The 55,990-nt window shown below is 64.2% G+C and carries 53 protein-coding genes and 1 tRNA gene (2 of these 54 only partly in view); 32 read left to right on the forward strand and 22 right to left on the reverse strand.

The window, feature by feature from the left end; genetic code table 11:
• On the reverse strand, positions 1-1,468 hold the 5' portion of the coding sequence (locus tag MesoLj_RS18495) for an ATP-binding protein (RefSeq protein WP_202321639.1). It extends 365 nt beyond the left edge of the window; 1,468 of the gene's 1,833 nt are visible here — the first part of the coding sequence; its start codon is at positions 1,466-1,468; its stop codon lies beyond the left edge, outside the window.
• Between the two features lie 154 nt (positions 1,469-1,622).
• On the opposite strand from MesoLj_RS18495, the gene MesoLj_RS18500 reads away from it, so the two are divergent.
• The 3 genes from MesoLj_RS18500 to MesoLj_RS18510 are packed head-to-tail and all read left to right on the forward strand — an operon-like array spanning position 1,623 to position 3,069.
• Positions 1,623-2,186, forward strand: a complete 564-nt coding sequence (locus MesoLj_RS18500; protein WP_202321641.1) for a helix-turn-helix domain-containing protein — start codon at positions 1,623-1,625, stop codon at positions 2,184-2,186.
• Positions 2,187-2,190: 4 nt separating this feature from the next.
• Positions 2,191-2,499 carry a hypothetical protein gene (locus MesoLj_RS18505; RefSeq protein WP_202321643.1) on the forward strand — a complete coding sequence of 103 codons (309 nt, stop codon included), beginning with the start codon at positions 2,191-2,193 and terminating at the stop codon, positions 2,497-2,499.
• Positions 2,500-2,541: 42 nt separating this feature from the next.
• A complete protein-coding gene (locus MesoLj_RS18510; protein WP_202321645.1) occupies positions 2,542-3,069 on the forward strand; it encodes a GNAT family N-acetyltransferase in 528 nt (175 codons plus the stop codon).
• Between the two features lie 13 nt (positions 3,070-3,082).
• On the opposite strand, the gene MesoLj_RS18515 is transcribed toward MesoLj_RS18510, so the two are convergent.
• Entirely contained in the window at positions 3,083-3,970 is an 888-nt protein-coding gene (locus MesoLj_RS18515; protein ID WP_202321647.1) for a LysR family transcriptional regulator, read from the reverse strand.
• Between the two features lie 121 nt (positions 3,971-4,091).
• Between MesoLj_RS18515 and tmpA the strand changes: the two genes are divergently transcribed.
• The 3 genes from tmpA (at position 4,092) to MesoLj_RS18530 (ending at position 7,691) form a co-directional block, all read left to right on the forward strand.
• On the forward strand, positions 4,092-5,243 hold the full coding sequence (gene tmpA / locus MesoLj_RS18520; protein ID WP_172349896.1) for a 2-trimethylaminoethylphosphonate dioxygenase: 1,152 nt from the start codon (positions 4,092-4,094) through the stop codon (positions 5,241-5,243).
• A complete protein-coding gene (tmpB, locus tag MesoLj_RS18525; protein ID WP_202321649.1) occupies positions 5,240-5,824 on the forward strand; it encodes a (R)-1-hydroxy-2-trimethylaminoethylphosphonate oxygenase in 585 nt (194 codons plus the stop codon). The genes tmpA and tmpB overlap by 4 nt, the downstream gene beginning before the upstream one ends.
• Positions 5,825-6,548: 724 nt before the next feature.
• Positions 6,549-7,691 carry a PcfJ domain-containing protein gene (locus MesoLj_RS18530; protein ID WP_202321651.1) on the forward strand — a complete coding sequence of 381 codons (1,143 nt, stop codon included), beginning with the start codon at positions 6,549-6,551 and terminating at the stop codon, positions 7,689-7,691.
• Positions 7,692-7,775: 84 nt separating this feature from the next.
• Here the strand turns inward: MesoLj_RS18530 and MesoLj_RS18535 are convergent, their stop codons facing one another.
• The 3 genes from MesoLj_RS18535 to MesoLj_RS18545 form a co-directional block, all read right to left on the reverse strand.
• On the reverse strand, positions 7,776-9,584 hold the full coding sequence (locus MesoLj_RS18535; protein WP_202321653.1) for an NAD(P)/FAD-dependent oxidoreductase: 1,809 nt from the start codon (positions 9,582-9,584) through the stop codon (positions 7,776-7,778).
• Positions 9,585-9,610: 26 nt separating this feature from the next.
• Complete coding sequence (locus tag MesoLj_RS18540) at positions 9,611-10,681, reverse strand: 2,3-butanediol dehydrogenase (RefSeq protein ID WP_202327335.1); 1,071 nt, start codon at positions 10,679-10,681, stop codon at positions 9,611-9,613.
• Positions 10,682-10,894: 213 nt separating this feature from the next.
• A complete protein-coding gene (locus MesoLj_RS18545; protein ID WP_202321655.1) occupies positions 10,895-12,817 on the reverse strand; it encodes a sigma-54-dependent Fis family transcriptional regulator in 1,923 nt (640 codons plus the stop codon).
• A 386-nt stretch (positions 12,818-13,203) separates the two neighbouring features.
• On the opposite strand from MesoLj_RS18545, the gene MesoLj_RS18550 reads away from it, so the two are divergent.
• Complete coding sequence (locus MesoLj_RS18550) at positions 13,204-14,955, forward strand: acetolactate synthase 3 large subunit (protein WP_244735551.1); 1,752 nt, start codon at positions 13,204-13,206, stop codon at positions 14,953-14,955.
• Between the two features lie 78 nt (positions 14,956-15,033).
• Positions 15,034-15,609, forward strand: a complete 576-nt coding sequence (gene ilvN / locus MesoLj_RS18555) for an acetolactate synthase small subunit (protein ID WP_096447268.1) — start codon at positions 15,034-15,036, stop codon at positions 15,607-15,609.
• Between the two features lie 22 nt (positions 15,610-15,631).
• On the opposite strand, the gene MesoLj_RS18560 is transcribed toward ilvN, so the two are convergent.
• Entirely contained in the window at positions 15,632-16,027 is a 396-nt protein-coding gene (locus MesoLj_RS18560) for a metalloregulator ArsR/SmtB family transcription factor (RefSeq protein ID WP_244735097.1), read from the reverse strand.
• 185 nt (positions 16,028-16,212) lie between these two features.
• Between MesoLj_RS18560 and MesoLj_RS18565 the strand changes: the two genes are divergently transcribed.
• The 9 genes from MesoLj_RS18565 (at position 16,213) to MesoLj_RS18605 (ending at position 26,530) form a co-directional block, all read left to right on the forward strand.
• Entirely contained in the window at positions 16,213-17,172 is a 960-nt protein-coding gene (locus MesoLj_RS18565) for an acyl-CoA desaturase (protein ID WP_202321657.1), read from the forward strand.
• Positions 17,173-17,296: 124 nt separating this feature from the next.
• Positions 17,297-17,893, forward strand: coding sequence for a LysE family translocator (locus tag MesoLj_RS18570; RefSeq protein WP_140775880.1), 597 nt, complete (start codon positions 17,297-17,299; stop codon positions 17,891-17,893).
• 215 nt (positions 17,894-18,108) lie between these two features.
• Positions 18,109-19,374, forward strand: a complete 1,266-nt coding sequence (locus MesoLj_RS18575) for an efflux RND transporter periplasmic adaptor subunit (protein ID WP_202327341.1) — start codon at positions 18,109-18,111, stop codon at positions 19,372-19,374.
• Positions 19,371-22,532 carry an efflux RND transporter permease subunit gene (locus MesoLj_RS18580; RefSeq protein ID WP_202321659.1) on the forward strand — a complete coding sequence of 1,054 codons (3,162 nt, stop codon included), beginning with the start codon at positions 19,371-19,373 and terminating at the stop codon, positions 22,530-22,532. The genes MesoLj_RS18575 and MesoLj_RS18580 overlap by 4 nt, the downstream gene beginning before the upstream one ends.
• Before the next feature lie 79 nt (positions 22,533-22,611).
• Positions 22,612-23,217: a nitrile hydratase subunit alpha gene (gene nthA, locus MesoLj_RS18585; RefSeq protein WP_202321661.1), complete on the forward strand. Its 606-nt coding sequence runs from the start codon at positions 22,612-22,614 to the stop codon at positions 23,215-23,217.
• A complete protein-coding gene (gene nthB, locus MesoLj_RS18590) occupies positions 23,214-23,873 on the forward strand; it encodes a nitrile hydratase subunit beta (protein WP_202321663.1) in 660 nt (219 codons plus the stop codon). Before nthA ends, nthB begins: the two co-directional genes overlap by 4 nt.
• Positions 23,860-24,225, forward strand: coding sequence for a nitrile hydratase accessory protein (locus MesoLj_RS18595; RefSeq protein WP_202321665.1), 366 nt, complete (start codon positions 23,860-23,862; stop codon positions 24,223-24,225). Before nthB ends, MesoLj_RS18595 begins: the two co-directional genes overlap by 14 nt.
• Before the next feature lie 94 nt (positions 24,226-24,319).
• Complete coding sequence (locus MesoLj_RS18600; protein ID WP_202321666.1) at positions 24,320-25,249, forward strand: DMT family transporter; 930 nt, start codon at positions 24,320-24,322, stop codon at positions 25,247-25,249.
• Between the two features lie 153 nt (positions 25,250-25,402).
• The gene (locus tag MesoLj_RS18605; protein ID WP_140775885.1) at positions 25,403-26,530 is read left to right on the forward strand and encodes an ATP-dependent DNA helicase; all 1,128 of its coding nucleotides are present in this window, start codon (positions 25,403-25,405) and stop codon (positions 26,528-26,530) included.
• On the opposite strand, the gene MesoLj_RS18610 is transcribed toward MesoLj_RS18605, so the two are convergent.
• Positions 26,531-26,950, reverse strand: coding sequence for an STAS/SEC14 domain-containing protein (locus tag MesoLj_RS18610; protein WP_202327342.1), 420 nt, complete (start codon positions 26,948-26,950; stop codon positions 26,531-26,533).
• 157 nt (positions 26,951-27,107) lie between these two features.
• Here MesoLj_RS18610 and MesoLj_RS18615 point away from each other — a divergent pair, with 157 nt between their 5' ends.
• The 3 genes from MesoLj_RS18615 (at position 27,108) to MesoLj_RS18625 (ending at position 30,952) form a co-directional block, all read left to right on the forward strand.
• Positions 27,108-27,851 carry a pyridoxine 5'-phosphate synthase gene (locus tag MesoLj_RS18615; protein WP_202321668.1) on the forward strand — a complete coding sequence of 248 codons (744 nt, stop codon included), beginning with the start codon at positions 27,108-27,110 and terminating at the stop codon, positions 27,849-27,851.
• Positions 27,852-27,951: 100 nt separating this feature from the next.
• Entirely contained in the window at positions 27,952-29,871 is a 1,920-nt protein-coding gene (locus MesoLj_RS18620) for a potassium transporter Kup (protein WP_140775888.1), read from the forward strand.
• Between the two features lie 40 nt (positions 29,872-29,911).
• Positions 29,912-30,952, forward strand: coding sequence for an SDR family oxidoreductase (locus MesoLj_RS18625; RefSeq protein ID WP_202321670.1), 1,041 nt, complete (start codon positions 29,912-29,914; stop codon positions 30,950-30,952).
• A 34-nt stretch (positions 30,953-30,986) separates the two neighbouring features.
• On the opposite strand, the gene MesoLj_RS18630 is transcribed toward MesoLj_RS18625, so the two are convergent.
• Positions 30,987-31,877: an SDR family oxidoreductase gene (locus tag MesoLj_RS18630; RefSeq protein ID WP_202321672.1), complete on the reverse strand. Its 891-nt coding sequence runs from the start codon at positions 31,875-31,877 to the stop codon at positions 30,987-30,989.
• A gap of 134 nt (positions 31,878-32,011) precedes the next feature.
• On the opposite strand from MesoLj_RS18630, the gene MesoLj_RS18635 reads away from it, so the two are divergent.
• The 3 genes from MesoLj_RS18635 (at position 32,012) to MesoLj_RS18645 (ending at position 36,607) form a co-directional block, all read left to right on the forward strand.
• Positions 32,012-32,422: a winged helix-turn-helix transcriptional regulator gene (locus MesoLj_RS18635; protein WP_140775891.1), complete on the forward strand. Its 411-nt coding sequence runs from the start codon at positions 32,012-32,014 to the stop codon at positions 32,420-32,422.
• Between the two features lie 53 nt (positions 32,423-32,475).
• Complete coding sequence (locus MesoLj_RS18640) at positions 32,476-33,762, forward strand: FAD-dependent oxidoreductase (RefSeq protein WP_202321674.1); 1,287 nt, start codon at positions 32,476-32,478, stop codon at positions 33,760-33,762.
• A gap of 64 nt (positions 33,763-33,826) precedes the next feature.
• Positions 33,827-36,607: a CHAT domain-containing protein gene (locus tag MesoLj_RS18645; protein ID WP_202321676.1), complete on the forward strand. Its 2,781-nt coding sequence runs from the start codon at positions 33,827-33,829 to the stop codon at positions 36,605-36,607.
• Positions 36,608-36,639: 32 nt separating this feature from the next.
• Here the strand turns inward: MesoLj_RS18645 and MesoLj_RS18650 are convergent, their stop codons facing one another.
• Entirely contained in the window at positions 36,640-37,371 is a 732-nt protein-coding gene (locus tag MesoLj_RS18650; RefSeq protein WP_202321678.1) for a glutathione S-transferase family protein, read from the reverse strand.
• Positions 37,372-37,469: 98 nt separating this feature from the next.
• On the opposite strand from MesoLj_RS18650, the gene MesoLj_RS18655 reads away from it, so the two are divergent.
• The 3 genes from MesoLj_RS18655 to ilvC all read left to right on the forward strand — a co-directional run bounded on the left by MesoLj_RS18655 (position 37,470) and on the right by ilvC (position 39,778).
• Positions 37,470-37,928 carry a MarR family winged helix-turn-helix transcriptional regulator gene (locus tag MesoLj_RS18655; protein ID WP_202321680.1) on the forward strand — a complete coding sequence of 153 codons (459 nt, stop codon included), beginning with the start codon at positions 37,470-37,472 and terminating at the stop codon, positions 37,926-37,928.
• A 152-nt stretch (positions 37,929-38,080) separates the two neighbouring features.
• Positions 38,081-38,734 carry a TetR/AcrR family transcriptional regulator gene (locus MesoLj_RS18660; protein WP_140775896.1) on the forward strand — a complete coding sequence of 218 codons (654 nt, stop codon included), beginning with the start codon at positions 38,081-38,083 and terminating at the stop codon, positions 38,732-38,734.
• A 24-nt stretch (positions 38,735-38,758) separates the two neighbouring features.
• Positions 38,759-39,778, forward strand: coding sequence for a ketol-acid reductoisomerase (gene ilvC / locus MesoLj_RS18665; protein WP_010910140.1), 1,020 nt, complete (start codon positions 38,759-38,761; stop codon positions 39,776-39,778).
• 127 nt (positions 39,779-39,905) lie between these two features.
• Here the strand turns inward: ilvC and MesoLj_RS18670 are convergent, their stop codons facing one another.
• Positions 39,906-40,325: a cupin domain-containing protein gene (locus MesoLj_RS18670; RefSeq protein WP_202321682.1), complete on the reverse strand. Its 420-nt coding sequence runs from the start codon at positions 40,323-40,325 to the stop codon at positions 39,906-39,908.
• A gap of 57 nt (positions 40,326-40,382) precedes the next feature.
• On the opposite strand from MesoLj_RS18670, the gene MesoLj_RS18675 reads away from it, so the two are divergent.
• Positions 40,383-40,877, forward strand: a complete 495-nt coding sequence (locus MesoLj_RS18675; protein ID WP_244735098.1) for a MarR family winged helix-turn-helix transcriptional regulator — start codon at positions 40,383-40,385, stop codon at positions 40,875-40,877.
• Between the two features lie 105 nt (positions 40,878-40,982).
• Here MesoLj_RS18675 and MesoLj_RS18680 read toward each other — a convergent pair whose 3' ends face one another.
• Positions 40,983-41,564 carry a BA14K family protein gene (locus tag MesoLj_RS18680; RefSeq protein ID WP_202321684.1) on the reverse strand — a complete coding sequence of 194 codons (582 nt, stop codon included), beginning with the start codon at positions 41,562-41,564 and terminating at the stop codon, positions 40,983-40,985.
• A 188-nt stretch (positions 41,565-41,752) separates the two neighbouring features.
• Here MesoLj_RS18680 and MesoLj_RS18685 point away from each other — a divergent pair, with 188 nt between their 5' ends.
• From MesoLj_RS18685 to MesoLj_RS18695, 3 genes are all read left to right on the forward strand, one after another.
• Positions 41,753-42,865, forward strand: coding sequence for an endonuclease/exonuclease/phosphatase family protein (locus MesoLj_RS18685; protein WP_140775898.1), 1,113 nt, complete (start codon positions 41,753-41,755; stop codon positions 42,863-42,865).
• Between the two features lie 25 nt (positions 42,866-42,890).
• Positions 42,891-43,604: a hypothetical protein gene (locus MesoLj_RS18690; RefSeq protein WP_140775899.1), complete on the forward strand. Its 714-nt coding sequence runs from the start codon at positions 42,891-42,893 to the stop codon at positions 43,602-43,604.
• A gap of 63 nt (positions 43,605-43,667) precedes the next feature.
• Entirely contained in the window at positions 43,668-44,930 is a 1,263-nt protein-coding gene (locus MesoLj_RS18695; protein ID WP_140775900.1) for a cation:proton antiporter, read from the forward strand.
• A gap of 94 nt (positions 44,931-45,024) precedes the next feature.
• Here MesoLj_RS18695 and MesoLj_RS18700 read toward each other — a convergent pair whose 3' ends face one another.
• From MesoLj_RS18700 to MesoLj_RS18710, 3 genes are read right to left on the reverse strand one after another with little or no spacing between them, the layout of a single operon-like run.
• Complete coding sequence (locus MesoLj_RS18700; RefSeq protein WP_140610448.1) at positions 45,025-46,242, reverse strand: ABC transporter permease; 1,218 nt, start codon at positions 46,240-46,242, stop codon at positions 45,025-45,027.
• Positions 46,243-46,244: 2 nt separating this feature from the next.
• Positions 46,245-46,952, reverse strand: a complete 708-nt coding sequence (locus tag MesoLj_RS18705; RefSeq protein WP_202321686.1) for an ABC transporter ATP-binding protein — start codon at positions 46,950-46,952, stop codon at positions 46,245-46,247.
• A 5-nt stretch (positions 46,953-46,957) separates the two neighbouring features.
• Entirely contained in the window at positions 46,958-48,247 is a 1,290-nt protein-coding gene (locus tag MesoLj_RS18710) for an efflux RND transporter periplasmic adaptor subunit (protein ID WP_202321688.1), read from the reverse strand.
• A gap of 100 nt (positions 48,248-48,347) precedes the next feature.
• On the opposite strand from MesoLj_RS18710, the gene MesoLj_RS18715 reads away from it, so the two are divergent.
• The gene (locus tag MesoLj_RS18715) at positions 48,348-49,256 is read left to right on the forward strand and encodes a PhzF family phenazine biosynthesis protein (RefSeq protein WP_202321690.1); all 909 of its coding nucleotides are present in this window, start codon (positions 48,348-48,350) and stop codon (positions 49,254-49,256) included.
• Between the two features lie 107 nt (positions 49,257-49,363).
• Positions 49,364-49,439, forward strand: a tRNA-Lys gene (locus MesoLj_RS18720).
• Positions 49,440-49,551: 112 nt separating this feature from the next.
• On the opposite strand, the gene MesoLj_RS18725 is transcribed toward MesoLj_RS18720, so the two are convergent.
• The 8 genes from MesoLj_RS18725 to cbiE form a co-directional block, all read right to left on the reverse strand.
• Positions 49,552-49,809, reverse strand: a complete 258-nt coding sequence (locus MesoLj_RS18725) for a hypothetical protein (RefSeq protein WP_202321692.1) — start codon at positions 49,807-49,809, stop codon at positions 49,552-49,554.
• Positions 49,810-49,903: 94 nt separating this feature from the next.
• Positions 49,904-50,914 (reverse strand): nicotinate-nucleotide--dimethylbenzimidazole phosphoribosyltransferase, encoded by a 1,011-nt coding sequence (gene cobT, locus MesoLj_RS18730; protein ID WP_202321693.1) that lies wholly within the window; start codon positions 50,912-50,914, stop codon positions 49,904-49,906.
• 39 nt (positions 50,915-50,953) lie between these two features.
• Positions 50,954-51,730, reverse strand: coding sequence for an adenosylcobinamide-GDP ribazoletransferase (cobS, locus tag MesoLj_RS18735; RefSeq protein WP_202321694.1), 777 nt, complete (start codon positions 51,728-51,730; stop codon positions 50,954-50,956).
• On the reverse strand, positions 51,727-53,046 hold the full coding sequence (locus MesoLj_RS18740) for a cobyrinate a,c-diamide synthase (RefSeq protein ID WP_202321695.1): 1,320 nt from the start codon (positions 53,044-53,046) through the stop codon (positions 51,727-51,729). Before MesoLj_RS18740 ends, cobS begins: the two co-directional genes overlap by 4 nt.
• Positions 53,043-53,861: a uroporphyrinogen-III C-methyltransferase gene (cobA, locus tag MesoLj_RS18745; protein ID WP_202321696.1), complete on the reverse strand. Its 819-nt coding sequence runs from the start codon at positions 53,859-53,861 to the stop codon at positions 53,043-53,045. Before cobA ends, MesoLj_RS18740 begins: the two co-directional genes overlap by 4 nt.
• On the reverse strand, positions 53,858-54,622 hold the full coding sequence (gene cobM / locus MesoLj_RS18750; RefSeq protein WP_202321698.1) for a precorrin-4 C(11)-methyltransferase: 765 nt from the start codon (positions 54,620-54,622) through the stop codon (positions 53,858-53,860). Before cobM ends, cobA begins: the two co-directional genes overlap by 4 nt.
• Positions 54,619-55,005, reverse strand: coding sequence for a cobalamin biosynthesis protein (locus tag MesoLj_RS18755; RefSeq protein ID WP_202321700.1), 387 nt, complete (start codon positions 55,003-55,005; stop codon positions 54,619-54,621). Before MesoLj_RS18755 ends, cobM begins: the two co-directional genes overlap by 4 nt.
• On the reverse strand, positions 55,002-55,990 hold the 3' portion of the coding sequence (gene cbiE, locus MesoLj_RS18760) for a precorrin-6y C5,15-methyltransferase (decarboxylating) subunit CbiE (RefSeq protein WP_202321702.1). Its footprint extends 253 nt past the window's final position; 989 of the gene's 1,242 nt are visible here — the last part of the coding sequence; the start codon falls outside the window, past its right edge; it ends in the stop codon at positions 55,002-55,004. Before cbiE ends, MesoLj_RS18755 begins: the two co-directional genes overlap by 4 nt.

The following is a 55,990-nucleotide window of genomic DNA, read 5'->3' on the forward strand; positions in this document are numbered from 1 at the left end:
CAAGCGTGGAGGCGGAAGAGTCGGCGATCGCCGAGCGGATGATCGCCTGGTCCTGCTCGTTGGCGAGCCGCATCGCGAAGAAGGTCGAACATTGCGACAGGATGGTCGGGTCGAGCTCGCCCGGACGCTGGGTGACGACGCCGAGGTAGCAGCCATATTTGCGGCCTTCCTTGGCGATACGCGACAGCGCGTGCCGGGTCGGCGCGAAGCCGAGACGCGGATCGGCCGGCATGTAACGATGCGCTTCCTCGCACAGAAACAGGAGCTGCAGCTTGCCCTCGCTCCACAGAGCGAGATCGAAGGCCAGGCGCGCCAGCACCGAGCAGACGGAATTGACCACTTCGGAGGGCATGCCGGCCATCTCGAAGCAGGTCACCGGGCGGCCGTGATGCGGCACGCGGAAGATGTTGCCGATGGTCTCGTGGATGGTGTCCTCGATCAGGCGCGAGCTGAACATGAAGCGGTAGCGCGGATCGGCGGCCGCCGATTCGATGCGCGTCTTCAGCGATTTCAGCGTCGGGCGATCGTTCTTGCTTTCGAGCATGCCCATACGCTCGTCGATCTGCTTGATCAGGTCGGCGATGCGGTAAGGCACCGGCGTATCGGCGGTCAGCGCATCGTTGCCGCGCCTGAGATAGGCACCTGAATTCGGGTTGCGGTAGAGGTTCTTGGCGAGTGGAATAAGGTCGCGCAGAGCGTCGATCTCCTCCGGGACCGTCTCACGGCCACGGAACAGCACTTCGGCGAATTCCTCGAGCTTGAACATCCAGAACGGCAGGTCGAGAGTCTTGGAATCGACCTTGACGCAATATTCGGGCAACGAGCCGGCGAATTCATTGTGCGGGTCGAGGATCAGGATGCGCAGATCGGGCCGCGCCGCGATCGATTTGCGCAGCAGCAGCGAGACAGCTGTGGACTTGCCGACGCCCGTGGTGCCGACAATGGCGAAATGGCGCGCCAGCGTGTCGTCGATCGCGATGTTGGCGGCGATCCCTTCGTCCTGCGACAGCGAGCCAATGGTGATGGAGTGGCGGCCGGCCAGATCGTAGACCGCCTGGAGATCACGGCTGCGGATCCTGTGGGCGACGGCGCCGATATGCGGATAGGTGGTGATGCCGCGGTCGAAGATCGGCTTGGCGCCCGGCTCGGCGGCGTCGCGCACTTCGCCGATCAGCTCGATGCTGACCTCGATGGGGTTCTGGCCCTCATTGCTCCAGGCGCGGTTCGACTTGCCGATCGCGTAGACGAGACCCACGGTTCGTGTCGTGCCCAGATTGATCGAGATCATCTTGCCGACCGTCCACAGGCCGGTCACGGATCCGTCGATGTCATCGGCATAGGCGGCGATGGTGGCGCGCGCGCCGTCACATTGCACGACATTGCCCAGGATGCGCCGGTCGTTCTGCTCTGTGTTGCGGCGCTCCTGCGATGTCGGTTCTCCGACGGCAGCTTCGCGTTCGACATACATGGACAGGCCAATCCCCATTTCCCTGGAGATCGGATCCTACCGGAGTGGGGTTAAGGTCGGATGAGGCTGGATGGTGTAGAGAGGATTAAGCGCTTGTCGAAAATTGTCGCAAGAGGGCACTTTTCGGCGGTCATAATTTCGCTATAATGGACAAATGGATGATATAGCGAACGATATTTCCACGACAATCGGCAGACGGATTCACACCGAAAGAACCATGCGGGACTGGTCGCTGGCCGAACTTGCCGAGCGGTCCGGTGTTTCCAAGGCGATGCTGAGCACGATCGAACGCGGCATGACCAGCCCGACGGCGGCTCTTCTGGTGCGCATTGCGGCGGCCTTCGGCATGACGCTGTCGACCCTCATCGCCCGGGCGGAATTGCAAGGCGGCGGACTGTTGCGCGAGGCCGACCAGCCGGTGTGGCGCGATCCGGATACAGGCTATGTCAGGCGGCATTTGTCGCCGGCCAGCGACATGCCGCTCGAACTGATCAAGGTGCATTTGCCGGCGGGCGCCAGGGTCAGCCTGCCGGCGGCCTCCTACGCTTTCATCAAGCAGCAGATCTGGCTGATTTCCGGACAGCTCGAATTCACCGAGGGCGATGTGGTGCACAGGCTGGAGCCCGGCGACTGCCTGGCGCTCGGAGCGCCGTCGGACTGCATCTTCCATGCGCTGGAGGCGGGCGCCCACTATCTCGTCGCGCTGGTCAGGGGCTGACACGATGGCGAGACGGCCAAAGCGCTCCCACAATGGGGGGCCGCCTCTTGACGACTACAAGGGGCCGCCATGGGGCAAAGGCGATCCCTTTATTTTCCTGGCCTGGCAGGCCGCGCATGCCAAGGCATGGAAGGCGCCAAGCCACGAAATCATGCTGATGCGCATGGACAAGGCCGAGCGGCTGGGCCTGACCTATGAGGAATACACGCTTGAGATCCTCGAGCGCGGACGGCACCTCAGGGAAGAGGACACCGAGCGCATCAGCGCCATCAAGGCGGCGCGCAAGCGGCGGCGCGTGCGCCAAGTCGACTGATGCCGGCGCGCTATCGACCCAATCGTTTCCATAGGACTGGCCATGAATTCCATCGAGATCGGAGCGCTGAGCGCCAGTGCGGAAACACTGGCAAAGCTGTGTGACCTGCTGGTCGAGACAGTTGCCGCGGGCGGATCGGTCAGCTTCATGCATCCGCTGGCGCCGGAAGCGGCAAGCGCATTCTGGGAGAGGTCGCTGGCCGCGGAGGCAAAAGGCGAAAGGGTGGTGCTCGGCGCATGGGATGGAAAGGCCTTGGCGGGCACCGTCACCTTGCTGCTCGACTGCCCACCCAACCAGCCGCACCGTGCCGAAATCGCCAAGCTGATGACATCAGTTAAATACCGGGGCAAGGGTATCGGAACGCGCCTGATGCGGGCCGCGGAGCATCTCGCCGTCGAGAAGGGGCGCACGCTGCTGGTTCTGGATACGGCGACGGAAGAGGGCGCCTCAGGCCTCTACGAAAAACTCGGTTTCACCCTGGCCGGGGAAATCCCGGACTATGCGCTGAAGCCGCATGGCGGGCTGACCGGCACGCTGATCTACTGGAAGCGCATCGGCACCCGGTCGTGACAACCCACGCCGTTCAGGCGGAGGTTTTTCTGGACAGGTAGCTCAGCAGCCACTGGCGGAAATCCTGTTCGGCACTGGTCAGACGCGCGGTCGACGCCTTGGTCAGGAAATGGCCTGACGTGCTGGAGAGCTCGAAATCGGAAAGCGGCACCAGGCTCCGGCGCTTGAGTGCCGCGTCGACAAGCGGCCGCGACCCCAGAAGCACGCCGGCTCCGGAACTCGCCGCTTCCATGGCGGCGACAAAGCTGTCGAAGCGATGCGACCGTTGGGAGTGGCCGGCCAGTCCGGCCGCCGCGAACCATTCCGACCACATTTCGCGCGCCCCGGCGACCAGAAGCAGCGGCAGGGATGTCCAGTCGGCGGCACCGGCGAGCGCCGGGCTTGCCACCGGCACAAGCCGCTCGGCGGTCAGCCTGTCGGCCTCGCGTCCGGGAAAGAATCCGTTGCCGAAACGGATGTCGAGCGCGGAGCCCGGCAAGTCGTAGTCGGTCGGCCGATGGATCGTCACCAGATCGAGCTGGATACGTGGCAGTGCCTCGGCGAGATCGGGTAGCGCCGGGACCAGCATCAGCAGGGCGAAGGAGATCGGCACTCGGATCGAGACGGTCTGGACGGCGCGAGGCTCGAACAGTTCCGTCGTGCTGCTGGAGATGGTGGCGAATGCCGACTGGATGTGGGGCAGGTAGGCAGCGCCCTCGGGCGACAGGGCGACACCACGCGCCAGCCTTGAAAACAGGCGCGTCTTCAATCGTTCCTCGAGCAGCCGGATATGCTGGCTGACGGCGGCCTGGGTCAGGCCGAGTTCGGCCGCTGCCGCCGTGAAATTCGACAGCCGCGCCGCGGCCTCGAAACTGCGTAGCCAGTCGAGCGGGGGCACGGAGGGAATGGGTTTTCGAGGCATTAGAAATTTATGGCCTTTGGCCAAAAAATGATAATTTGAGTTATGCCTTTGCTGTGGCCAACATGCAATCGAAACCTCGCGGATCGGGCCGTGGGGTAGAACGGACAGGAGCGGCATTCCCATGCTCACCCACGCGCTGGTTGGCGACGAAGGCAAGACAATCGAACTCGGCTGGCAAGGTGGGAGGCGTGCGCGCTTTCACGCCATGTGGCTGCGTGACAATGCGCTCGACGACAAGACGCGCAGCGCCGGCAACGGCCAGCGCCTGATCACCATTCTCGACATTCCGGCCGAGACGAGGATTGGCGAGGCCACCATCAAGGCCGGTGCGCTGGAAGTCAGTTTCGTGCCGGAAGGAAAAACGGTCAGCTTTCCCGCGCAATGGCTGAGCGCAAACGCCTATGACCGCGACGAGCCTGGCGAGCCCGGCTGGACGGGCGACATCATCCAGCGCTGGACCAAGGCGACGATGCAGAATTCGGTGCCGCGCGCCCGATACGCGGCGGCCTTTCACAGCCGCAGCGTGCTGCGCGAATGGCTTTCGGCGGTGAGGACCTATGGCTTTGCGGTGATGGACGGCCTGCCGGCCGAATCCGGCGCGCTGTGCAAGGTCTCCGATCTGTTCGGCTACATCAGGGAGACGAATTACGGCCGCTGGTTCGAAGTGCGCGCGGAGGTCAACCCGAACAATCTCGCCTATACCAATCTCGGACTTCAGGCACACACCGACAACCCCTATCGCGACCCGGTGCCGACGCTGCAGATCCTTTCCTGCATCGAGAATACGGTGGAGGGCGGCGAGTCGAGCGTGGTCGACGGTTTTGCCGTCGCGGCCGCGCTGCAGGCCGAAAACCCCGAAGGCTTCCGGCTGTTGAGTTCCTGTCCGGCACGCTTCGAATATGCCGGCTCCTCGGGTGTGCGGCTGCAGGCGAAGCGGCCGATGATCGAGCTCGGGCCGGATGGCGAACTCATCTGCATCCGCTTCAACAACCGCTCGCTGGCGCCGGTCGTCGACGTGCCGTTCGCCGACATGGATGCCTATTATGGCGCCTATCGACGGTTCGCCCAGCTGATCGAGGATCCTTCTTTCGAGGTGACGTTCAAACTGGAAGCCGGGCAGGCCTTCATCGTCGACAACACGCGCGTCATGCATGCGCGCAAGGCGTTTTCGGGCACCGGCAAGCGCTGGCTGCAAGGCTGCTACGCCGACAAGGACGGCCTGTTGTCGACGCTTGCCGCGATCGAGCACAGCTTCAAGGAGGCCGCGGAATGAGTGGCCGGAATCTGAACGCCGACAACATCGTCGAGTTCATCGCCGACATCTTTGAGCGCCGGGGCGCCGAATCCTATCTCGGCGAGCCGGTGACGATGTCCGAGCACATGCTGCAGGGGGCATGGCTGGCGGAACAGGACGGCGCGCCCGACGCGCTGGTGGCAGCCGCGCTGCTGCACGACATCGGCCATTACACCAGCGAGTTCGGCACCTATTCGCCCGACGATGTCGAGGACAAGCATCATGACGAAGCCGGAGGCGAGGTACTGGCGCCGTTCTTTCCGCCCGTCATCGTCGAATGCGTCAGGCTGCATGTCGCGGCCAAGCGCTATCTCTGCGCCACCGACCCGACCTATTTCTCCAGGCTGTCGCCGGCATCGGTGCATACTCTGTCGCTGCAGGGCGGGCCGATGAACGCCGACGAGGTGGCCGACTTCCGCAAGAACCCGTTCCATGAGGAAGCGGTACGAGTCCGCATCTGGGACGAGGGCGGCAAGATCGCGAACATGAAGACGCGGGCGTTTCGCGACTATGTGCCGTTGCTGCAGCGCGTCGTGCACGATTTCGCCAATCGCGCCTGAGGGCGGTCCATCACCGGGAGGGACAGCCATGTGCTTCTGCTTCGATGGCGCAAACGCGCTGGCTACATTCCGGCCGGAGACCTGTCGCGAGCGTTCGCCTGACGCGTCTATTTTCGGCTCATTGCCGATCGCGCCCGGCGGCGAACCTGATCAGCTCTCCGCTGCCGCTTCGTTCGAAGTCGCTGAAGCCGGACACGCTGGTCGTCTTGCCGTTGCCCCCGTTTCCGGATATTAGCCGCGCCCAGCCTGCGGCGTCCATTTCGTTTTGCCACAGACATCGACCACACGTTTCATGGAGGCGAAGATGAGATCTTGTTCACGCGTTTCGCGCCTCCGTGGCGGTCGAACGGGCTGACTCGCGCCCCAGCGAATTTTACGTCCCTGACGATCCGAGAACCGCCTGGCTGCATGTGGCGGTCCTTTTCTCGTGCGCCCGAGCCGCATCAATGCTGGTCCTGTCATTGAGACGGTGGGGGCTTCCCGGCCGACGATGGCGGCTACCGGAAACCTCGAGATGCACCTTTGCAACACTCCGTCGGGCCCTTGTAAATATTGAGATAATTGCCCTTGCTCGGTTGCCTCTTGGGGCATAGAGAGCCCGCCCAGTCCAACCCGTCGTCCCCAGAGGAGACCTGTCAAATGTCACGCCAACCCAGATCGACACATTCCGTGCCGGCGCTGGACTTGCGTGCGGCTGACAGGGTTCCAATCGGGAAGAACGGCCATGGCCAGGTCCATGATCCAGCGCAGGCAGGACGCCGAGCGCGAACGCATTGAAATATACACCGCAACGCTGCGGCGGGTTTCTCCCACGCCGCGTCCCGCTCCGGATTTCGAGCGGGCGCTCGACGAGGTACGCCGGGGCTATGCCGGCATGGCGATCCGCGACGGCGCGTTGTGGCGTCCAAAGCTGAAGACGCGCGATCCCGCACGGCTGCGGCTGGCTGCTGCCCGTCATCTTTATGCCCGCTATCCGGTTTCGGCCGCGCTCGAGGCCATCTGGCGGGATGGTTCGGGGCTGGATGCCGGCGAGATTGCGGTCCGCAAGGCCTGGTATGTCGCGGTTGCGCGCGGTGACTCGCTCTACAAGGCAGGTGCCAATGCCTTGATGTCGCGCAAGGAGGTGCATTGCTTCCTGAACCTGTCGGGCGACCTGACCTTCGACGAGGCGTTCTGGGTGGCGATCATCCGGTCCTACACGGATGATTTTGGATTGGCGGCCCGCCTTGCGCGCACGAAGATATCGCGCACGCCGCGTGCCGATCTGACCTTCTGGCGCGAAGTGGCGCGGTTCTTCTGCGCACATCCGACGTCCAAGGAAGAGACCGACGATCTCTGCGACTACATCGGCGCCATGTGCCGGCATGACCGAGCCTACAGCCTGAAGGGGCGCACGCTCGCCTCGCTGCGCAAGCAGATGTCGGAGTGGCACCGCGACATTGCCGCCGTCGAGCGCATCGAAGCCATGCGCCGCCGTGTCGCCGGCCGGGGCTCGGCGGTAAAGGGCGTCTGGGATGGCTCGCGCCTTGAGGACTGGCAGTGGCAGCCTTCGGCCAAGGAGGCGAAGGCGCATGGTGAGCGCTTCTTCGTCCGCCAGTTGAGGACCGCCGAGGACCTGGTCGGCGAATCCAGGGCGATGCATCATTGCGTCTCGACCTACGCGGCCAAATGCATCGCCGGCAATGCCTCGATCTGGGTGCTGCGGCGCACGGCACTTGGCAAGATCGAGCGGCTGCTGACGATCGAGCTCGATCCGCAGAACCGCGCGGTGCAGGTGCGTGGTTTCTCCAATCGCGTCGCCTTGCCCGACGAGCGCAAGATCATCGAGCGCTGGGCCAAGGCAAGGGGCGTGATGCTCCGCGACTGAAACGAAGTACCCGCGCGGCGGAAGCGCCGCGCGGGGCCGGCCTTGCTGATCGCAGGAGAGGAGGGGACTCCTGGGGATTGGCAGCTAGGCCTTGTGGTGAACCTGTTGCAGCCCATAGACCGGCGTCGGCAAACCGACCTGCCGGGCTTTCAGCTGCAGCGACAGATACTGCGAATAGTGGCGCGACTGGTGGAGGTTGCCGCCATGAAACCACAGTGCTTCCTGCTGGGTCGGCTTCCACATGTTGCGCTGCTCGCCTTCCCACGGGCCGGGATCCTTGGCGGTGTCGGAGCCAAGGCCCCAGACCTTGCCGACCTTGTCGGCCACTTCCTGCGAGATGAGGTCGGCGGCCCAACCGTTCATCGAGCCATAGCCGGTGGCGTAGATGACGAGATCGGCCGGCAATTCGGTGCCGTCGGCGAATTTGACGCCGGTTTGCGTCAATTCCTGCACCGCTGCACCTGGTCCGCTCTTGAGCTTGATCGAGCCGTCGATGACGAGATCGCAAGCGCCGACATCGATATAGTAGCCGGAACCCCGACGCAGATACTTCATGAACAGGCCGGAGCCGTCATCGCCCCAGTCGAGCAGAAAGCCGGCCTTTTCCAAGTCTTCGTAAAACTTCGCGTCGCGTTCCTTCATCTGTTCGTAAAGCGGGATCTGGAACTCGGGCAGGATGCGGTAGGGCAGGGAGGCGAAGATCAGGTCGGCCTTGCGCGTCGTCATGCCGTTCTCGACCGCCTGCTCGGAATAGAGCCCGCCGAGCCCGATATCCATCAGCGTATCGGACCTGACGATATGGGTGGAGGAGCGCTGCACCATGGTGACGTCGGCGCCTCCCTCCCACAGGGCCGCGCATATGTCGTGGGCGGAGTTGTTGGAGCCGATGACCACGACCTTCTTGCCACGGTACTTGTCGGGGCCCGGATGGGTCGAGGAATGCTGCTGTTCGCCCTTGAAGATGTCCTGGCCCTTGTATTTCGGCCAGTTCGCCTTGCCGGACATGCCTGTCGCGAGCACCAACTGCTTGGGCTTGAGCACGATCTCCTCTCCATCGCGCTCGACGACGATGGTCCATTCCTTGGCCGTCTCGTCGTACTTGGCGGATTTGGCTGATGTGGAGGACCAGTAGTTCAGCTCCATCACCTTCGTGTACATCTCCAGCCAGTCGCCGATCTTGTCCTTCGGCGCGAAGACCGGCCAGTTCTTGGGGAAGTCGATATAGGGCAGATGGTCGTACCAGACCGGATCATGCAGGCAGAGCGACTTGTAGCGCTTGCGCCAGGAATCGCCGGGGCGTTCGTTCTTTTCGATGATGATGGCCGACACGCCGAGCTGGCGCAGGCGGGCGCCCAGCGCAATGCCGCCCTGGCCGCCGCCGATGATCACGACATAGGGCTGTCTGCTGCGGCCGAGTTCGGCGATCTCGTCGTCACGCTCCTCGCGCCAGGATTTCCTGTCCTTGCCGTGACCATGCTTGGCACCAAGCGGTCGGGTGAAGCCGGACTTCTCCTCGTGTCCCTTCAGTTCAGCCATGGTGGTGAGCAAGGTCCAGATGAGGTCGCCCTTGAAGCGCACCAGGCCGAAGCCGCGCGCCGCCCTGGTCTCGAAGGTGATCCACGCAGTGATAACGCCGTCCGCCTCGCTCGCTTCCTCGCCTTCGGCAACCTTCCAGTCGCTCGGTCCGGTTTCAGCCAAGGTTGCCGTCAGCATGTCGCGGACCTGGTCCTGGCCCTCCATCGTCTTCAGGTTCCAGGTAAAGGTGACGAGGTCGCGCCAGTAGCAATCCGCCTGGAAACAGTTGACGGCGGCGTCGATGTCGCCGTCCGCAAGCGCCTTGCCGAACTTGTCGAGCAGCGCCTGCGCCTTCGTGGTGGGGGTTCTCTCGAGCATGTTTTCTCCTCCGGTTGTCAAATTGATCAGGACAAGTCGATCAGGATTTTCAGTTGGGTCCCGGCGGGATCGAGCAGAGCTTCGAAACCGTCGGACACCGCCTCCGCAAGACGTATGCGCCTGGTGACGACCTTGGAGGCAGGCAACTGTCCCGAACTGATGAGACGTATGACACGCGGCCATAGATGCGTTGGATAGGCCCAGGAGCCGCGGATATCGACGTCCTTGAACGTAACCTGGAACCAGTCGAGCGGGTTCTCGTGCGGATGCAGGCCGGTTTGCACGACGACACCTTGCTTGCGCACAGCCGCGAGGCAGGCCTTCAGCGCATGCTCGTTGCCGACGCATTCGATGGCGATATCGCAACCGACGCCGCCTTCGCTCGCGGCGCGCACTGCCTCATCCACTTTGTCCCGCTTCGGATTGAGGGTCACCACGCCAGGCAGGATCGAACGCGCCATCTCCAGCCTGGTGTCGTTCAGGTCCGAGATGAACAGTTGCGTTGCGCCCGCGGCGCGCGCGGCCAGCATCGTCAGAATGCCGATCGGGCCGGCGCCGGTGATCAGCACCGAACTCCCGACGCTTACCCCACCACGGTCGCAGGCATAGACGGCAACCGCGGTCGGCTCGACCAATGCAGCTTCCTCATCGGTCATTTCGTCTGGAATGCGCTCGACATTGTAGTCGTTGAGCAAGGCGGCTTCCGCCATGCCGCCGCCGATCCAGCTCAAACCCGCAAGGGCAAGCTTGTCGGATAGATGGTACAGGCCGCGCGCGGCATAATAGTCTCCCGAGCGCGGCATGATCAGCGGTTGCACGGCCACGCGGTCGCCGACCGAGACCGACGTCACGCCGTCGCCGACGGCCTCGATCACGCCGCCAAATTCATGTCCAAGCACCTGCACACCGCTGGCGCCGGTGAACGGATGCGGCTCCGTCGGTATGAAGATTGGCCCGTAACTGTATTCATGCAGGTCGGTTCCGCAGATTCCGACAAACCTGTTGCGGAGAACAACCTGTCCCGGCCCAGGCTTTGCCGGCCTGGGAATGTCCTCGATGCGCAAATCCCTGGCGGCATGAAAGCGCAGGGCCTGCATGCTCCGCGCCGTGGCTGCGAGATTGACCGCGTTCTGTGTCATGGCTTCTCCTCCAAGTTCCATGTGGGTACCTGGAACAGGAAGCAAGCAGCATGCCAACCATACCGCTGAATCGGAAACCGTAATAAAATCAGCATCATGTAGCGGTTTCTGCTGTCATAGGCTGTTGCGGCGGTGTTGCGCGCGCCATGGCGCGCCACAGCGGACGCAACACTAATTGGGCGCGTCCAGCCGCAGCCGCTTCATGCGGCGATGCACCGTCGTGCGGTCGACACCCAGACGCCGCGCGGCCTCGGAGATGTTCCAGCCCGCGGCCACGAGAGCATCCAGCAGTGCCGCACGCTCGTCCTCGGGCGAGGGAGCACGCAGGGCAACCAGCCTGGCGGGCGAAGCAAGCGGCGCCAGGTATGGCAATGCGAAATCGGGCAGGTCGGCGGGCTCGATCATCCCGCCCTCGCAAAGCGTCACCGCCAGATCGATGGCGTTTGCGAGTTCGCGGATGTTGCCGGGCCAGCGGTGGCGGATCAGCGCCAGGCGCGCCGCGGGCGAGAGCTTGGCTGTCCGGCCGGCGAGGTGGGCACGCTGATCCACCAGCCGGTCCAGCAGCCATTCGAAATCGGTGCGTTCGCGCAGCGCCGGCAAGGTCAGCGAGGCCGCGTTCAGCCGATAGAACAGATCCTCGCGGAAACGTCCCTCTTCGACCAGCTTGCGCAGATCATGGTGCGAGGCCGAAATGACCTTGATGTCAACCTGTCGCGGCTCGATGCCGCCGACCGGGACCAGTTCGCGCTCGGCGATCACGCGCAGCAGCCGCGATTGCAGGGGGTAGGGCATGTCGCCGATCTCGTCGAGGAACAGCGTGCCGCCGTTCGCAGCCTCGATCAGTCCCTTGCGCCCCTTGGCGGCGGCTCCGGTAAAAGCACCGGCGACATGGCCAAAAAGTTCGCTCTCGATCAGATGCTCGGGAATGGCCGCGCAGTTGATGGCGACAAACGGGCCGGGCCGCTGCGCGCAATCGTGGATCGCGCGGGCAAGATACTCCTTGCCGGAGCCGGTCTCGCCATGGATCAGGATGGGAATGGTCGTGCGCGCCAGCTTGGCGGCACGCAGTTGCGTGGCGGCCATCGCCGGATCGCCGCCGGAAAGGTCGCCGATCGGCTTCGGCACCGCCTCGACCGGCGCGCGGCGTCCGGTCGTCGGTTGCGGTTCGATGGCGTGCGCGAACAGCGCGCTGCCGCTGCGGCCGAACACCAGCCGCTCCTCGGTCGGGCGGCCGCGTGTCAGGCTCGGCAAATCGTCGACGCTGACATCGAGATAGCGCGAGATCGACTGGCCAATGGGGGAGGGCGAGTGCCGCCAGTCGACGCCTCCGGCCTGCGCCAGAAGCAGCGCTCCGCCGCGCGTCGTGCCTAGGATGCGGCCCGAGGCATCGAGGGCGATGGCTGCCTCGGGGTCGACGTCGAGGAATTCCGGCGAGCGGGAAAAACGCAGCACCCATTCGGAGTGCATCTGGGCCATCAGATTGGCGAGCTCGATGCGCCGCGCGGAAGCCGTCACCAGGTGCAGCGCCAGATTCTGGCTGATTTTCGGTTGCGGAGAGCGCAGCAGGGAAATGTCGAGCACGGCGGCGAGTTCGCCATTGGTATCGAATATCGGCGCGGCGGTGCAGGAGAGCGGCGTGTGGGTCGTGTCGAAATGGTCGGTCTGGTGGATCGTCATCGCCTCGCCGGTGACGATGCAGGAGCCGACACCGCAGGTTCCGGTGCGGCTTTCCGACCATTCGGAGCCGAGATAAAGCCCTGCCGTGCGCAACTGGTCCATGAACAGGGGATCACCGAGGAAGTCGACGGTGACGCCCTTGGCGTTTGCCAGCAGCAGCACATAGTTCTGGCCCGCCACCTGCTTGAAGAGGGTTTCCAGGCCGCTGCGGGCGATCGCGATCAGCCGCTCGGACTGTTCGCGATGTTCGCGCAACTGGGTATCGGGGACGATATAGGCTTCCGTCGGTCGGGCCGGGTCGAGCCGGTGGGTGTCGACACAGCGTAGCCAGGACTTGACCACGACATCGTCGCGGGCCGATGTCCTGCCGGACAGGACCTGCTCTATCTCCCGGATATGCTCCCGTTCGCCAGCCACGCGTCCTCCTCCCAAGGCAACGTTCTAGCCTGGCATAGTGGTGCGACGGCCGCATGGGCTCAACTGTACTATGGTAGCGCGTGGCTTTATCGCGGTATCGCGAGACGGGGCCGATCTCACAGGCGAGTGAATTCGCATTATCCCCCATTGACGAGCCCGCGACTCCGCCTTTATGGTTCGCCACCATGAAAAAGGCACTCATTCTCGTAGGAAGGCGCGTGGGCAAGGCGGTGTAACCGCCGGGCGAAATCCTCCCATGCGCAACACACAGGCTCCCTCGGGGGCCTTTTTTATTGCCTGAAACACGACTAAACGACCAGCAATCGCCAGATGGCGGACAGTACGGGACCAGACCGATGAGCAATGGACAGAACGGGCGACGTGAGATGACGGGCGCCGAAATGGTGGTGCAGGCGCTGAAGGACAACGGCGTCAAGCACGTCTTCGGCTATCCGGGCGGCGCGGTCCTTCCGATCTATGACGAGATTTTCCAGCAGGACGAGGTCGAGCACATTCTGGTGCGGCACGAACAAGGCGCGGGCCATGCGGCCGAGGGCTATGCGCGCTCGACCGGCAAGGCCGGCGTCATGCTGGTGACCTCCGGCCCCGGTGCCACCAATGCGGTGACGCCGCTGCAGGACGCGCTGATGGATTCGATCCCGCTGGTCTGCCTGACCGGGCAGGTGCCGACCTCGCTCATCGGTTCCGATGCGTTCCAGGAGTGCGATACGGTCGGCATCACGCGGCCCTGCACCAAGCACAACTGGCTGGTGAAGGACGTCAACGAACTCGCGGCGACCATCCACGAGGCCTTCCATGTCGCGACGACCGGCCGCCCCGGTCCGGTGGTGGTCGACATTCCGAAGGACGTGCAGTTCGCCAAGGGGTTCTACGTCCCGCCGCAGATCGCGCCGCGCACCAGCTACCAGCCCAAGGTCCAGGGTGATCTGGAGAAGGTGAAGGCCGCGGTCGACCTGATGGCCGGCGCCAAAAGGCCGATCATTTATAGCGGCGGCGGCGTAATCAATTCCGGCCCGGAAGCGAGCCATCTGCTGCGCGAACTGGTCGACCTCACCGGTTTCCCGATCACCTCGACGCTGATGGGGCTCGGCGCCTATCCGGCATCGGGCAAGAACTGGTTGGGCATGCTCGGCATGCACGGCACCTACGAAGCCAACATGGCCATGCATGATTGCGACGTGATGATCTGCATCGGCGCGCGCTTCGACGACCGTATCACCGGCCGGCTCAACGCGTTCTCGCCGAATTCACGCAAGATCCACATCGACATCGATCCGTCGTCGATCAACAAGAACGTGCACACCGAAGTGCCGATCATCGGTGACGTCGGCCGGGTGCTGGAGGATATGGTGCGGTTGTGGCGGGCAACCGCCAAGGCCGACAAGAAGGCGCTCTATCCCTGGTGGGAGCAGATCGCCAAATGGCGCGCGCGCGATTCACTGGCGTTCAAGATGAACAACGACGTGATCATGCCGCAATACGCCATCCAGCGGCTCTACGAACTGACCAAGGACATGGACACCTACATCACCACCGAGGTCGGCCAGCACCAGATGTGGGCGGCGCAGCACTATCACTTCGACAAGCCGAACCGCTGGATGACGTCAGGCGGTCTGGGCACGATGGGTTACGGCCTGCCGGCCGCGCTCGGCGTGCAGATCGCGCATCCCGACGCGCTGGTCGTCGACATTGCCGGCGACGCTTCGGTGCAGATGACCATGCAGGAGATGAGTGCGGCCGTGCAGCACGACGCGCCGATCAAGATCTTCATCCTGAACAACCAGTACATGGGCATGGTGCGTCAATGGCAGCAACTGCTGCATGGCAACCGGCTGTCGCATTCCTACACCGAGGCGATGCCGGACTTCGTCAAGCTGGCCGAGGCCTATGGCGGCCACGGCATTCGCTGCGAGAAGCCGGACGAGCTGGACGATGCCATCAAGGAGATGATCTCGGTCAGGAAGCCGGTGCTGTTCGACTGCCGCGTGGCGACGCTTGCCAATTGCTTCCCGATGATCCCGTCAGGCAAGGCACATAACGAGATGCTGTTGCCGGACGAGGCCACCGACGAGGCGGTGGCGAATGCCATCGACGCCAAGGGCCGGGAACTGGTGTAATCGACGAGCCAGAGCAGGGCTTGTCGAAAGAAGCCGTGCGCAAACAAATAATCAGATCAAGAATTTGAGACCCATGTCATGAACGCACAGCACCTTCAACCGACCGGCTCCGCCTACTTCATCGCCAAGGAAACGGAGCGGCCGGAGATCCATACGCTTTCCGTGCTGGTCGACAACGAGCCCGGCGTGCTCGCCCGGGTCATCGGCCTGTTTTCCGGGCGCGGCTACAACATCGAGAGCCTGACCGTCTCCGAGACCGAACACGAGAAGCACCTGTCGCGCATCACCATCGTGACGCGCGGCACGCCGCATGTGATGGAGCAGATCAAGAACCAGCTCGAGCGCATCGTGCCGGTACACCGTGTGGTCGATCTGACTGTGCGCTCGCACGAGCTTGGGCAGGAGCGGCCGCTGGAGCGGGAACTGGCGCTGGTCAAGGTGGCCGGCACCGGTGACGCCCGCGTCGAGGCGCTGCGGTTGGCGGACGCCTTCCGCGCCAGCGTCATCGACGCCAACACCGAGCATTTCATCTTCGAGATCACCGGCAAGGGCTCGAAGCTCGACCAGTTCATCGCCATCATGAAGCCGCTGGGCCTGGTCGAGATCTGCCGTACCGGCGTGGCGGCGATGAACCGTGGTCCGCAAGGCATGTAAGGCCTGCCACGTCGGCGTCGGATCAGTCCTGGGGTTTTGCCGGCGGGACCTCGTTTTTGCCGCTGGCCAAGGCCTTGCTTTCCCTTTTTAGTGGGCGTGACACGGGGCAGACATCCTGAACGAAGCCGTTCAGGGTGTTCACCAGGTTGTTCTCGACCAGCGAGTAGTGGATGAACTGTCCCTGCCGCTCCCTGGCGATGAGGCCCGCCGTCTCCAGAATGTTCAGGTGCTGCGAGATCGACGGCTTCGACATGTCGAAGCGCGCCGCGATCTCGCCCGCGGTCAGCGAGGAATGGGCGAGATAGGCGAGGATCCTGCGCCGGGGTGCCGAAGAGAGCGCCTCGAACACGCGCTGGATCGCGCCGCTGGCTCCGATGCCGGCTTCAACCTCCGATGCCTGTTCAGTTTTCTCGACCACTGCTCGTACCTCGCAATCACAGGCGCCATGGCGACGCTTGTCGGCATTTTTCCGGCTATCATTTAGACTATTGCCTAAATACCTAATCCGGCATAATAGATGATTAGCTTACTGCCTAAATACGGCGCGAGGCGCCAAAAGGCAAGGCATGGTTCGGAAAATGTTCATGCGAGGAGGGGTTCCCGATGAAGACCATATCGACGGGCAGAATGATTTCTCGACAAGACAGCGACGCGCGCGACGGCAGGGTTGTCTGGATGCCGGCCAAGTCGATCTGGGTCGGCACGATGACTGTCGTCGCCATCGTGTTCGGACCGCTCACCTTCAGCTGGAGCGCTCTTGCGCTGTTCGTGGTGACGACATCGGTGACGATCTGCGCCGGGCATTCTGTCGGCATGCATCGCCTGCTCATCCACCGCTCGTTCAAGGTCCATATCTGGATCGAACACGCGCTGGTCTATCTCGGCGTGCTGGTCGGCATGGCCGGCCCGTTCGGCATGATCCATGCTCACGATATCCGCGACTGGGCGCAGCGCCAGACGGCCTGCCACGACCTGCATGCCCACCGCCGGCCTTTCTTCACCGACGCCTTCTGGCAAATGCATTGCGCGCTCGCCTTGCGCAATCCGCCTGACTTCGTCATCGAGCCGTCGATCAGGAATGACCGGTTCTACAAATTCCTCGAGCGCACCTGGATGCTGCAGCAACTACCATGGGCCATTGCCTTCCTGCTGCTTGGCGGCTGGAGCTGGGTGGTCTGGGGCATCGCGGTGCGTGTTTCCGCGTCCCTCACCGGACATTGGCTGGTCGGACATTTCGCGCATCGGAGCGGCGACCAGGGATGGTGTGTCGATGGCGTGGCGGTGCAGGGCTACAATCTGCCGCGTTTCGGCTTAGTGACGTTCGGGGAGAGTTTTCACGGCAATCATCACGCATTTCCCGAATCCGCCAGGCTTGGTCTTGAACGGGGGCAGATCGACCTCGGCTGGGTCTTCATCCGGATCCTTGCCGGCCTTGGTCTCGCGCACAGCGTGAAGCTTCCGGAAAATACTCCAAGACGGAAGGGGTTGCGCCGCCTGCGCGGCGGGCAGCAGGCCATGCCTGCCGTCAGCAACCGGTTGCCGGCGCCGTCTCACGGCGGATGACGGCATCCTGGGTTCGGCGGGCTGAAGTCACGATCGATATGGCCGGCGGCTGCTGGACCAAAGGATTGCGGTTGCGTCTGACATGTCCGCTATCTATGTCAGCATTGCTGACCTTGTGGACCCGATGTCACTCGACGCATTCCTCGCACTGCTCGTCTATGCCTTCGTGACCTCGATCACGCCGGGGCCGAACAACCTCATGCTCTTGGCCTCCGGTGTCAATTTCGGCATCACCAGGACGATACCGCACATGCTGGGCATCAGCATCGGCTTTCTCGTCCTGTTGCTGGCCGTCGGTTTCGGACTTGGCGCGGTGCTGACGGCGTTTCCGGCGCTGCACAATGTCCTCAAGATCGCCGGCGCCGCCTATCTGCTCTACCTCGCATGGAAGATCGCCATGTCGCGCTCGCTGAGCGGCAAGGGTGAGGCGGAAGCGCGGCCGATGCGCTTCATCGATGCGGCGGCGTTCCAGTGGGTCAATCCCAAGGCCTGGGTGATGGCGATCACCGCCATGGCTGTCTACACGAACCCCGATCACCCCTTCGTCTCGGTAGCGCTGATCTCGATCGCCTTCGCCGTCGTCAACCTGCCCAGCGTCTCGGTGTGGGCGGGATTCGGCACGGCGTTGCGTGGATTCCTATCCGATCCGGCACGGCTGAAATGGTTCAACATCGCCATGGGCGTGCTGCTGGCGGCGACGCTGTGGCCAATGTTGAAATAGGGTTCCCGACGGTTCGACTGGCCTCGGCCCCCGTGGCGGCGACAGGCTGCACACGCATTGTGCAGTGCACATTAAATCTTCGTAATGCCGTGTTTTGGCCCTTTTCCGACAAACGCCTGTCCTATCTATTCGGCTAAATCGCGGCAATCAGTCGTGAATGAGCTATAATACGACCACCTGGCAGCGGCGTGTCGGACGGAGAGGGTACTTTGACGATACGTGGAAAAGCCGTTCTTTCATTGCTTGCCGTCGCCTGTGCGGGCGCGGCCTGGCTCTATCTGTCTCCCGATACGCTGAGCAAGGTTGAGCAACTGGTCGGCGTAAAGCCGGTCGCAGTTGCGGGCAAACCGGCAACCGACACGCCAGCGGCAGGGGACAAGCAGGCGTCAGGCGGCGGTGGCGCCCGTTCGGCCTCGATCGTTTCGGCAACGGCGACGACGGCCGACTTCCCGATCCGGCGCTATGCCATCGGCTTCGTCTCCTCTCCGGCCGTGGTCAACATCAACGCGCGGGTCTCCAGCCAGATCGTGTCGATCGACGTCAAGGACGGGCAGATGGTGAAGGCGGGCGACACGCTGTTCTCGCTCGATGACCGCGCGCTGAAGGCGCAGCTCGCCAAGGACCAGGCGCAGCTGGCCAAGGACCAGGCGATGCTCGCCAGCTCGAGTTCCGATCTTCAGCGCGCCAAGGATCTTGTCGCCAAGCAGGCCGGTACCCAGCAGACCTATGATCAGGCTGTTGCCGCGCAGAAGGCGGCGGCCGCCACCGTGGATGCCGACAAGGCGACGATCGATGCCGACAACGTCCAGCTTGGCTTTGCCACGATCACGGCGCCGATCGCGGGTCGACTTGGCGCCGTCAACGTGTCGGTCGGCGATCTCGTCACGGTCAGCAATGGCAACAGCAGTACGGCAACGCCGCTGGTGACGATCACCCAGATGGACCCGTTGCAGGTCAACTTCAATCTGCCGGAAAGCAACCTTGCGCTGTTGCACAAGGCGCTTGCCAATCCGCAGCAAGGGGCGGTGACGTTGATCAAGGACGGCGATCCGACGCCGATCGGCAAGGGCACGCTCGATTTCGTCGATTCCAGTGTCGATACCGCGTCGGGCACGATCGCCACGCGGGCGACCATACCGAATGCCGATCTGTCGCTGTGGCCCGGCCAGTATGTGAATGTCGTCCTCGACGCCGGGATCATGCCGCAGATGACCTCCGTTCCGACCGTCGCGGTCCAGCCCAGCCAGAAGGGGCCGTTCGTCTATGTGGTCAAGCCGGACAGCACCGTCGAGATGCGACCGGTGCAGGTGGCCCTGACCGAAGGCCAGGACAGCGCCATCAGCCAGGGGCTGAAAGCCGGCGAGAAAGTGGTCACTGAAGGCCAGACGAGGCTGAAGAATGGTGCCGCGGTGCATGAGGGCGCCTCGACGGCCGCGCCCAAGGTGGCCGAGGCGACCAACGCCGGCGAGGCGGCCCGATGATCTCCGAATTCTGCATCCGCAGGCCGGTCGCCACCCTTCTGATGTCGTTCGCCCTCGTGCTGGGCGGGCTGTTTGCCTACAAGTTCCTGCCCGTGGCCGCACTGCCCAGCGCCGAATTCCCAGTGGTCAACGTTTCGGCTTCACTGCCGGGCGCCTCGCCGGAAACCATGGCGACATCGGTGGCGACGCCGCTGATCAAGCAGTTCGCCACCATTGCCGGCATCGATTCGATCTCGACCACGAATTCGCTCGGCCAGACTTCGATCGCCATCCAGTTCGTGCTCAACCGGGATATCGATGCAGCGGCGGCGGATGTGCAGGCGGCGATCGCGCGCACGCAGAAATCACTGCCGCCGCAGATGACGGCGCCGCCGAGCTATCGCAAGGTCAATCCCGCCGACGCGCCGATCCTCTTGATGTCGCTGGTCAGCGACACGGTTCCATTGACCGACCTCGATGCCTTCGCCGAGAACGTGATCTCGCCATCGCTGTCGACCATCGACGGGGTGGCGCAGGTCTCGATCTTCGGTCAGCAGAAATATGCGGTGCGCATCCAGATCGATCCGACAGCGCTTGCCGCGCGCGGCATCTCGATCGACCAGCTGCAGGCGGCGGTCGCGTCGGCCAACAGCAACACGCCGCTCGGCGTGCTGCAGAACAACAAGCAGCAGCTGACCATCACCGCCAACACGCAGCTCACCGACGCCGCCGGCTTCTCCAACCTCATCATCGCCACCAAGAACGGCCACCCGGTGCGGCTGGGCGAGGTGACCCGTGTCGTCGATTCGGTGCAGACCACGACGACGGCGAGCTGGTACGATGGTACCCGCGCGATCATCATGGCCGTGCAGCGCCAGCCCGATGCCAACACCGTCGATGTCGTCGACAAGGTCAAGGCTATGTTGCCGTCCTTCCAGGACCAGATGCCGGCCGCCGCGCAGATCAAGCTGCTCAACGACCGTTCGACGTCGATCCGCCAGGCCGTCGACGACGTCCAGTTCACGCTGTTGTTGACCATCGCGCTGGTGGTCATGGTTATCTTCGTGTTTCTGCGCCGGGTGACGGCGACCATCATCCCGGCCGTTGCGGTGCCGATCTCGCTGATCGCCACGCTTGGCGCGATGTTCCTGTTCGGATTCTCCATCGACAACATATCGCTGATGGGCCTGACGCTTGCCGTGGGCCTCGTCGTCGACGATGCCATCGTGATGCTGGAAAACATCTTCCGGCACATGGAGGAAGATGGGTTGTCGGCCTTCGATGCCTCGCTCAAGGGCGCGCGCGAAATCGGCTTCACCATCATCTCGATCTCGATCTCGCTGGTGGCGGTGTTCATCCCTGTGCTCCTGATGGGCGGCGTTATCGGGCGCATCTTCAACGAGTTCGCCGTCGTGGTGACCGTCGCCATCCTGGCATCGATGTTCGTGTCGCTGACACTGACGCCGATGCTGTGCTCGCGGTTGCTCTCGGTAACCAAAGCCGATCGCGACAAGCATGGCGCCGGCCATAAGCGGGACATCGTCACACGCGGCTATGACCGGGTTCTGACATTCTGCCTGCGGCACACCTTCCTGGTGTTTCTCGTCTTCGTGGGCACCGCCGCGGCGTCGGTGTGGCTGATCCAGATCTCGCCCAAGGGCTTCTTCCCGCAAGAGGATATCGGCCAGATCTCGGTGACGACCATCGCGCGCCAGGACATCTCGTTCGACGCCATGGCCAAGCTGCAGGGCCAGGTGGCCAGCGTCTTCTCGCATTCGCCCTATGTCGATCACGTGGCATGGTCGGCGGGCAGCGGCAACAATGCGCTCAACCAGGGGCAGCTCTTCGTCCAGCTCAAGGGCAAGGACCAGCGCCCCAATATCGAGAAGGTGCTGTCTGATCTGCGCAAGCAACTGGCCGGCGTGGCGGGCATCGAGACCTACATGCAGCCGGTGCAGAACCTGAGGCTGGGGTCGCGCTCGTCGGCCAGCGCCTACCAGCTCGTGGTTCAGGGCCTCGATACCGGCCTGACCGATACGTGGGCGCAGAAGCTGAACGACGCGATGGCGGCCGACCATGCGACGTTCACCGACGTCACCAGCGACCTGCAGAACAATGCGCTTCAGGCGTCGCTGGTCATCGATCGCGACAAGGCCGCCCAGCTCGGCATCGACACCGACACGCTGCGCACCGCGCTCTATGGCGGCTTCGGCACCGACCAGGTTTCTACGATCTTCGGTTCTGCCGACAGCTACGAGGTCATCACCGAGCTCGATCCCAAGATCGAATGGTCGCCCGAGCGGATGCTTGCCATCCAGATGAGGACGGCGAGCGGCTCCCTGGTTCCGCTTGGCGCCTTCGCCCGGGTCGACCGCACGGCCGGCGCCCTGACCGTCAACCAGCTCGGCCAGCTTCCCGCCGTGACCATCTCCTACAATTTGCCGCAAGGCGTGGCGCTGGGTGACAGCGTGACCCGCATCAACGCGCTCAAAGAGCAGATCGGCATGCCGACGGAGATCTCGACCACCTTTGCCGGCACCGCCAAGACCTTCCAGGATTCACTGGCCAACCAGGGGCTTCTGGTCGGCGGCGCGATCCTGACCATCTACATCGTGCTCGGCATTCTCTATGAGAGCTTCATCCATCCGCTCACGATCCTCACCGGCCTGCCTTCGGCGGTGCTCGGAGCGGTGGTTGCCTTGCGCTTCGCCGGCATGGATCTGTCCGTCATCGCGGTGATCGGCATCCTGATGCTGATCGGCATCGTCAAGAAGAACGGCATCATGATGGTCGACGTCGCGCTTGAATTGCGACGAGAGGGCATGTCGGCCAAGGAGTCCATCCACAAGGCCTGCCTGATGCGTTTCAGGCCGATCATGATGACGACGCTGGCGGCGCTGATGGGCACGTTCCCGATCGCGCTCGGCACCGGCGCCAGCGCCGAGCTGCGCCAGCCGCTGGGCGTTGCCGTTGTCGGCGGCCTCTTGGCTTCGCAGGCGCTGACCCTGTTCGTGACGCCGGTGATCTACGTCTACATGGAGAACTTCTCCGGCTGGCTGGTCGGGCTCATGCCGAAGCGCAAGGCTGAACTGAAGATGGTTGAAAATGGCGACCAGCCTTCATTGTTCGGCACCAATGACGACATCCAGACCGAGCCGCAGAAGACAGCGGCCGAATAGCAGCCTCATGCGGCCTGGATAAAAGCTTGCCCAAGCCGTGGCGCTTGCCGCCGGCGGATCGGACCCGTAGTTTGTGGTCATGTCCCATGATCATGACCATGACAATGAACTCGACCCGTTTGCGGCGCGCGTGCGGGCGCTGGAAACCATCCTGACCCGCAAGGGGCTGATCGATCCGGCCGCGATCGACGTCATCGTCGATACCTACGAGACCAAGATCGGTCCCCGCAACGGCGCAAGGGTCGTGGCCAAGGCATGGAACGATCCCGCCTATGCCGACTGGCTGAAGCGTGACGCGACGGCGGCGATCGAATCGCTGAGCTATACCGGCCGCCAGGGCGAGCACATGCAGGCGGTGTTCAACACCAGCGACACCCACAACCTCGTCGTCTGCACGCTGTGCTCCTGCTATCCATGGTCGGTACTCGGCCTGCCGCCGGTCTGGTACAAGGCGCCGCCCTACCGGTCGCGCGCGGTGATCGATCCGCGCGGCGTGCTGGAGGAATTCGGGCTGACGCTGCCGGCCGCAACAAAGGTACGCGTCTGGGATTCGACGGCGGAGCTGCGCTATCTCGTGGTGCCGATGCGGCCGGACGGTACCGAGGGCTGGAGCGAGGAGCAGTTGGCCGACCTGGTGAGCCGCGATGCCATGATCGGCACCGCCCTGGCGAAAGAGCCGGCATGAACGGGCCCCAGGATCTTGGCGGACAGATGGGCTTCGGCCCGGTAGCGCCCGAAAAGGACGAGCCCTATTTCCACGCGGCCTGGGAGAGGCGGGCGCTCGGCGTGACGCTTTGCGCCGGCGCCATGGGAGCCTGGAATATCGATGAGAGCCGGCATGCGCGGGAATCGCTGGATCCGGCCGATTATTATTCCTCCAGCTACTACCAGATCTGGATCAAGGCGCTGGAGACCCTGCTCAAGCGCCATGGCTTCGTCAGCGAGCGCGACCTCGCGGCTGGCGAGGCGATCGATGCGGCGGCGACCCCGAAGCGGGTGCTGAAGGCCGAAAACGTGCCGGCGGTGCTGGCCAAGGGCGGTCCCTGCGACCGGCCCGTTGCCTCGCCGGCGCGGTTCAAGGCCGGCCAGCAGGTGCGGACGAAGAATTTCAATCCCACCGGTCACACGCGGCTGCCGCGCTATGCGCGCGGCAAGCTGGGCAGGATCGAGGCGGTGCGCGACGGTTTCGTCTTTCCCGACACCAACGCGCATGGGCAAGGCGAGAACCCGCAATGGGTCTATACGGTGGTTTTCGACGGAACGGAGATTTGGGGCGAGGGCGCCGATCCGACGCTTGTTGTCTCGATCGACGCCTGGGAGAGCTATCTTGAGCCGGCCTGACGGGATCGCCGCCGATTTGCCCGTTGACCTCGAAGCGCCTGTTTTCGCCGAACCATGGCAGGCCGAGGCGTTCGCCATGACGGTGGCGCTGCACGACAAGGGCCTGTTTTCGTGGGGCGAATGGGCACAGGCGCTGTCGGCCGAGGTGAAGAAGCCGGGCGCCGCGACGGACGGACACGACTATTACGAGCATTGGCTGGCCGCGCTGGAACGGCTTCTGGCGTCGAAGGGACTGGCCGCCAAATCCGATGTCGACGCGGTGGCCGAAGCCTGGGAGCGCGCCGCGCACGCCACGCCCCACGGCAGGCCGATCCTCCTCGAGAACGACCCGGAGTTCCAATCCGCGACGTGAGCGGATGTCCAGGATCGCCCCCAAATCCTCGTGTCCGCCTGAGCGATGGCAACCATCCGCCTCGAAAAGCCGCCCTCTACCCAAGAGAGAATGAATGTACCTGTCGGAAATTCTCTCGATCGGCGCGGCCCTGTGCATTGCCACAAGCGGCATGTTGGCCGGTGAGCTGGTCGGCCGCATCGATGCCCTGACCCTGACCCGGCTGCAAACGCTCGCGGTGACCGTTGCCACCGCCATCACGGCAACGGTGCTGGGCGGCTGGAGCGGCCTTGTTCCGTGGCAGGTAGCCTATCTTGCTGCGTCCGGCGTGTTCGGGATCTTCGTTGCCTCATCCGCCTATATCTCGTCGATATTCGCGCTCGGGCCGCGTCTGGCACTGCTGGTCTTCTCTTTGACCTCGCCCTTTGCCCTGGTCATGGGCTACGTCTTCCTGGACGAGACGGTCGGTCCGGTGAAACTGACTGGCGTGGCGCTGGTCATCGCGGGCATCGTGCTCGCCATCCTGTTCGGCCGCCCCGCCAAGGTTCAGCCGGAAGGCATCTTCCCGACACCGCCCATCGAAACGCCGGTGCTGCCCGAAAAACAGATGACCTTGCCTGTCGGTCTCATCCTTGGGCTGATTGCCGCACTGGGGCAGGCCGCTGGCGCGCTGGTCGCGCGTCCCGTCATGGCATCGGGCGTCAACCCGTTCACGGCGATGGCGATCCGGACCGGCGTGTCGGCCGCCCTGTTCCTGTTGCTGCTGGTGGTTCCACTGCGTAGCGCTGCGAAGCGCTCCCAGCCGTCGGCGCGAACACTCGGCATCGGCATTGGCGGTGCGCTGATCGGCACGGGCATGGGCATGTCGCTGATAATGGCCGCACTGGCCGGCGGCAAGGTCGGCATCGTCTCGACATTGTCGTCACTGTCGCCGGTGCTGGTGTTGCCGATGGTGTGGCTGCGCAGCGGCTACAGGCCGCCGTCGCCGGCCTGGGCGGGGGCGGTGCTCGCCTTCGCCGGCACAGCCTTGATTGCGCTCGGCTGACAGCAACGATGAGCCGGGCACCTGCTTTTTGTTCTCTTTACGTTCTTGTGCGCGCCTGATAGCCTCAACCGTCGGAGGCGCGCGGTGCGTCATTGACGGCAGTCGATTGGCGGCTGTCTTGTGTTTCGCTTGCGAATCCGGTCTGTCGCACTGATGGAATTTTCACCCCAACAGGACGAGGCGCTGCAGGCGGTTGCCCGCTGGCTGCAAGCCGGCAAGCCGCAGCTGTTCCGGCTGTTCGGCTATGCCGGCACCGGCAAGACCACGCTGGCACGCTATTTTGCCGAACATGTAGACGGCCAGGTGCAGTTCGCCGCCTTCACCGGCAAGGCGGCCCAGGTGCTGCGCTCCAAGGGGGCGGTCAACGCCCGTACCATCCATTCGCTGATCTACAGGCCCAAGGGCGAGGAATCGGTCGAGGACGAGGTCACCGGCAAGACCTCGATGTCGCCGACCTTCTCGCTCAACCGGCAGAGCCCGATCTCGCGTGCGAAACTGGTCGTCATTGACGAATGCTCGATGGTCGACGAGCAGCTCGGCCGCGACCTCATGAGTTTCGGCACGCCGATCCTGGTTCTGGGCGACCCCGGCCAGTTGCCGCCGATTTCGGGTGGCGGCTTCTTCACCGATCACGAGCCCGATTTCCTGCTCACCGAAATCCACCGGCAGGCGCGTGACAATCCGATCCTGCGCCTGGCGCTCGATGTGCGCGAGGGCCGCGAATTCATGCGCGGCGACTACGGCACGGCGCAGGTGATCGGCAAGGAAGACGTCAACCAGGAACTGGTGCTGAGGGCCGACCAGGTGCTGGTCGGCACCAACCGCACGCGCCGCCGCTACAACCAGCGTCTGCGCGAACTCAAAGGCTTCAATGCCGACTATCCGCAGGCCGGCGACAAGCTCGTGTGCCTGCGCAACGACCCCGCCAAGGGGCTGCTCAATGGCTCGCTGTGGAAGGTGATGACCTCGTCGCGCGAGACGGTGAAGCCCGGCATCAACCTGCTGGTTTCGCCCGAAGAGGACGATCCCGACCGCGGCGTCGCCAAGATCAAGCTGCTCAAGGCGGCGTTCGAGGATCCCGACGCCGATATCCCGTGGCAGCAGAAGAAGCGCTTCGACGATTTCGACTATGGCTATGCGCTGACCGTGCACAAGGCGCAGGGCTCGCAGTGGAACGAGATCGTGCTGTTCGACGAGAGCTGGGCCTTCAAGGAAACCCGGCAGCGCTGGCTCTATACCGCGATCACCCGGGCCGCCGAGCGGCTCACCATCGTCAGGTAGCTACGACGACGGCTTTTCCCGCACGCCGACCTGCCGGGCGCCGAGCCATTCCCAGGCCTCTTCTTCGTCCTCGGCCTTGAAATGCCTGAATTCGATGGGTGACGACGCGGGCAGGGCGTGCCGTGCGTCCGGCGTCCAGTCCGGTGCGCCGATTGCCGCGCAGCGGCCTATATGCTCCAGTGCATGGACGGCGCCCAGCTTGAGGGTCTCGTCGGAGATGTCGGCCCAGTCGACGCCGTCGTGATCGACCATGCGCACAGCCACGTCGATTCGCTGATGGAGCGCGTAGGCCGCTTCCAGCAGGCCGAACAGGTTTTCCGCATCGGCCGCCGAGACATGCCCGACCACATCGATTGCGAACAGGTCGTCGCGACTGGTGTCGATACGACGGATCGCCGGCACGGATTGCAGGAAATTCACGGCGGGCCTCCTTTTGCGAGAGTTGGTCTTCTGGAACACTGGAAAGCCCTATCTGTTCCCGTCAAAGACGCTATAGATGCCCGGTCTCAAGCGCGCCGAGGCTGAACGGATGGCTGTGGCGCGCCGCTAACCCGCCTGTTTCACGGACACCAGCCCCATGCCCGCAAAGCTTTCCGTCAACCTCAACGCCATCGCCATGCTGCGCAACCGGCGCGATTTGCCGTGGCCCAGCGTGATCGGCATCGGCCGGCTCGCCCTTGCCGCCGGAGCGCATGGGCTGACCGTCCATCCGCGTCCCGACGAGCGTCACACGCGGCATTCCGACCTGCCGGAGATCCGGGCGCTGATCGATGACGAGTTCCCGCGGGCCGAATTCAACATCGAGGGCTATCCGAGCGAGGATTTCCTGGCGCTTGTGGAGAAGCATCAGCCCGAACAGGTGACGCTGGTTCCCGATGATCCGGCACAGGCAACCTCCGACCATGGCTGGAACTTCGCCGCCGATGCGGCGTTCCTGACACCAATCGTCAAACGCCTGAAGAAGGGTGGTTTCAGGGTGTCGCTGTTCTCCGACGCCGATCCCGCCGGCATCGCGGCCGCGCGCGATACGGGTGCCGACCGGATCGAGCTCTATACCGGCCCTTATGGCAGCTACCATTCCGATTCCGCAAAGGCGGCCAACGAGCTGGAAAGATTGGGGAAAACAGCCGATGCGGCATCTGCCGCCGGTCTTCAGGTCAATGCCGGGCACGATCTGACGGTGGGCAATCTGCCCGCTCTGGCGAGGCGCATTCCGGCATTGGCCGAAGTGTCAATCGGACATGGGTTGACAGCCGACGCGTTGGAGTATGGCATGGCCGGCACGGTGGGTCGGTTTCTCAGGGCTTGTGGGTGGAAATGATGGCAGCCTCGCGCACCAGGCATGGCAGCCATAATTTGACGGTACTTGATATTGCATCGCAGCAAGCGTAGAGCACCGCGCGCTTATCGGAGTGTCGTCCATGGCCCTTGCCAACACTGGTAGTGAGGCAGAACCCGTCGAACAATCGAGCCATCCGGAGATCGAGCAGCATAGCACCAAGGTGCTGATGCTGGGCGCGCTTGGCGTTGTCTATGGCGATATCGGCACCAGCCCCATCTACGCCTTTCGCGAGGCCCTGGTGGCGTCTTCGGGCGGTCAAGTCGCGGAGCGTGGCGATATCCTTGGCGTGCTGTCGCTGATCATCTGGTCGCTGACCATCATCGTCACCATCAAATACATCATGTTCGTGCTGCGCGCCGACAACCGCGGCGAGGGCGGCGTGCTGTCGCTGATGGCGCTGGCGCGCGGCAGTTTCCCCAAGCGCTCGGCGGTCATCCTGGGCATCGGCATCGTCGGCGCTTCGCTGTTCTTCGGCGACGCCGTCATCACGCCGGCGATTTCGGTGCTGTCGGCGGTCGAGGGCATGAATGTCGTCACGCCCACCTTCCAGCCTTATGTCGTGCCGCTAACGCTGGTCATCCTGGCGATCCTGTTTTCCGTGCAGCGCTTCGGCACAGGCGGCGTGGCGCTCATCTTTGGCCCGATCACCGCCGTATGGTTCCTGGCCATCGGCCTGTCCGGCCTCAAGCACATCATCGCCGATCCGGAGATCCTGTGGGCGGTCAGTCCGCACTATATCGTCGCTTTCCTGATCCATTCGCCCGACGTTGCCTTCGTAACCATCGGCGCCATCTTCCTCGCCGTCACCGGCGCCGAGGCGCTCTATGCCGATCTCGGCCATTTCGGCCGCAAGCCGATCGTGCTCGCCTGGCTGTCGATCGTGTTTCCCTGCCTGCTGCTCAACTATGCCGGGCAGGGTGCCTTCGTGCTGGCCAAGAATGGCGTCGTGGGCCATCCGTTCTTCGAGATGAACGAAGGCTGGACGCTGATCCCGATGGTGGTGCTGGCGACAGCGGCCACGGTCATCGCCAGCCAGGCGGTGATTTCAGGTGCCTTCTCGCTCACCAGGCAGGCGGTGCAGCTAAACATGCTGCCGCGGCTGGAAATCCTGCATACGTCGGAAAAACAGTCCGGCCAGATCTACATGCCCCGCGTCAACCTGTTGCTGGCGCTGGTGGTGATGATGCTGGTGGTCGGGTTCGGCGAGTCCAGCAAGCTGGCTTCGGCCTACGGCATCTCGGTGACCGGCAACATGTTGGTGACGACGGTGCTGCTCTACGTCGTGATGACCCGCATCTGGAAATGGCGGTTGTGGGTGGCCGTCGCGATGACCGCACTGTTTGCGTTCATCGACATCGGCTTCTTCGCTTCCAACATCGTCAAGGTGTTCGAGGGCGGCTGGGCCTCGCTGGCGGTGGCCTTCACCATTGTCACCGCCATGTGGACATGGGTGCGCGGCAGCCGTTACCTGTTCGACAAGACCCGCCGCAACGAGATCCCGCTCGATTTCCTCGCCGGCAATCTGTTGAAGAAGAAACCGCAGCTGGTGTCGGGCACCGCGGTGTTCCTGACCAGCGATCCGCTCAGCGCGCCGACAGCGCTTATGCACAGCCTGAAGCACTACAAGGTGCTGCATGAGCAGAACGTCATCCTTTCGGTGGTGACGGCGCCGCAGCCGGTGGTGCCCGACAGCGATCGGGTCAAGATGGAGACGGTCAACGAACTGTTCATGCGGGTAACGCTGACCTTCGGCTACATGGAACAGCCCAATATTCCGCGCGCGCTGGCGATCTGCCGCAAGCAGGGCTGGAAGTTCGACATCATGACGACGTCCTTCTTCCTGTCGCGCCGGTCGCTCAAGGCCTCGCCCAACTCCGGCATGCCGGTGTGGCAGGACCGGCTGTTCATCGGCCTGGCGCGCACGGCCGCCGACGCGACCGAATATTTCCAGATCCCGACCGGACGCGTGGTAGAAATCGGTACGCAGGTGGCGATCTGACGAAGCTGATCGCCTCGACCTAACCTGGTGGAGGGCGGGCATGAGCGGCGAATTGGTGCTTGTCACCGGCGGATCGGGTTTCCTCGGCGCCCACTGTATCCTTGAACTCCTGAAGGCCGGCTACCGCGTACGCACCACGGTGCGCTCCGCCAAGCGGGAAGCCGATGTGCTGGCCATGCTCAAGGCCGGCGGCATCGAGCCGGGCGACAGGCTGTCCTTTGCCATCGCCGACCTCACGAGCGACACGGGCTGGCCGCAAGCCGTCGCCGGTTGCGACTACGTGCTCCATGTCGCCTCGCCATTTCCGCCTGGCGTGCCCAAGCATGAGGATGATCTGATCATCCCGGCTCGCGAGGGGGCGCTGCGGGTGCTGCGGGCGGCGCGGGACGCTGGTGTCAAACGCGTCGTGCTGACCTCGTCCTTCGCGGCCATCGGCTATGGCAAGATGCCGCCAGACGGCCGGCCGTTCACCGAGGAGAGCTGGACCGATCCGACGGCCAAGGTCAGCGCCTATGTGAAGTCGAAGACGCTTGCCGAGCGCGCGGCCTGGGATTTCATCGCCGCCGAGGGCGGCAGGCTGGAGTTGGCGGTCGTCAATCCAGTCGGCATCTTCGGACCGGTTCTCGGCTCCGACCATTCGACCTCCACCGAATTTGTCCAGCGGATGATGAACGGCGCCATGCCGGGGCTGCCGCGTCTGTCCTTCGGCGTCGTCGACGCACGCGACGTGGCCGACCTGCATGTGCGTGCCATGACCAATCCAGCCGCCAAAGGCGAGCGCTTCCTCGCGGTATCAGGCGACTTCATGACAGTGCGGGAAATCGCGCAGACCGTGAAGGCGCGGCTCGGCGACGCGGCGTCGCGCGTCTCGACGAGGCAGCTTCCCGATTGGCTGGTGCGGATCGTCGGATTGTTCAACGCCGAAGCCGCGCAACTGGTGACGGAACTGGGCAAGGTCAAGAATGCCACCAACGCCAAGGCGGTGCGTGTGCTCGGCTGGGCGCCGCGCCCGCGCGAAGACGCGCTGGCTGCCACCGGTGAGAGCCTGGTCCGGCTCGGCCTGCTCAAGACATCGAAGTAGCGCGGCGGGAGGGTGACCTCCCACCGCTCTGGTTTCAACCAGCCAGCGCGGCTTTGTTGGCTTCCAGGAACTGCTTCAGCGATACCGACTTTCGACCGGAAAGCGTCTCGACCGAATCCGTCACCATGCCAAGGCCGCCGGCGCGCGTGGCGGCGTCGAAGGACACCAGAAGCTTGGCGATCGGCTCGGGAAGCCCAGCGGCCTTCATGCCCTCAGTCAGTGCTTCATCGGAGAGCTGGACGACCTGGATCGGCTTGCCGGTGGCTTCAGTGACAAGCGCGGCGACTTCGGCTGTCGTATAGGCCTTGGGGCCGGTCAGCGTGTAGGTCTTGCTCTCAACGGTTTGCGAGGCCAGCCCCGCGGCTATGGCCGCGGCGAGATCGTCGCGCGCTCCATAGGAAATGGCGCCGTCGCCCGCGGACGTATACCATTGGCCCGACGCCAGAATCTGCGGCACCGCCATGAAGAGGTTCTCGTCGTACCAGCCATTGCGGAAGATCGTGTAGGGGATGCCGCTCGCCTTGATCGCCTGCTCGGTATCGTAGTGGTCAGGCGCGAAGAGGACCGGCGAGCCCGGCTCGGTGTTGGGCAAGGAGGTGTAGAGCAGATGCTTGACACCTGCCTTTCTGGCAGCGGCGACCGCCGCCAGTTGCTGCTCGCGACGCTTTCCCTGGATCGCCAACTCGTTGGTCGAGATGATGAGCGCCCGGTCGGCGCCTTCGAAGGTCTTTGGCAGCGACGCCGTGTCATCGAAGTCGGCCTGGCGGATGGTGACCCCGCGCTCTGCAAGGTCCGCAAGGTTGGCGGGCGTGCGCGTGGTGGCGATGATCCGGCCCGCTGGTATCTTGAATGTGTCCAGCAGGTGGTTGATGACGCTGCGGCCGAGCTGGCCGGAAGCGCCGGTGACGAGAAGGGTTGCGGTCATGGGGGATCCTGACATTGCGCCGAAAGGCGGTTCGGTTGGTGGTCTCAAAAAGAGACCAGCACTAAAATAGGAATTGACCTGGTGCCGTAAAGAAGGCAGTTTTTGGGGAGGTAGGCACAGGCAGGGAACCAGCCGTGGACAGCAAGATCATCAATCTGAAATCCAAACTCGACATCTACAAAGCCATGACCGACGGCGGCAATCTCGCCGATTGCCCGGTCCGCGACGTCATCCAGGGGCTTAGCGGCAAGTGGAGTTCGCTGTTGATGGCGGCGCTGGCCGAGCAGCCTTATCGCTTCGGCGAGTTGCGGCGGCTGGTTCCCGACATCTCGCAGCGCATGCTGACCCAGACGCTCTACGATCTGCAGCGCGACGGCTATGTGCATCGCGAAGTGTTCCCGACCAAGCCGCCGAGCGTCGAATATAGCCTCACCGATCTCGGGCGCTCGATGTTCGACGCGTTGCAGCATTTGTTGCAGTGGGCGGAATTCAACCATGACGCGGTGCGCGCGGCACGGGCCGGCTTCGACGCAACACAGGCTTGAACAGCCGGGCAGAACCAGGCGCCGCGACTTGATTTCACACAGCGGCTGAAGGATTGTCCCGGCCAGTTCGGCTTGGGGGCATCGGCATTTCCTACGACATCGCAATTGCAGGCGCCGGTCCGGCGGGGCTGGCCATGGCGCTTTATCTCAAACGGGCCGGGCACAGGGTCACCATCTTCGAGCGCTTCGAGGAGCCGAAGCCGGTCGGCTCCGGACTGATCCTGCAGCCGACCGGGTTGACGGTTCTTGCCGATCTCGGCCTGCTCGACGACATATTGGCGCTAGGCGCCCGCATCGACCGGCTGCATGGCGCCGATGCGTCGACCGGCCGCACCGTGCTCGACGTCCGCTATGATGCCCAGCGCGGCCGCCGTTTTGGCCTGGCGGTGCACCGGGCGGCGTTGTTCGGCGTGCTCTTTCGCGCCGCCCGGCGCGAGGCGATCGCCATCGAGACCGGCGTCGAGATCGAGACCATGGAGGCTGGCGAACGGGCGATGCTCATCCGTGGCAACGGGCGAGGGGTAGGGCCATTCGATCTGGTCGTCGACGCCAGCGGTTCGCGCTCGAAACTGCGGCAGCATGCCGGCAATGCAGGCGCGCCACGGCCACTCACCTATGGCGCGTTCTGGGCATCGCTCGGCTGGCGCGGCGAAGGCTTTGACGAGCACGCGCTCTTGCAGCGCTACGACAAGGCCAGCGTGATGATCGGCGTGCTGCCGATCGGCCGGCCGGAGCCCGGTGCCGAAAAAATGGCGGCCTTCTTCTGGAGCCTGAAGCCTGATGATGCCGACGCGGTGCGCGCTGCCGGCCTCGACGCCTGGAAGGAGAGGCTGGTGCGGCTGTGGCCGCAGAGCGAAGCGTTCACCCGCCAGATCGACAGTTTCGACCAGTTGTCACTGGCCCGCTACGGCCATCACACGATGAAGCTGCCGGTCGGCCGAAGATTGGCCGTCATCGGCGATGCCGCGCATTCGACCAGCCCGCAGCTCGGACAAGGAGCCAACATGGCGCTGCTCGACGCCGCGGCGCTCAGCCATGCGCTGGCACGCACGCAGAGCGTCGAGGCAGCACTTGAAGCCTATGCCAGGGCGCGGCGCTGGCACGTGCGTGTCTTTCAGGCGCTGTCGCTGGCGTTCACGCCATTCTACCAATCCGATTCCGTGGCGCTGCCCTTCATCCGCGACAGGCTGGTGGCGACCATCGCAAAGATCCCGCCGGCACCGCAGCTTCTGGCCTCGATGGTCGCCGGCACGGTGATCGATCCGTTCAGGCGGGCAGGGCTGAGGGAAGCGCGATGGGATTTCGGGTCAAATCCAGGTCATGGTACGACTGCATCATAGAGTTTTCGGCAGGCCGATCCGCGTGAACACAGGGATGTCCATAGCCAGAGGACCGAGAGGCCTGATGCGCGTTGCGGCCTCGATGCTGGCGATGTTGATCGTCGAGCTGCCTATGCCGAAGGCATACGCCCAGACGACAAGCCAGTCCGGCCAACAGCAACCATCGGACAGCCAGGCCGCGCTGAGCGCCCGCATCGACGCCGCCTATGGGCTGATGATGGACGCGGGACGCTTCGACGAAGGCTATGCGCAATTGCGGGCAGCGCTGCTCTCCGCCGCCAGAAGCGACCTCTACGAATTCACCGTGGAGAGTTACTCGAACGCAGGCGCGACATTCCTCAACAACCAGATCCTCGACGACGCCGAGGAGATTTTTGCCGAGGGCCTGAAGACGAGGGCGATGCAGCAGGATGTCGCCAAGCGCGCCGACTTTTATCTCAACTACGCAATGCTGAAGCAGGCGGAGAAGGATTATCAGGGCTTCGTGTCGATGTGCGCGACAGCCACCAATTTATACGCCCACTATCACGGCAAGGAGTCGCAAGAACTCCTGTATGCCAACGATGTGTTGGCGACTGGGGTCGCGGCGTTCGGTCAAATCGCTTCAGCCATAAATATCGAGCAGCGCAATCTGAAGTTGGCCGAGCAGGTAACCGGCACCGATGACCGTTTCATCTGGAAGCTGCGGAACAATCTGGCCGACATGCTGCGCCAGATGGGAGCTCCGACACGCGCCTTGCAATATGATCTGGCCGTGCTGGAGAAGCGGATCGGCTACTACGGCCCGGACCACTTCAACGTCTTGGTCAGCGCCAACAACACCGCGCAGGACTATCTAGACCTTGGCAAATACGATGAGGCCTTGCGCCACTTCCAGCAGGACCGGGACATTGCCGTCGCTCTCAAGCAGGAAGGCAATCTAGTCGAACAGGCCGATGCCTGGATGCTCTATACCAGGGTGCTCTCTGGTGCGCAGCCGCTCGATCAGCCAACGCTGGCACAGCTGCGGCAACTGACCACCGACCCGAATTATCCCGAGATACTGGCAATCAAGATCGCCAACCTGCTGGCCGCGCATTTTGCCGCCGTGGGCGACACCGAAGGCAGTATGGCCCAACTCGAACGGGCCTATAGTGTCGCCGGATCGACTTACGGAGTGGTGCATCCACTGACATTTGCCGCGCGCCAGGCGATGGCCAATCTCAAGGCAAGGAGGAATCCTGCCGGGGCGTCCGCCGATTTCGCTGCTCTCGACGATGACATGCTGCGTTGGAACTGGTTCCAGGTGAGCACATCAGGCAATCCCGTCGTTGCGGAGGCCAGCCGCGCCCTGGCCGACGACATGCTCTACGACTATGCGCGCCTTGCAAAGGACAATGCGTCGGTGGTGCCGGCGTTTGCTGAAGCCGTGCGCCGCTGGCCGACGCTTGAAAATGAAAAACGCGACCTGTTGCGCAGGCTATCCCGCTTGATCGATTCGAACGATCTGGAGACACGGCACTTGATCGACGCCGGGATCCAGCTGTCCCTGGCCTATCAGGAGGCGGCTTCCAGCGGTGACAGTTCCGATGATCCGGGAGCGGTGCAGCCCGACCAGGTTGAGGCGGCGTACCAAAAGGCCATCGCCAAGGTCATGGCCAAGTACAGTTTCAGCCAGGGCTTGGTGGACAAACCCCTCCCGTCGGCCGGCACCTTGCTGAAGCCCAATCAGGCGCTGATTGACTACTTCATCACCCGCAAGTGGCGGGCGGATCGGGAGAGCGCCGAACCGCTGGAAGACGAGCGCCTCTATGCGATCGTCACACGCAAGGACCAGCAGCCACGCCTCTACGATCTCGGCGATCCGCGCCGGCTCATCCCGGCCGCTCGCGAAACACGCATGGCAAACCTGAGGTCGACGCGTTCCGCGCAGGAGCGCGGTGCCGTGACGTTGGTCGACCTGAACGCCACATTCACCGGGCTTTATGCCGGTCTGATCGCACCGCTGGAGCCGTCGCTCGATGGCGCCGACACGCTCTTCGTGGTGCCGGACGGCAAACTGTTTTCGGTGCCGTTCCCCCTGCTGCAGGACGGCAAGGGCGCGACGCTTGATGATCGCTTCGCCGTGCGCATGCTGACGCGGCCGGAATCGCTGCTGAACGCCAGCGTCGACCAGAGTCTTCCCAAGACCGGCAGAGCCCTGTTGGCCGGCGGGTTGGACTATGCCCGAGGTCCGGAAAAGGGGGCGGAGCCGTTGCCGGGCACAGCCAAGGAGGTCGACGAGATCGCCTCGATCCTGCGCGCCGATGACTATTCGGTCCAAATGCTGACCGGAACGGCCGCCAGCGAGCGGACGCTGCGCGAGGATATGGAGCGGGCGACGGTCGCGCATCTGGCCACCCACGGCGCTTACCGCGACGAAAAAGAGGGCGGCGTGGGCGGCGTGAACGCCCTTTGGCAGAGCCAGGTCGTGCTGTCGCAAGCCGGAGACCGGCAGTCGATGAAACGTGACGATGACGACGGCCGGCTCTACGGCATGGAACTGACGAGCTGGGATCTGTCGGGGCTCGACCTGCTTGTCCTGTCCGCCTGTGAGACGGCGCGTGGCCAGGAGACATTCGTCGGTGGCTTGCGCGGCCTGCCGACGGCAATCAACATTGCCGGCGCCAAACGTTCGCTGCTGACGCTGTGGCCGGTGGACGACGCCGGTACCGCCGCCTTCATGGTCGGGTTCTACCATTATCTCGCCGCCGGGCAGACCTATCCGCAAGCGCTGCGCCAAACCCGCCGCGATGCCCGCGGCGGCAAGATATCGGGTGCCCAGGATCCGCGGGTCTGGGCCGCCTTTGTCATGTTCGAGAACTGAGGCCGCTTAAAGCGAGTGATGCGCGCGGGCGTTCACGCGGACCGCGCCAACGCAAATGGTCCGGCTGCATCGCTTCGGCGGATGAGGCTCGATAGAAAAGATCCCTTGGCTTGCAGGAAGGCATGCAGGCGTTGCGGATAGTCCGGCGCCACGGCGTTCCTGATCGACGGTCGATCGTTCAAGGCTTTCCGCCAGGCCTGAACGCGCGGCTTGCCGTCCAGGATGCCGAAATCGCCGATCCGGTCGAAAGCGTCGAGATATCGGAAAACCGGCCCGTACACCGCATCGACGAGCGAGAAGCTGTCGCCGACGAACCATGGGCCGCTCCGGTCGGCGTTGTCAGCCAGTTCGGCTTCGAGGCGCTCAAACATGGCGGACAGCGCGCCGGATTCGGCAAGGAAGCCCGCTTCGGCCGGGGCTGAATAGAAGCGGCCGATGGCGTTGAGGATGGCCGAGCCGTATTCGATCCAGGCACGGTGCCGGGCACGAGCGTAGGGGTCGGCCGGGTGGAGAGCGCCGGCCTGCGTTTCCTCCAGGAATTCGAGGATGACCGCGGATTCGAAGACCACTGTCTCCCCGCCCTCTTGCTGAACGCGCAGCAGCGGCACCTTGCCGAGCGGCGAGATCGCCTTGAACCACACAGGCTTGTCGGCGAGGTCGATGTCGACACGTTCGAACGGCACGCCTTTTTCGGTCAGCGAGATCGCGGCGCGTTGGACATAGGGGCACAGAGGATGGCTGACGAGGATGAGCTTGTCGGGCATGATTTGGCTTCCGATAATCAATGCAATTACATCTATGTAGATGCATGTGCATTTATCGTCAAGCTTGATGCACCTGCATCTATCACCTAGGATGGCTTATGACCGAAAAAGCCACGCCTTCTCCGGAAGCCATCAAGGCCTGGGCTCGCCTGATGCGCGTTTCGCGCCAACTGGTGGAACGTGCCGAAGACGCCCTGAAAGAGGGCGGCCTGCCGCTGCTTGCCTGGTACGACGTGCTGCATGAGCTCGCCGAGGCGGGCGAGGGGGGCTTGCGGCCGTTTCAATTGATCGAGCGCACCCTGTTTGCGCAGTACAACATCTCGCGGCTGCTGGCCCGGCTTGAGGCCGACGGATTGGTCGAGAAGCTGCCGGTGGCCGATGACGGCCGCGGCCAGACCATCCGCATCACGGCCAAGGGGCGCGAGACGCGCCGCCGGATGTGGGCCATTTACGGGCGGTCGATCGCCGAACTGGTTGGCGCCAGGCTCTCACCGGACGAGCTGAACATGGTGTCGGCGCTGCTTGGCCGGCTGCGCCATCCGCCTGCCGGCGATTGAGCATAGGCGCTGCGTGCGTCGCGCGGATAGTTGCGGATATTTTTCGTCATGTCCCCTTGCGCCGAGCATCGGATTGCGCAATATGCCGAACCGTAACGTACGGTACGGCTTCTGGTGATCCCAAGGGCTCTACCTTTGAACGGGAACAAAGCGTGTTGCTGGCAAACGCCGACATCGACAACAGCCAGGCGCTAACGGAGCGCCAGAAGGCCGTTCTGGATGCGGCATTGCGGCTGTTGGTCGAGGAGGGCGATCATCTGACCATGACCGCGGTGGCGCGGCGGGCCAGTTGTTCCAAGGAAACGCTCTACAAGTGGTTTGGCGACCGTGACGGGCTGCTTACGGCGACCGTGCAGTGGCAGGCATCCAAGGTGCGCGTGGCTTCCGTCGATGGCAAGGGGCTCGACCTCGCCTCGCTGACGGCAAGCCTCGAGCGCTTCGCCTCCGACTGGCTCAAGGTGATCTCCAGCGACACCTCGATCGCGCTCAACCGGGTGGCGGTCGGCCATGCCGGATCGGGTAAGGACAATCTCGGCGCTGTTGTGCTGGAGAACGGCCGTTTCGCGCTGGCGAGGCGGCTGAAGCCGGTGCTCGAGGCGGGGCGCCAAGCGGGGCTTTTGGAATTCACGGATGCCGAGACGGCGTTCCGTACCTTTTTCGGGCTGGTCGCCCGCGACGTGCAGATCCGTCTGCTGCTCGGCGACCGGTTGGAATTGACTGAGGCGGCGATCGGCGGCGATGCCGCGCGGGCGACGCAGCAGTTTCTCGCTCTTCATGGAGCAAAAACCGGGCCACAAAGCCTCTGATTTAAAAACGGGAAGGAAGACAAAATGCGTGTTTATTACGATCGTGATGCCGATCTCAACCTGATCAAGGGCAAGAAGGTCGCCATCATCGGCTATGGCAGCCAGGGCCGGGCACATGCGCTCAACCTCAAGGATTCCGGCGCCAAGGAGATCGCCATCGGCCTCAAGGCCGGTTCGGCGACCGCCAAGAAGGTCGAGGCCGACGGGCTCAAGGTGATGAGCGTGGCCGACGCCGCCAAATGGGCCGACCTGATGATGATGGCAACGCCCGATGAATTGCAGGCCGACATCTACAAGAACGAGATCGCGCCGAACATCCGCGACGGTGCGGCGATCGCTTTCGCGCACGGCCTCAACGTGCATTTCGGCCTGATCGAGCCGAAGTCGACCGTCGACGTCGTCATGATCGCGCCGAAGGGCCCGGGCCACACGGTGCGCGGCGAATACCAGAAGGGCGGCGGCGTGCCGTGCCTGGTCGCCGTCAACCAGGACGCTTCGGGCAATGCGCTCGACCTGGCGCTCTCCTACGCCTGCGGCGTCGGCGGCGGCCGTTCGGGCATCATCGAGACCAATTTCCGCGAGGAATGCGAGACCGATCTGTTCGGCGAGCAGGTCGTGCTGTGCGGTGGCCTGGTCGAACTGATCCGCGCCGGCTTCGAGACGCTGGTGGAAGCCGGCTACGCGCCGGAAATGGCCTATTTCGAGTGTCTGCACGAGGTCAAGCTGATCGTCGACCTGATCTATGAAGGCGGCATCGCCAACATGAACTACTCGATCTCGAACACCGCCGAGTGGGGCGAGTATGTCTCGGGCCCGCGCATCATCACCGCCGAGACCAAGGCCGAGATGAAGCGCGTGCTGAAGGACATCCAGACCGGCAAGTTCACGTCGGAATGGATGCAGGAATACCGTGCCGGCCTGTCGCGCTTCAAGGGCATCCGCCGCATGAATGACAGCCACCAGATCGAGGAAGTCGGCGCCAAGCTGCGCGCGATGATGCCGTGGATTTCCAAGAACAAGCTGGTCGACAAGGCCAAGAACTAAGCGAAGTCCAGACAACCTATATCCAAAGGAAAGGGCGGCACCAGCCGCCCTTTCTCATTCGGCATGTTGTTTTCGGTCGGTCAGCTACAGGGCGACCAGCACTACTTGGTGCCGCCTCGGCTTGCGCCTACGCGGGCACGAGCCCGTGGCGCAGCATCACCTCCGTCGCCTTGGCCAGGTCGGGCCTGCCGGGGACATTGATCACCTCGGCAATCTCGTCGAAGTAGCGGCGCCCGATGGCCCCCGGCGTCAGCACGGCCAAAGTCCGCGACACGCCGTCATGCAGGTTCTCGTGGTGGTGGACACTTCCGCGCGGGATGAAGACGGCATCGCCGGCGCCGAGTTCCTGCTTTTGGCCATCGACGGTGATCGTCAAAATGCCCTCCAGCCCATACAACGTTTCGTCCGCCTCCTGATGGTAATAGGGCGCCGGTACGCGGGCGCGCGACGGGACAACGAATTCGAACACGGTTGCCCCCTTGTCGCTGACCAGGAAGCGCAATTCCAGTTCACCGATCCTCAAGACGCTCTGTGTACTCGCTTCCATCGGCATGCTCCTTGTTGTAAAGTGGCTTTACGAAATTTGTAAAAGGACTTTACAACGGTGTCAACAGTCAGTCAGACGACAGAACCGGCGGAGCCCGGCGGAGAGCTGGGCCCGCCGTTCTTCGGGGCTCTCCTGCGCATCACCTGGCAGCACGTTCGCAACCAGATGCACCGGGCGATTCATGACGCCGGCTTCACCGATTTTCAGGACGCTCACTTTGCCGTCTTCTCCTATCCCCTTCCGGATGGCGTAAGGCCGTCGGAACTGGCTCGCCAGAAGCGAATGTCGCGGCAGGCGGTCAACTACCTCCTCATCCAACTCGAGGAGCTCGGCTATATCGAGCGGCGCTCTCCCGAGGGCAGCGACCGGCGCCTCATCTATCTGAGCGCGCGCGGGTGGCAGCTTGTAGAGACGATTTTCGCCTGCCTGCGGCGGTTGCATGCGGAATGGGCGGAGGAGATCGGTGAGAAGCGCTTCAACGACTTCCTTGGCGTGTTGAAGCAGCTGTCCGCGACAGCGCAGGAGGATTACTCCAAGGATTCAGGCCAGTAGCACTGTGCTCGCGGTTCCGTTGCGCCGTCGTCCCAGCGAGGCCCGCAGACAAACGGCGCCGCGATGCGCGGCGCCGTTGCATGGCTATTCGTTAGTCACCGCAACTCAGCTGTAAGGCGACCAGCATTGCTGGCGCGGGCCGTTGTAGGGCTGGAACGTGTTGTCCCAGGAGCGATACGACCGGTAGCGGTTGTAGCACCATTGGACATGGGCGTTGGAAAGCCGTCCGGCGCGATAATGGCGGCGCGGCGGCGGCGCATAGTAATCGTAGTTGTTGTAGTTGTTGTACATGCTGCCAAGGCCGAGCCCCAGGCCCAGGCCAAGGACCGCGGCGGCGCCGTCATCATAGTAGCCGCCGTGGTAGTGGCGGCGGCCATGGCGCCAGCGCCAGTCGTCGCCGCGGTTCCAGTTGCCGCCACCGTTCCAGTGCCGGTTTCCATTCCAATTCCGGTTTCCGTTCCAATGGCCCGACCGGCGCCAGCGCCAGTCATTGTTGAAGCCACGGTTGTTGTTATTGCCGCCCGCCCAGCTGTCGCGAACAGGCGTGACCGCCGGTGCTGCGGTGCTGGTGGGAAGCGACAGGTTCGGCTGCAGGATCGGTCCGGCGGCCGACGGCGCCGTGATGCCGGAGACAATGCCGAGCGCTATCAGCCCGGACTTGATAGTGGAAGAAAAGAGCGAGTTCATTGTACTCTCCAAGAGATACAGGCCCCACGCCTACCCTGGAATGGGCCCAATGTGGACGTTTGCGTCTGAACGGCGGATGAACGGAAAGGTTCCGTCAACCATGGCGCGAATGCCGTCAGGACCAACCGATCCCTGCTTGTGGTCCTGCGATCTTGTTTTCTGGCGCTCTTGCAGGCAAAGGTCAGGGCATGTCGCTGCGCCTTGCCACCTTCAATGTCGAGAACCTGATGAACAGGTTCGATTTTTCCGGCTATCGCAACCAGCTCAACGAGGATCGGACGCTGGCGCTGTTCGATATCCAGAGCGAGGCCGAGTACAAGATGCTGGAACAGGCCCGCGCCATCGCGCAGTCCGACGACACGCGCCAGCTCTCGGCGTTGGCGATCGCCGCCACCCGGGCCGACATCATCTGCATGCAGGAGGTCGACAACATCGAGGCGCTGAAGGCCTTCGAATACGGCTATCTCTTCAAGATGGTGGGGCAGGGCTACCGGCAGAAATACACCACATCGGGCAATGATTCGCGCGGCATCGACGTCGCCGTGATGATGCGCAACGAGACCGCGCAGGGACAGCCGATCGAATTCGTGCGCATGACCAGCCATGCCTATGTCACCTACGAGCAGTTCGGGCTGCATACGCCGGAACTGGCGGCCCTCGGCAGCCAGGCCAATGAACGCATCTTCCGGCGCGACTGCCTGGAAGTCGACATCACCGTGGGCGGCCTGCCGCTGACGCTTTATCTCGTGCATTTCAAGTCCATGGGTCCGCCACGCAACGGGCTGGACGGACGCGAGGCGACGATGCCGGTGCGCGTCGCGGAGGCGCAAGCCGTGCGCCGGATCATCGAGGAGCGCTTCGGTGGGAACCATGCCGCCGACAAGCGCTGGGCGATCTGCGGCGACATGAACGATTACCGGCAGCGCGTGAAGATCGCCGGCGATGATGTCGACGGCTACCGTTTCGAGGTGGTCGACGAGAACCAGTCCTGCATCAACGTGCTGACGGCAGGCGGCTTCTGCGAAAACGTCGTCGAGCGGCGGCCGGAAATGAACCGCTGGACCTTCTATCACACACGCGGGCCTGAAGAGCGGCATCTCTGCCAGCTCGACTACATCCTGCTCTCCAGGGGACTGGCGGCGAAGAATGCCACCGCCGTCCCCGACATCATCCGCAACGGCCAGCCTTGGCGCACGATCTTTCCGGCGGGCCAGGAGGTCGAGCGCTTCCCGCGCGCCGGCTGGGACCGGCCGAAAGCGTCCGACCATTGCCCGGTGGCGATCACGCTGGACATGGCTTGATACAGGGACTGGGGTATTGATTGGCATGAGTTTCGACCTGCCGCGCAATGTCATCCTGGCGGTCGACGCCGTCGACGTCCGGCTCGACCCCGGCCCGCATCCTTTCGCCAGGGATAATGCGGCGGCGATCGTCGAGAACTGGCAGCGCGAGATAGCAGCCAATCCCGCGCTGTTCGACGGCACGGTGGTGCTGCTGTCGCAACTTGCCTGGCGCGACAACCGCCTCGTCGGCCGCTGCCATGCGGTCAACTACTCCACCTTCATGCTCTGGCGGAAGCGGCCCGAGAACTCCGGCGCCGAGCACGCCTATGCCCATGCCGTGCTGGTGGCGGGCGACAATGCGCTGGTGGCGATCCGCATGGGACCGCAGACGGTCAATGCCGGCCGCGTCTATTTCGCCGCCGGCTCGTTCGAGCCTGTCGATTTCCGCGACGGGATGGTCGATGTCGATTTCAACATGATCCGCGAGGTGCGCGAAGAGACCGGCATCGACCTGTCGAACGCCAGGCGCGGCGTGCGCTGGCACGCCCTGTCGACGGCAAGCGGCACGGTGATCTTCCGCCGCTATCATGTCGATGAGCCGGCCGATGAGGTCGCGCGCCGAATCTCGGCCTTCGTTGCCACCGAAACCGATCCGGAAATCGAGGGGCCGGTCATCATCCGTCACGCCGCCGACCTGCCGGAGGGGCTGTCGCCGCACATGAAGCCGCTGATCGAGTGGCATTTCGCCAACAGCTAGATTGTCGTTTCCGCCCGCCAGCTTCTAAACTCCCCTCGGTTTTGACGAATCGGCGGGGGCCGCATGCTGTCAGTCTTTGAAATCGCCGCGCTGCTGTTGACGTTGTCGGCCCTGTTCGGCTGGCTGAACCTGCGTTTCCTCAAACTGCCGCATACGATCGGGCTTTTGATCATGGCGCTGGCGGCGTCACTGCTCCTGCTTGCCCTGGAGAAGATCGCGCCGGGCCTCGGCATCACGGCGACGCTGCAGAATGTGATGCAAGAGATCGATTTTACCTCGGCGATCATGAACGGCATGCTGTCGCTGCTGCTGTTTGCCGGCGCCCTGCATGTCGATTTCGATTTGCTCAAAGGGCAGAAATGGGCGATCACCCTGATGGCCAGCATCGGCGTCGTCATCTCGACGGCGGTGGTCGGGGTAGCCTTGTGGTTCGTGGCTGGCGGGCTTGGCTTCAACGTTCCCCTGCCATGGGCCCTGGTGTTCGGCGCGCTGATTTCGCCGACCGATCCGGTCGCCGTGCTCGGCCTGCTCAAATCCATCAACGTGCCGGAATCGATCAAGGCCAAGATCGCCGGCGAGTCCTTGTTCAACGACGGCGTCGCGGTGGTGGCGTTCGGCGTGCTGCTGGCGGTGGCCGTCGCGACCACGGGCCAGCACCGGCCCGACCTTTGGGACATTGGCGAACTGCTGCTGCGTGATGGGCTGGGCGGTGCGCTGTTCGGGCTCCTGACCGGATGGATCGCCTATCGCGCGATGCTGGCCGTCGACGATCACATCGTCGAGATCCTGATCTCGCTCGCCGTCTGCATCGGCACCTACACGCTCTGCAACCGGCTGCACATTTCGGGGCCGATCGCCGTGGTCGTCGCGGGCCTTTTGATCGGCAACCATGGCGCCGAGCATGCGATGAGCGAGACGGTGGAGGATTATCTCTTCGCTTTCTGGGAGGTGGTCGACGAGATGCTGAATTCCGTCCTGTTCCTGTTGCTCGGACTGGAAGTGCTGGTGCTGTCGTTCGATCCCTCGCATGGCTGGATCGTGCTGATCGCGATCCCGATCGTGCTGGCCGGGCGCTTTGTCTCCGTCTGGATTCCGATCTCGCTGCTGGCGGTACGCCAGACCTTCTCGGCAGGATCCATTCCCGTGTTGACCTGGGGCGGCCTGCGCGGCGGCGTTTCAGTGGCGCTGGCGCTGTCCTTGCCGGACAGCGCGGCCAAACCCGTGCTGCTGACAGCGACCTACGCAGTGGTGATCTTCTCGATCATCGTCCAGGGACTGACGATGAAGTGGGTGATCGGCAGGACGACGGACCCGGCCAGCGTGTAGCTTGCCCGGTTTTTCACAGGCCTTGTCAGCGCGGCGTGTTGTCCTGCGCCGCGCAGGCAAGCGTCCGGGGTGGGAATAGCCGTCAAGCTGCTGCTTATTCGTGCCGCAACGCGTCGATCGGATCGAGCCTGGCGCCGCGCAGGGCCGGGAAGAAGCCGAACACCATGCCGATCAGCGCCGAAAAGCCGACGGCGAGCAGGATGACCGCCGGGCTTGGCGCGAATGGGATGGTCAGCGTCACGGAGGCAAGGCCGGCCAGTGCCAGGCCGATCAGGATGCCGATAATGCCACCGAGCAGCGACAGCACCGTGGCCTCGACCAGGAACTGGATGAGGATGTGCTTTTCATGCGCGCCGATGGCGAGCCTGATGCCGATCTCGCGCGTGCGTTCGGTGACCGAGACCAGCATGATGTTCATGATGCCGATGCCGCCGACCAGAAGGCTGACGCCGGCGACCGCGCCAAGCATGCCGGTCATGGTGGTGGTCGCGCTGGCCATGGCGTCGGCGATCTGCGTCATGTCGCGGATGGCGAAATCGCTCTCGCGGTCAGGCGTGACGCGGCGCGCATCGCGCAAGATGTCCTCGACACGTGGCTGCAACTCGCTGGTCGGTGTGCGGTCGTCGGCGGCGATGTAGATGTTGTCGATGTCGCGATTGCCGGCGATGCGGCGCTGATAGGCGTGCAGCGGCATCAGCACGACATTGTCCTGGTCCTGGCCGAAGCCGGTATAGCCCTTGGGTTCGAGCAGGCCGATGATCTTGCAGGAGGTGCGGTTGACGCGGATGATCTCGCCCTCGGGGTCGCCGGCGCCGAAGAACTGCTGGCGCACCGTCTCGCCGATCAGGCACACGCCGGTGCCCGAGCGGGTTTCGGAATCGCTGAACGGGCGGCCGGACACCAGCTTCCAGTCGCGTGCGTCGAGATAGGCGCTGTCGGTGCCGGTCACGCCCGAGGTCAGGCTCTCGGTGCCGAAGATGACGCGCACCTGCTTCTGCGAGGCCGGCGAGATGGCGCGCGCGCCGGTGAGATGCGCGACCAGTGCGGCAAGGTCCTTCTCGGCCAGTGGCCGCACCACCTGGTCGAGCCCGCCCGGGCCGCCGGGACCGGCCGGGCGACCGGCACGGACGACCAGCAGGTTGCTGCCGAGCTTGGAGATGTCGGCCTTGACCTTCTGCGTGGTGCCGGAACCGATGGTCAGCATGGCAATGACTGCGGCGACACCGATGACGATGCCGAGCAGCGTCAGGAACGAGCGCAGCACGTTACGGCGGATCGAGCGCAGCGAGAGGCGGACGGTTTCCCAGATCATGGTCAGGCCACCTCGACATTCATGGTGTCTGATGCGACGTGGCCATCGAGGAAGCGGATGGTGCGTTCGGCATATTCGGCGACATCGGCCTCATGCGTGACCATGGTGACGGTCAGGCCGAGCTCCTTGTTGAGCTTCGTCAGCAGTTCCATGATCTCGTGCGTGCGTGCGGTGTCGAGGTTGCCGGTCGGTTCGTCGGCGACGAGCAGCGTCGGCCGGGTGACGATGGCGCGCGCGATGGCCACGCGCTGCTGCTGGCCGCCGGAAAGTTCCGCCGGCGTGTGATGCTCGCGGCCGACCAGGCCGACCTGGGCGAGTGCCTGCATGGCGAGGTCGCGCCGCTCGCGGGCGGCCACGCCCCGATAGATCAGCGGCAGTTCGACATTTTCGGCGGCCGTGGTGCGCGCGAGCAGATTGTAGCCCTGGAAGACGAAGCCGACATAGAGGTTGCGCAGCATGGCGCGGCGGTTGCGGTCGAGCCGGCCGGCGTCGACGCCCATGAAGGAGTAGGTTCCGGCCGTCGGCGTGTCGAGGCAGCCGATGATGTTCATCGCGGTCGATTTGCCGGAGCCGGACGGCCCCATGATGGCGACGAATTCGCCGCGCCTGATGGCAAGGTCGACGCCGGCGAGCGCATGGACCTTGGCTTCGCCCTGGCCATAGCTCTTCCAGACCTTGTCGAAGGTGATGAGCGTCACGCCCGCGGCCACGGCCGTCAGCTCCGCGGCTGCGAGGCGGTGATGACCTGCGCGCCTTCGTCGAGGCCGGATGTGATCTCGGTCAGTTCGCCATCGGTCGAGCCGATCTTGACGTTGACCGGATGCGGCCGGCCGTTCTCCAGCACATAGAGCGTGCGCGAGCCATCGGTCGGGGTCGTCGCCTGCCGCTGGCGGTTGCCGCCCGGACGACCCATGCGGCCGGTGAACAGGTCGCTGAGGCTCCATCCACGCGCGGCCTGCTGCGCCGGGCGGTAGCGGAAGGCGGAGGAGGGCACGGTCAGCACGCCCTTCGCCTCCCTCGTGACGACCGAAACGGTAGCGGTCATGCCGGGCCGCAACAACAGCTCGTTGTTGTCGACCTCGAGCCGCGCATTGTAGGTGACGACGCCGTCTGTCGTGACCGAGGCATAGGAGATGTCGCGGATCTCGGCATCGAACGGCCGGTCGGGGAAGGCATCGACGGTGAAACGGGCATGCTGGCCTGTCTTGACGGCGCCGATGTCGGCCTCGTCGACCGCCGCCACCAGCTCCATGTTCCGCAAATCCGCGGCGATGACGAACAGCACCGGCGCCTGCAGCGAGGAGGCGACCGTCTGGCCGGGGTCGACCGAGCGCGTCAGCACGATGCCGTCGATCGGGGCATAGATGGTGCTGTTGGCAAGGTCCGTCTGCTGCGATTTGAGATCGGCATTGGCGATGGCGAGATTGGCCTGAGCGCTATCAAGCGCCGCCTTGGAGCGGTCGCGCGTCGCGGTTGCCGCCTCGAGCGACTGGTCGGTCGCCATGCCACGCTTGGTCAAGGCGGCCGCGCGCACCAGCGCGCTTTCGTTTTCGGCCAGCGTCACCGTGGCGTCCTCGACATTGGCTGCCGCCCCTTTCGCGGAAGCCTCGGCCCGTTCGATCTGGACCTGCAGCTTGGCGGTGTCGAGCGCCGCCAGCACGTCGCCTTTCTTCACCTGCTGGTTCTCGTTGACCGAGACCGAGCGTATGATGCCGGAAAGCTGGCTGGAAATGTCGACCTGGGTGAGCGGCTGCAGCGTGCCCGTCGCCGAAACCTGGACGGTCAGGTCGGCCTTGGCGGCCGGCACGGTGGTGTAATCGATCCTGGCGGGCGTGGCCGCATACCATTGATAGAGGCCAATGCCGGCGGCAAGCACGATCAGGGTCAGCAGCGCATAGAGCCAGCCACGCCGGCGCGTCTTGCGCAGACCTTGTCGGTCGAGCCCAAGCGCCGTCTCGATGGCGGAATCCGATTCCGTCTTTGGCAGATTGACAATCTGGTCCACGTCGGACCCCTATGATGCGTATGTCCCTATCTGTGCACAGATCAGGCTTACCGGTTCAAATATCAAATTAAATTTCGCCCATGTTGGGATTGAGGCAGGAATGCAAACCCGGAATTACTTGCTTTACGATGTGTTTACGACCGAGCGACTGGCCGGAAACCCGCTGGCCGTGGTGTTGGATTGCAAAGGTCTGGACACGGCGGCGATGCAGGCCATCGCGCGCGAATTCAACCTGTCCGAATCGGTCTTTGTGCTGCCGCCCGACAATCCCAAGCACAAAAACCGGATCCGCATCTTCACGCCCGACTATGAAATGCCGTTCGCCGGCCATCCGACGGTCGGATCGGCAATCGCGCTGGCCGAACTGGTGGGTGAGGGCGGGGCCGGCATCTTCGTGCTGGAAGAGAACATCGGCCCGGTGCGCTGCGCCGTCAGCACGCACGATGGCAACACCTTCGCCGAGTTCGATCTGGCGAAACTGCCGGAACCGCTGAAGCTCGAGGCCGACCCGGAAGCGATCGGGGCAGCCCTTGGCCTGGCGCCGCACGAGATCGGCTTCGAGAATCACCGCGTCTCGTTCTGGTCGGCCGGCGTGCCCTATGTGACCATTCCTGTCGCCAATCTCGAGGCGGCGGGCCGCATCCGGCTGGACAACCAGGCCTGGTCGGAACTGGCACCGCGCAAGAGCGAATGGGCCTTCGCCAGTCCCTATGTCTATTGCCGCGAGACGGTGAACCACGAAAGCGCCTTTCATGTCCGCATGATCGTGCCCGGCACGCCTTCCTATGAGGATCCGGCGACGGGTTCGGCGGCGGCCGCCTTCGCCGGCGCCATCATGCATTTCGACGGCCCGACGGATGGCATTTCACAGCTGTGGATCGAGCAGGGGCTGGAGATGGGCCGGCCGTCGCGCATCCGCCTGGAGCTCAATGTCGAAGGCGGAAAACTGGCGTCCGCCCGCATTGGCGGCAACGCGGTCAAGGTCGCGGAAGGCAAGCTTTTCGTGTGACCATCTGCGTCACTTCAGCGATTTGTCGGGAAATGATTCCGGCAGGGCTAGACATGACCGATGGTGGCGGCTATATGCCCGCCAACGCCGGTTTTTGCCGGCCGAGTGGGTGCGTAGCTCAGTTGGTAGAGCAGCTGACTCTTAATCAGCGGGTCCACAGTTCAATCCTGTGCGCACCCACCAAATTCCTAGAAGACTTGGTGGAAAGACCCTGAAAAGCGAGACGCGTGTGGCGCGTCTCGGGCCAAGTGTTGCGGCTTTTCAACCAGCAACGCTATTTCGTGCTCATGATGATCTAATTGCGTGCAAAAATGCGGCTTAGAAATCGGCCGAACCGAAAAGCAATGTTCTTTTCTACGCTTTCAGCTTCGCTGGCGTCAGTTCCGCCTTTCCCGCCCGAGAAATCGCTGATGAGCCACCAGAAGAAAACCAGGAAAACAACGAAAATCGCGGTGTCGATCGGGCCGTGGCTGGAGTATCCATCGCGCCGAAGCACAATGGCAAGCACAACGGCAATAACCACCGCAGCGGCGGCGGGATGGAGTTTTTTCATCCGCCAGATCTATTCGAGAATCGCCGTAGCAGGAAGATGCCACTCCTGCCTGTGACGGGAGCGGCTTCACGGACCCAACCGCAGAAGTCCGAAGCTACTTCTCCGACACACCAGCCTCGGCGAAGCTTGCCATTCTCGCATGACACTCCAGTGCCGAGCGCACGATGTTGACGGCGAGGCAGGCGCCCGAACCCTCACCGAGCCGCATGCCGAGATCGAGCAGCGGCGGCAGGCCGAGCGCTTCGAGCAGGCCGCGATGGCCCGATTCGGCCGAGACGTGGGCCGCGATTGTGTGGGCCAGCCCTGTCGGGTGCAGCCTTGCCAGCGGGGCGGCGGCGGCGGTGCAGACGAAGCCGTCGAGCAGCACGGGAATGCCGAGATGACGGGCGGCGAGCGTGGCGCCGAAGATGGCGGCGAGTTCTCGGCCACCGAGTGTCGCGGCAACGCCCAGCGGATCGGCAAGGGCGGCTGCGTGGCGCTTGAGGCCGGCTTCGATGGCGACAACCTTGCGCTTCAGGCCGGCATCGTCGACGCCGGTGCCGCGCCCGGTCCATTTTTCCGCGCCCCCGCCGAAGAGGGCCGCCGAGATGGCGGCAGCCGGCGTGGTGTTGCCGATGCCCATCTCGCCGAAGCAGATCAGGTCGAGATCCTTCGTCACCGCGTCGTAGCCGGCCGAGACGGCGGCGAGGAAGGCGTTCTCGTCCATTGCCGGCACTTGCGTGAAGTCGCCGGTAGGATGGTCGAGGTCGAGCGGGATGACATCGAGTTCGGCGCCGGCGATGCGGGCGAGCTGGTTGATGGCGGCACCGCCGCCGGCGAAGTTCGCCACCATCTGCACTGTCACTTCGGAAGGGAAGGCCGACACGCCCTGCGCGGTGACGCCGTGATTGCCGGCGAAGACGAACACTTTCACGCGGTCGAGTTTTGGCATGTCGCGGCCCTGCCAGCGCGCCAGCCATGCGGCGATGGTTTCCAGCCGGCCGAGGCTGCCTTGCGGCTTGGTCAGCGTATCCTGGCGGCGGGCAACGGCCTTTGCGGCGGTATCGCTGCCGGCGGGCAGGTCGAGGCAGGCGGCGCGCAATTCATCGAGGGATTTGAAGGGCATGGGGGCAAGGTCTCCGGAAGAGATTCAGGTCAAGGGGAATCAGGAAAGCGCGACGGAAGCGACGAGAAGCACTGATATTTCGCTCACTTGCTGCAAGGCGCCGATCGTGTCGCCGGTCTGGCCACCGATCTGGTTGAGGCACAGGGCATGGAAGGCGGCAAACAGCAGGCCGAGCAGGATGAGCGCGGCGATGGCGCCGCCGAGCCCAAGCAGCAGGAGAGGGATCGCGCCAAGCACGGCGCCGACGATGGCGATTTCCTGCGAGACCGTACCGGCACCGGCCGACAGGCCATCGGACCGTGCCGGCGGCAACAGGTGCATGAAGGCGCCAAGCACGCCGCGTGAGGCGGCGTGGGCAGCCACGAGAGCGAAGAGTGCCTGCGTGGGGTCGACGAATTCCGAAAGCACGTTCCAGCGGATCAGCAGCGACAGGGTCAGGGCCGCCGCGCCATAGGCCCCGATGCGGCTGTCGCGCATGATCTCCAGCTTGCGGCCGCGCGATTTGCCGCCGCCAAAGCCGTCGGCGACGTCGGACAGTCCGTCCTCGTGCAGGCAACCGGTGGTGATCACGGTTGAAACAAGGGCAAGGGCCGCCGCCGGGCCCATGGCAAGGCCAAACCGTTCCGCCGTGGCAAAGACGATGGCGCCGATCAGGCCGACGACGAGGCCGGCGACCGGCGCGGCCCAGATGGCGGCGGCAAGGCTGCGGCCGCGAAAGTCGAGGATGGGCAGAGGCAGGCGGGTGAAGAACACCAGGCCGAGCGCCATGTCGTCGAGGATTTGCCGAGGCGAAAGGGTCAAATTCGGGAGCTTCATGCGCCGCCCCTCGCTATCGCATGGAAGAAGGTGCCGCTGACATGGCCGCGCCGATAGCCGGAGGCGCCGATCGGATTGCCCTGACCATCGGCAAGGTCGGCCAGGGGCTCGTCATTGCCGGTTGCCGTCATCTGCGCATAGTGGAATTCGTGGCCCCGGATCAGCGCGCCCTGCACGCCCAGCGGGCAATCGGCGCGCAGCCGCGCCTCGCGGTAGCCAAGATTCATCTTCCGCTTTGCAAAACTGGTGGAATGGCCAAGCAGGCCAAGCATTGCGTGCGTTTCGCCCGAGGCATCCTCCAGCGCCTGGCCTAGCACCATGAAGCCGCCGCACTCACCATGGACGGGCTTGGTCGCGGCGAAGCGCGCCATTCCGGTCTTGAAAGTCTCCGACGATGCGAGCCGGCCGGCGTGAAGCTCGGGATAGCCGCCGGGCAGCCAGCAGACGTCACAATCCTCGTCGGGCGCTTCGTCGGCGAGTGGCGAGAACGGAACGATTTCCGCGCCCGCCTTGCGCCAGTAGCTGGCGACATGCGGGTAGAGGAAGGTGAAGGCTGCATCTTCCGCCAGGGCTATCCGCTGGCCGGGCGGCTGCAGCGCCTCGTCGAAGCCGCCTTCCGCCGGGGTGAGGGGTGTTGCCAGTGCCATGACCGCGTCGAGGTCGAGCGACTTCTCCGCCATGTCGGCAAGGCGGTCGAGATGCGCCATCAGATCATCATATTCGCCGGCCTGGACGAGGCCGAGGTGCCGTTCGGGCAGGTTCAAGGTGGGGTCGCGTAAGATGGCGCCGACGACAGGCAGGCCGATCGCCTCGATCGCGTCGCCGGACAGCCGGCGGTGGCGCTCGCTGCCAAGCCGGTTGAGCACGACGCCGGCCATGCGCACATCCGGATCGTAAGTGGCAAAACCCTTGGCGACGGCCGCCGCGGTTGTCGACTGGCCGGACACGTCGAGCACCAGCAGCACCGGCAGGCCGTATAGGCGGGCGAGGTCTGCGGCGGAGCCGGTACGGCCCGGCGCGGCCGGAATGCCGTCGAACAGGCCCATCGCGCTTTCGAGGATGACGAAATCGGTGTCGCCGGCCGCCTGTGCGGCGAGCGCGTTGAGCAGCGATGGGGGCATTGCCCAGCTGTCGAGATTGACGCCGGACAGGCCGGTGGCGGCCGTGTGGAAGCCGGGATCGATATAGTCGGGGCCGGATTTGGCGCCCCGCACCTTCAGCCCGCGCCGGGTGAGCGCGCGCAGGATGCCGATGGTGACGCTGGTCTTGCCCGAGCCGGAGCGCGGCGCGCCGATGATGATCGCGCGGGCCGTCATGCCTTGCCTGCCAATGCCGCCCGCATGGCGACGATGCCGCCGACGACGATCAGTGCCGGCGAGGCAAGGCCGGCGGCGGCCGCTTCCTCGGCGATGGTGGCGAGCGTGGCGACGACGGTCCGTTCCTGCGGCGTCGTCGCGGCGACGATCACCGCCGCCGGCGTCGATGGCGCCAGCCCGCCGTCGAGCAGCGCTGCAGCGATCAGCGGCAGGTTCGCCATGCCCATATAGACGACAACCGGCTGGCCGGTGCGGGCGATCGCCGCCCAGTCGATGTCATCGTCGGTGCCGGCGGCGTGGCCGGTCGCCAGGATCACCGCCTTGTTGATGCCGCGCATGGTGGCCGGGATGCCGGTTGCGGCCAGCGCGCTGAGGCCGGATGTCAGGCCGGGCAAAACCCGGAAGGGGATGGCTTCGCGCGCGAGCGCCAGTGCCTCTTCGCCGCCACGGCCGAAAATATAGGGATCGCCGCCTTTCAATCTGACGACGCGGCGGCCTTCGCGCGCCAGCCGCACCAGAAGAGCGGTGATGTCGTCCTGCTTCATCGACGGTTGGCCGCCGCGTTTGCCGGCGTAGAACAGTTCGGCAGCCGATGCTACCGCCACGACATCGGGTGAGACCAGCGCGTCATAGACCAGCGCATCCGCCTCGGCCAAGGCCGCCAGCACTTCCAGGGTCAGGCAACCGGGGTCGCCGGGGCCGGCACCGGCCAGCCAGACATGGCCCGGCTCCAGCGGGCGTGGCTTGAAGTTCAGCCGGGCGAGCGCCTGTTCGAGCGTGGCGTTTTCGCCTGTGTTCCTGGTGCTGCCGCTCACAATCCGTCCCGTCCGCGAAAACGCCGCTGATAGTGGGCGTCGTACAATGAACTCTCGCCAAAGCCTTCCGCCGCCAGCGAGCGGCCGACGAAGATGATCGCCGTGCGCTCCATCGGATCGGCGGCAAGTTGTGCCTCGATCGTTTCCAGCGTTCCCGTCAGCACGCGCTCATCCGGCCACGAGGCGCGGAAGACGATCGCCACCGGACAATCGCCGCCATAATGCGGCGTCAGTTCGGCGACGACACGGTCGATGGCGTGGATGGCAAGATGGATGGCCAGCGTGGCGCCGGTGCGGCCGAAGCCGGCCAGCGTTTCGCCGGGTGGCATTTTCGAGGCGCGACCGGAGATGCGGGTCAGCACCAGGCTTTGCGCCATTTCGGGAATGGTCAACTCGCGGCGCAGCGCCGCGGCGGCCGCGGCGAAGGAGGGAACGCCCGGCGTCAGCGTGTAAGGGATGCCGTGTTTTTCCAGCCGGCGGATCTGCTCGGCCACCGCACTCCAAACCGACAGGTCGCCGGAATGCAGCCGCGCTATATCATGGCCAGCCTTGTGGGCCTCGACATAGGCGGCCTCTATCTCGTCGAGCGACATCGGCGCGGTGTCGATCAGTTTCGTCCCGGGCGCGCAATGCTGCAGCAATTCGGGTGCGACGATGGAGCCGGCGTGCAGGCAGACCGGACAGCTTGCCAGGAGCCTGGCGCCGCGCAGCGTTATGAGATCGGCGGCACCCGGACCGGCACCGATGAAATGGACGGTCATGGCGCGTCTCCGCTGATAGCGATGGCGCAGGTGACCGGGCCAAGCACGGTGCGAGGGCCAAGCAGTTTTGCACCGGCCCCGGCAACGGCGAGGGCTGCCGCTTCGGAAACCGAGGGCGTGCCCGCCAGTTCCTGCGAGAGGCTGGAATGGGTGAGTGTGCCGGGCGAGGCGGCTTGAAGCGCTGCGTCATCGGCGATGACAACCGGGAGGTTCAGCGTGCGGCCAGCGGCGGCGATCGCGTCTTCATCCTTCTTGAGCGCTGCGGTGGCCAGTGCCGAAAGCGCCGTCATTGCCAGCCCATGCGCTTCAAGCGCGGTTTCAATCGCGGCAAGCACGTCTTCGACTCCAACGCCTTTGCGGCTGCCGATGCCCGCGACCATCATGGCTTCACCCAGCTCCATTGCGTGACCGGCATGGCCGGCCGCCATGCCTGCATCGAACCGACCGGCGAGGCGCGCGAAATGTCTATCCGGGTAAGATCGCCGCCCAGTTTCAGGTGCTGGGCGAGAAGCAGCGTTTCCATCTCCAGTGTCACCGCATTGGCGACGAGACGGCCACCAGCGCGCAGCGCCTTGATGGCAGTGTTCAAGACGCCGGTGTCGCTGCCGCCGCCGCCGATGAAGATAGCGTCCGGCGTCTCCAGCCCGGCAAGCGCCTTTGGCGCGTTGCCTTCCACCACCACAAGGCCGGGAACACCGCAGGCGGCGGCATTGCGGTGGATGCGAGCGGCGCGGCCCGGGTCGGCCTCGATGGCGATGGCGCGCATCAAGGGGTGGGCGAGCATCCACTCGATGCCGATCGAGCCGGAGCCGGCGCCGATGTCCCACAGCAACTCGCCGCGCCTTGGCGCCAGCGTCGACAAGGTGACAGCGCGGATTTCGCGCTTGGTGATCTGGCCGTCATGGTCGAACAGATGATCGGCAAGGCCAACCGTGAGCGGCAGCACACGGCCTTGCGGGTTCGAATCAATTTCGATGGCCAGCACGTTGAGCGGATTGATGTTTTCGAGGTCGAAGGCGTCGGCGCGTGCCATGTGCTGTTTCTCGTTCGCACCGCCCAAAGCCTCCAGGACCGTCAGCCGCGATGCGCCGAAATCGAGTTCGGTGAGCAGGCGGGCAATTGCCGCCGGCGCGTCGTCGTCCGATGTCAGTGCCAGGATGCGTGCACTGGGCTGCAGCAGCGGCCGGATCAGGTCAAGCGGCCGGCCATGCAGCGAGACGGTCTCGATATCCTGAAGTGCCCAGCCAAGGCGGGCGGCGGCCAGCGAGACGGCCGACGGCGCGGGGATGACATGCATCTCCCGGGGCTCGACCTTGCGGGCGAGCGTGGCGCCGACCCCGTAGAAAAAGGGATCGCCGGAGGCGAGCA

Source organism: Mesorhizobium sp. 113-3-9 (genome assembly GCF_016756515.1).
In the GTDB taxonomy this organism is placed as follows: Bacteria; Pseudomonadota; Alphaproteobacteria; order Rhizobiales; family Rhizobiaceae; genus Mesorhizobium.

Excerpts from the sequence above, each read along its gene's own strand:
- MesoLj_RS18530 (WP_202321651.1), top strand. The coding sequence starts at position 6,549 with ATGGCCAGGTCCATGATCCAGCGCAGGCAGGACGCCGAGCGCGAACGC.
- MesoLj_RS18725 (WP_202321692.1), bottom strand. The coding sequence starts at position 49,809 with ATGAAAAAACTCCATCCCGCCGCCGCTGCGGTGGTTATTGCCGTTGTG.
- cobT (WP_202321693.1), bottom strand. The coding sequence starts at position 50,914 with ATGCCCTTCAAATCCCTCGATGAATTGCGCGCCGCCTGCCTCGACCTG.
- MesoLj_RS18670 (WP_202321682.1), bottom strand. The coding sequence starts at position 40,325 with ATGGAAGCGAGTACACAGAGCGTCTTGAGGATCGGTGAACTGGAATTG.
- tmpB (WP_202321649.1), top strand. The coding sequence starts at position 5,240 with ATGAGTGGCCGGAATCTGAACGCCGACAACATCGTCGAGTTCATCGCC.
- MesoLj_RS18645 (WP_202321676.1), top strand. The coding sequence starts at position 33,827 with ATGCGCGTTGCGGCCTCGATGCTGGCGATGTTGATCGTCGAGCTGCCT.
- ilvN (WP_096447268.1), top strand. The coding sequence starts at position 15,034 with ATGAACGCACAGCACCTTCAACCGACCGGCTCCGCCTACTTCATCGCC.
- MesoLj_RS18650 (WP_202321678.1), bottom strand. The coding sequence starts at position 37,371 with ATGCCCGACAAGCTCATCCTCGTCAGCCATCCTCTGTGCCCCTATGTC.
- MesoLj_RS18535 (WP_202321653.1), bottom strand. The coding sequence starts at position 9,584 with ATGCTCGAGAGAACCCCCACCACGAAGGCGCAGGCGCTGCTCGACAAG.
- nthA (WP_202321661.1), top strand. The coding sequence starts at position 22,612 with ATGTCCCATGATCATGACCATGACAATGAACTCGACCCGTTTGCGGCG.
- MesoLj_RS18615 (WP_202321668.1), top strand. The coding sequence starts at position 27,108 with ATGCCCGCAAAGCTTTCCGTCAACCTCAACGCCATCGCCATGCTGCGC.
- MesoLj_RS18690 (WP_140775899.1), top strand. The coding sequence starts at position 42,891 with ATGAGTTTCGACCTGCCGCGCAATGTCATCCTGGCGGTCGACGCCGTC.
- MesoLj_RS18700 (WP_140610448.1), bottom strand. The coding sequence starts at position 46,242 with ATGATCTGGGAAACCGTCCGCCTCTCGCTGCGCTCGATCCGCCGTAAC.
- MesoLj_RS18510 (WP_202321645.1), top strand. The coding sequence starts at position 2,542 with ATGAATTCCATCGAGATCGGAGCGCTGAGCGCCAGTGCGGAAACACTG.
- MesoLj_RS18695 (WP_140775900.1), top strand. The coding sequence starts at position 43,668 with ATGCTGTCAGTCTTTGAAATCGCCGCGCTGCTGTTGACGTTGTCGGCC.
- MesoLj_RS18550 (WP_244735551.1), top strand. The coding sequence starts at position 13,204 with ATGACGGGCGCCGAAATGGTGGTGCAGGCGCTGAAGGACAACGGCGTC.
- MesoLj_RS18685 (WP_140775898.1), top strand. The coding sequence starts at position 41,753 with ATGTCGCTGCGCCTTGCCACCTTCAATGTCGAGAACCTGATGAACAGG.
- cobS (WP_202321694.1), bottom strand. The coding sequence starts at position 51,730 with ATGAAGCTCCCGAATTTGACCCTTTCGCCTCGGCAAATCCTCGACGAC.
- MesoLj_RS18755 (WP_202321700.1), bottom strand. The coding sequence starts at position 55,005 with ATGATGGTCGCGGGCATCGGCAGCCGCAAAGGCGTTGGAGTCGAAGAC.
- MesoLj_RS18540 (WP_202327335.1), bottom strand. The coding sequence starts at position 10,681 with ATGCAGGCCCTGCGCTTTCATGCCGCCAGGGATTTGCGCATCGAGGAC.
- MesoLj_RS18570 (WP_140775880.1), top strand. The coding sequence starts at position 17,297 with ATGTCACTCGACGCATTCCTCGCACTGCTCGTCTATGCCTTCGTGACC.
- MesoLj_RS18505 (WP_202321643.1), top strand. The coding sequence starts at position 2,191 with ATGGCGAGACGGCCAAAGCGCTCCCACAATGGGGGGCCGCCTCTTGAC.
- MesoLj_RS18515 (WP_202321647.1), bottom strand. The coding sequence starts at position 3,970 with ATGCCTCGAAAACCCATTCCCTCCGTGCCCCCGCTCGACTGGCTACGC.
- MesoLj_RS18740 (WP_202321695.1), bottom strand. The coding sequence starts at position 53,046 with ATGACGGCCCGCGCGATCATCATCGGCGCGCCGCGCTCCGGCTCGGGC.
- MesoLj_RS18500 (WP_202321641.1), top strand. The coding sequence starts at position 1,623 with ATGGATGATATAGCGAACGATATTTCCACGACAATCGGCAGACGGATT.
- MesoLj_RS18620 (WP_140775888.1), top strand. The coding sequence starts at position 27,952 with ATGGCCCTTGCCAACACTGGTAGTGAGGCAGAACCCGTCGAACAATCG.
- nthB (WP_202321663.1), top strand. The coding sequence starts at position 23,214 with ATGAACGGGCCCCAGGATCTTGGCGGACAGATGGGCTTCGGCCCGGTA.
- MesoLj_RS18680 (WP_202321684.1), bottom strand. The coding sequence starts at position 41,564 with ATGAACTCGCTCTTTTCTTCCACTATCAAGTCCGGGCTGATAGCGCTC.
- MesoLj_RS18655 (WP_202321680.1), top strand. The coding sequence starts at position 37,470 with ATGACCGAAAAAGCCACGCCTTCTCCGGAAGCCATCAAGGCCTGGGCT.
- MesoLj_RS18605 (WP_140775885.1), top strand. The coding sequence starts at position 25,403 with ATGGAATTTTCACCCCAACAGGACGAGGCGCTGCAGGCGGTTGCCCGC.
- cobM (WP_202321698.1), bottom strand. The coding sequence starts at position 54,622 with ATGACCGTCCATTTCATCGGTGCCGGTCCGGGTGCCGCCGATCTCATA.
- MesoLj_RS18580 (WP_202321659.1), top strand. The coding sequence starts at position 19,371 with ATGATCTCCGAATTCTGCATCCGCAGGCCGGTCGCCACCCTTCTGATG.
- MesoLj_RS18565 (WP_202321657.1), top strand. The coding sequence starts at position 16,213 with ATGAAGACCATATCGACGGGCAGAATGATTTCTCGACAAGACAGCGAC.
- ilvC (WP_010910140.1), top strand. The coding sequence starts at position 38,759 with ATGCGTGTTTATTACGATCGTGATGCCGATCTCAACCTGATCAAGGGC.
- MesoLj_RS18630 (WP_202321672.1), bottom strand. The coding sequence starts at position 31,877 with ATGACCGCAACCCTTCTCGTCACCGGCGCTTCCGGCCAGCTCGGCCGC.
- MesoLj_RS18600 (WP_202321666.1), top strand. The coding sequence starts at position 24,320 with ATGTACCTGTCGGAAATTCTCTCGATCGGCGCGGCCCTGTGCATTGCC.
- MesoLj_RS18625 (WP_202321670.1), top strand. The coding sequence starts at position 29,912 with ATGAGCGGCGAATTGGTGCTTGTCACCGGCGGATCGGGTTTCCTCGGC.
- MesoLj_RS18715 (WP_202321690.1), top strand. The coding sequence starts at position 48,348 with ATGCAAACCCGGAATTACTTGCTTTACGATGTGTTTACGACCGAGCGA.
- tmpA (WP_172349896.1), top strand. The coding sequence starts at position 4,092 with ATGCTCACCCACGCGCTGGTTGGCGACGAAGGCAAGACAATCGAACTC.